The following is a 49,271-nucleotide window of genomic DNA, read 5'->3' on the forward strand; positions in this document are numbered from 1 at the left end:
GGGATGGGCGGCCTGGAGACGCATGACATGATCGTCGGCGAGGACCTGCGCGAGACCGAGCCCATGGCCTCGGCCTCCATCGAGGTCATCGACCGCGAGAAGCCCCGCAGCCTGTGGCAGGACGCGTGGCGTGACCTGCGGCGCAACTGGATCTTCTGGGTCTCCGCCGCGATCATCGCGTTGCTGCTCGTCATGACCGTCTGGCCGAGCCTGTTCACCTCGCTCGACCCGCTCTCCTGCGACCTCTCGAAGTCCCAGGCGGGCGCCGAGTCGGGCCACCCCTTCGGGTTCGACACGCAGGGCTGCGACGTCTACGCCCGCACGGTCTACGGCACCCGCAACTCGATCATCGTCGGTGTCTTCACCACGCTCGGCGTCACGGTGCTCGGCGTCGTGCTCGGCGGTCTGGCCGGGTTCTACGGCGGCTGGTGGGACTCGGTGCTCTCGCGCATCACCGACATCTTCTTCGGCATCCCGCTGCTGCTCGGCGCGATCGTCTTCCTGTCCTCCGTCACCAGCGGCGGGGTCTGGGTCGTGGTCGGCTTCCTGTCGCTCTTCGGCTGGCCCCAGGTCGCGCGTATCGCCCGCGGCTCCGTCATCACGGCGAAGCAGCAGGACTACGTGACCGCCGCCCGCGCCCTGGGCGCCGGCAGCAAGCGGATCATGGTGCGGCACATTCTGCCGAACGCGGCCGCGCCGATCATCGTCGTGGCGACCATCCTGCTCGGCACGTTCATCTCCCTGGAGGCGACGCTGAGCTTCCTGGGCGTCGGGCTCCGCCCGCCGGCGGTCTCCTGGGGCATCGACATCTCGGCCGCCGTCCAGGGCTTCCGCAACGCGCCGCACATGCTGTTCTACCCGGCCGGTGCACTGAGCATCACGGTGCTCGCGTTCATCATGCTGGGCGACGCGGTCCGCGAAGCCCTCGACCCCAAGCTGCGCTGAGGAGGCGGAACCGTGGGAATTGAAGCAACCGAAGTGACAGCCGACCACACGCGGGGCCGCACCTCGGACAGCGGGGACGCTCCGCTGCTCCAGGTGCGCGACCTGCAGGTCGAGTTCCGCACCCGCGACGGTGTGGCCAAGGCCGTCAACGGCGTGAACTACAGCGTCCGCGCCGGCGAGACGCTCGCCATCCTGGGTGAGTCGGGCTCCGGCAAGTCGGTCTCCTCGCAGGCCGTCATGGGCATCCTGGACAGCCCGCCCGGGTTCGTCACCGGCGGCGAGATCCTCTTCAAGGGTCAGGACCTGCTGAAGCTCAACAACGAGCAGCGCCGCAAGATCCGCGGCTCGCAGATGGCGATGATCTTCCAGGACGCGCTCTCCTCGCTGAACCCGGTGCACACCGTCGGGATGCAGCTGGGCGAGATGTACCGGGTCCACCGCGGCATGTCCAAGAAGGACGCCAAGGTCAAGGCCATCGAGCTGATGGAGCGGGTCGGCATCCCGGCCGCCAAGGAGCGGGTCAACCAGTACCCGCACCAGTTCTCCGGCGGTATGCGTCAGCGCATCATGATCGCCATGGCGCTGGCCCTGGAGCCCGACCTGATCATCGCCGACGAGCCCACCACCGCCCTGGACGTGACCGTCCAGGCCCAGGTGATGGAGCTGCTGGCGGATCTGCAGCGCGAGTACAACATGGGCCTGATCCTGATCACCCACGACCTCGGCGTGGTCGCCGACGTCGCGGACAAGATCGCGGTCATGTACGCCGGCCGGATCGTCGAGACGGCCCCGGTGCACGAGCTGTACCAGCGTCCGGCCCACCCGTACACCCGCGGCCTGCTCGACTCGATCCCGCGCCTGGACCAGAAGGGCCAGGAGCTCTACGCGATCAAGGGCCTGCCGCCGAACCTGCTGCGCATCCCCTCCGGCTGTGCGTTCAACCCGCGCTGCCCGATGGCCCAGGAGGTCTGCCGTTCCGAGGTCCCGCCGCTGCACGCGGTGACCGAGGCCGACGGCACCCCGGTCGAGGGCCGTGGCAGCGCCTGCCACTTCTGGAAGGAGACCATCCATGGCTGAGCCGACCGCCACCGAGGCGGCCATCGAGGCCGTGATGGACAAGCGGGTCGAGCGCGGTGAGCCGATCCTGCAGGTCCGGGATCTGGAGAAGCACTTCCCGCTGACCCAGGGCATCCTGATCAAGAAGCAGATCGGCGCGGTCAAGGCCGTCGACGGGGTCAGCTTCGACCTGTACCAGGGCGAGACCCTGGGCATCGTCGGTGAGTCCGGCTGTGGCAAGTCCACGCTGGCCAAGGTGCTGATGAACCTGGAGCCGGCCACCGGCGGCCAGGTGCTCTACAAGGGCGAGGACATCTCCAAGGTCTCCGGCCGGGCGCTCAAGGCGATCCGCCGGAACATCCAGATGGTCTTCCAGGACCCTTACACCTCGCTGAACCCGCGCATGACGGTCGGCGACATCATCGGGGAGCCCTTCGAGATCCACCCCGAGGTGGCCCCCAAGGGCGACCGCCGCAAGGCGGTGCAGGACCTGCTGGACGTCGTCGGCCTGAACCCGGAGTACATCAACCGGTACCCGCACCAGTTCTCCGGCGGCCAGCGCCAGCGCATCGGCATCGCGCGCGGTCTCGCGCTCAAGCCCGAGGTCATCATCTGCGACGAGCCCGTCTCGGCGCTGGACGTCTCGGTGCAGGCGCAGGTCATCAACCTGCTGGAGAAGCTGCAGGACGAGTTCAACCTCTCCTACATGTTCATCGCCCACGACCTCTCGATCGTGCGCCACATCTCCGACCGCGTCGGCGTGATGTACCTGGGCAAGATGGTCGAGATCGGCTCGGACGAGGAGATCTACGAGCACCCGACGCACCCCTACACCCAGGCGCTGCTCTCCGCGGTCCCGGTGCCGAACCCGGAGGGTCGCGAGGGCCGCGAGCGGATCCTGCTGAGCGGCGACATCCCCTCGCCGGCCAACCCGCCGTCCGGCTGCCGCTTCCGCACGCGCTGCTTCAAGGCGCAGGAGAAGTGCTCCGTCGAGGAGCCGCTGCTGGCGATCCCGCAGGTGTTCCGCGGTGAGGACACCCCGGCGGCGCACGAGTCGGCGTGCCACTTCGCCGAGGACGTCGACGTCGTCGGCGCCACCAACGGCGACCAGGCCGAGTAGGCCGCCCGAGCGCAGCAGAACACCGCAGGGCCGTCCCCGATCACGGGGGCGGCCCTGCGGTGTTTTTCGGCCGATCTTGCGTCCCGGACTTCTCACAGCTTTACCCGCCGGGATATCGCTGCGTCCATGTCAATGCAGGTGGGACGGGGTGTCGCTCCCCTCCACCACCACTTGGCGGGTGCGCCCGAGCGCCACCCCCAGGTGTGGGGTTTATGCCCCCCTCAATGGGGGATTTCCGGGGTCTCTTCATTCCGAGGCATTTCCCGGATCGGTTTCGAGGCCATTGTCAGGTGACTGATCTAATTTGCGCCTTTGTGGCACCACTGACAGGGGTGAACCGCCCGGCGCCGCTTACTCGGCCCTTTCACGAGCAGTGATGCCTTCACTACCGGAGGCGATGACCCCTGGTAAACCGGGGGTTTAAATCGGACAAACCCTCACGGATGCACCCCTGATGGGCTGTAGTTCGATAACCCGCCCGCTGTGTCTCATAAGCGTGCGTTACTGAAACTTCACCGATGAGACGTAGTCACGCTGCTCAGGCGACGCCATGATTTGTTGCCAGGTCGATCCACCGGTCGACGGCCCGGGAAGCGCTTAGGCGTCGTCACCAGACGACATCGAGCGGGGGGCTCAGTAAGCATTGCCGTGACTGCCGCCGAGGGGTGGTCGCGGCCAGAACGACGATGGGGCGCGGCATGGGGCGGTTCCTGCTAAAGCGGGCGATCAACTATCTGATCTTGACGTTCATCGCATCGACAGGCGTGTACTTCCTTGCTTCGTACTGCCTCGAGCCGGCGATGAACCTGCTCTCGCGGCACCCGAGGCCGCCGATGTCGTCGGTGTACTCGGTGCTGGCCTCGCAGAACCTCGACCCCCGTGTCCCGGTGGTGGAGCGCTACTGGACCTGGCTCACCCAGATCCTGTTCCACGGCAACTTCGGCACGATGATCGACGGTGGCTCGGTCAACGCCGAGATGGGACGGCGCATCTTCGTCTCCACGGAGCTGCTGCTGCTCTCCACGCTGATCGGCTCGATCACCGGTGTCATGCTCGGCGCCTGGAACGCACTGCGCCAGTACCGTCCCTCGGACCGGATCTCGACCATCGTCTCCTACGCGATCATCGCCATGCCGGTGCCGGTCATCGGCATCACGCTGCGCACGATCGACAACTGGATGGGATCGCCCATCCAGTACACGGGACTTGACGACCCGAACGCCCACGGCGTGGTCGCGGTGGTGCTCAGCAACATGCAGCACCTGATCCTCCCGACGCTGACGCTCTGGCTGGTCCAGGTCACCCTGTTCAGCCGCTACCAGCGCAGCACCATGCTCGACGTGCTGAACGCCGACTTCCTGCGGACGGCCCGCGCCAAGGGGCTGCCGTTCCGCAAGGCGATCGTCAAGCACGGTCTGCGCACGGCCGTCATCCCGGTGATGCCGCTGCTGGTCTACAACATCGTCCTGCTCTTCGTCGGCGCCACCTTCACCGAGAAGCTCTTCGGCTGGCACGGCATGGGTGAGTGGACCGTCGACACCATCACCACCAACGACATCAACTCCGTCGCGGCGATCGGCGTCTTCACCTCGGTCCTGGTCCTCATCGCGGGCCTGCTCTCCGACCTTGTCTACGCCGCCCTCGACCCTCGGGTTCGAGTCTGACCTCGCGTCAGCTGCCGACCCGCCGAACCCCGAGGAGATGACAGAGAAATGACGACCGAAGCCGTCGCCGGCGCCCTCGCCGCCGATGAACCGACCAAGAGCCGCGGACGCGGCCAGCTGATCCTGCGCCGTTTCGTGCGCAACCGCCTCGCCCTGGTGGGCATCGCCATCCTGGTGCTGCTGCTGCTCGGCGCCTATGTGCTGCCGTCCATCCTCAAGTGGCAGTACACCGATAACGACTGGAACTACCTCGGCACCTCCCCGGGCCAGGGCGGCCACCTGCTCGGCACCAACCACTCCGGCCAGGACATGCTCGCCGTGACGCTGCGCGGCCTGCAGAAGTCGCTCGTCATCGGCCTCATCGGTGGCCCGCTGACGACGTTCATCGCCGCCGTCGTCGGTGCCGCGGCCGGCTACTTCGGCGGCTGGATCGACCGCGCCCTGATGTGGGGCCTGGAGCTGCTCCTGGTCATCCCGGGCTTCCTGCTGCTGGCGACGATCTCGCCCAAGCTGGCCCACGTCAGCTGGCTGATCTTCGTGCTGCTGCTCGCCGCCCTCGGCTGGATGATCACCGCCCGCGTGGTCCGCAGCATGACGCTCACCCTGAAGGACCGTGAGTACGTGCTGGCGGCCAAGTACATGGGCGTCGGCTCGATGAAGATCATCTTCCGGCACATCCTGCCCAACATGGCCTCGCTGCTGATCGTCGACGCTGCCGTGCAGATCGGTCTGATCGTCCTCGGCGAGACCTCCCTGTCCTACTTCGGCTTCGGCATCCAGGCTCCCGACATCTCGCTCGGCACCCTGATCGCCGACGGCGAGCCCGACGCGATCACCTCGCCGTGGATGTTCTTCGTCCCGGCCGGCTTCCTGGTCCTCATCGGTCTCTGCTCCGCCTTCATCGGCGACGGCCTGCGTGACGCGTTCGACCCGTCGGCCTCCGGCGCCAAGGCGAAGGTCAAGCTCCCCGCCGACGGGGAGAGCGACAGCCAGCAGGTCGAGATCGTCAGCAACACCGTTCGTGCCGAGGAAGGGCTCGCGTCGTGACCTCCAACAACACCCCCGTGCTCGAGGTCCGCGACCTGCGCGTCACGTTCCCCAGCGAGTCCGGCGCGGTCCGTGCCGTCCGCGGCATCGACTTCTCGCTGCGATCCGGCGAGACCCTCGCCATCGTCGGCGAGTCCGGCTCCGGCAAGTCCGTGACCGCGACCTCCGTCCTCGGCCTGCTCCCGACCAGCGCCCAGGTGACCGGCTCGGTCCTGCTGGAGGGCCGCGAGCTGCTCGGCCTCAGCGACACCGAGATGTCGAAGATCCGCGGCAAGGACATCGGCATGGTCTTCCAGGACCCGCTGTCCGCGCTGACCCCGGTCTACTCCATCGGCACGCAGCTGATGGAGGCCCTCCAGATCCACCAGAACCTGAGCAAGCAGGCGGCCCGCGCCCGCGCCCTGGAGCTGCTGGAGCTCGTCGGCATCCCGGACCCGAAGCGCCGGATCGACGCCTTCCCGCACGAGTTCTCCGGCGGTATGCGCCAGCGCGCGGTGATCGCCATGGCCATCGCCAACGACCCCAAGGTGATCATCGCCGACGAGCCCACCACGGCGCTCGACGTGACGATCCAGGCGCAGGTGCTGGAGGTGCTGAAGACCGCTCAGGAGGTCACCGGCGCCGCCATCCTGATGATCACTCACGACCTCGGCGTGGTGGCCGGCATGGCCGACAACGTCACGGTCATGTACGCCGGCCGTCCGGTCGAGGCCGGCACCGCCGAGGGCGTCTTCTACGAGCCCCACATGCCGTACACCATCGGCCTGCTGAGCGCCGTGCCGCGGCTGGACAAGACCGAGCGCAAGGCGCTGACGCCGCTGGAGGGCAACCCGCCGTCCATGGTGAAGCTGCCCAAGGGCTGCCCCTTCGCCGCCCGTTGCCCGATCGCGGTCGACATCTGCCGTGAGCAGGAGCCCCGTCTCGTCGACGTGGCCGCGGTCCCGGGCCTGCAGAGCGCCTGCCACCGCGCCGCCGAGATCGGCAACGGCGACCTGGCCCGTGAGGGCATGTTCCCGACCCCCGAGCTGTCCGAGTGGGAGGGCGAGTCCGACCGCGCCTCCCGTCCCGAGGTGCTCCGCGTCGAGAACCTGATCAAGCACTTCCCGCTGACCAAGGGCGCCGTCTTCAAGCGTCGCGTCGGCACCGTCAAGGCGGTCGACGGCCTGACCTTCGACATCCGCGAGGGGGAGACCTTCGCCCTGGTCGGCGAGTCCGGCTGCGGCAAGACCACCACCCTGCTGGAGATCCTGGACCTGCCGCGCAAGCAGGAGGGCTCCGTCGTCGTCCTCGGCAAGGAGACCAAGACCCTCACGGGCAAGGACCGTCGGGGCATCCGCCGCGACCTCCAGGTCGTCTTCCAGGACCCGATGGCCTCCCTCGACGCCCGCATGCCGGTCGGTGACGTACTGGCCGAGCCGCTGCGCGCCCACGGGTGGAGCAAGGAGAAGATCCAGGCCCGTGTTCCCGAGCTGCTGAGCCTCGTCGGCCTGCTGCCCGAGCACGCGGAGCGCTTCCCGACGGAGTTCTCCGGCGGTCAGCGCCAGCGCATCGGCATCGCCCGCGCCCTCGCGCTGGACCCGAAGCTGATCGTGCTGGACGAGCCGGTCTCCGCGCTGGACGTCTCCATCCAGGCCGGTGTCATCAACCTTCTCGACGAGCTCAAGGTCAAGCTGGGCCTCAGCTACCTGTTCGTCGCCCACGATCTTTCGGTGATCCGTCACATCGCTGACCGCGTCGCGGTCATGTACCTGGGACGGATCGTCGAGAGCGGGGACGCGGAGGCGGTCTTCGAATCGCCCTCGCACCCCTACACGCAGGCACTGCTCTCCGCGGTGCCGCTGCCGGACCCGCGCAAGGAGCGGGAGCGGCAGCGGATCCTGCTGACCGGAGATCTGCCGAGCCCGGCGGATGTGCCGTCGGGTTGCCGTTTCCGGACGCGCTGCCCGAAGTTCGTCGGCCTCACCGAGGGCGAGGCCGAACGGTGCCGGACCGAGGACCCCGCGTCCACGGCGATGGCCGCCGACCACTCCGCTGCCTGCCACTACGCGGCGGCACTGGAAGTCGTCTGACGTTACCGGCCCCACCGGCCCGTCACGGCAGTTCCGAATTCACTGAACTGATCTCCAAGGGGAGGACCCGCTTTGTCCCGCAACACCCTCAAGCTCGCGACGGCTGTCGCCCTGTCCGCCGGCCTGGTGCTCGGCGCCTCTGCCTGCAGCAGCAGCGGCGGCACCGCGGCCCCGAAGGCGACCGAGAAGGCCAGCACCGCGAACGACATCAACACCGTTCCGGCCAGCCAGCTCAAGCAGGGCGGCACCCTGAACTACCCGGTCGACCAGTACTCGACCCAGTGGAACGTCATGACGGCGGAGTCCCAGAACGAGGGCTCCATCGTCGACACCATGGGTCCGCTGATGCCGCAGCTGTTCCAGTCGGACGCCCAGGGCAACATCACGGCCAACCCCGACTACCTGACCAGCGCCACGGTCGCCACGGTCGGCGGCAAGCAGGTCGTGACGTACGAGATCAACCCGAAGGCCAAGTGGTCCGACGGCACCCCGATCACGTACAAGGACTTCCAGGTCGACTGGCAGGACCAGAACGGGTCCAACCCGAAGATGGCCGCGCTCAGCACGGTCGGCTACAACCAGATCGCCTCCGTCGTCCAGGGCAAGAACGCCCAGGAGGTCGTGGTCACCTACTCCAGCCCCTACGCGGAGTGGAAGGGCCTGTTCGCGCCGCTGTACCCGGCCTCCCAGGTCTCCACGGTCGACGGCTTCAACAACGCCTACAAGAACAAGATCCCGGTCACCGCGGGTCCGTTCAAGGTGCAGACGATGAACGCGACCACCAAGGTCGTCACCGTCGTGCGCGACCCCAACTGGTGGGGTGCCAAGCCGGTCCTGGACACCATCAACTTCCGTGCCCTGGACTCCAGCTCCACCCCGGGTGCGTTCGCCTCCGGTGAGATCGACTTCATCGACGTCGGCCCGTCCATCGCCATCTACAAGCAGGTCAAGGGCGTCGCCAACACGGCCGTCCGCGTGGCCTACGGCGCCAACTGGCGTCAGGCGTGGATCAACGGCAAGAGCCCGAACCTGACCGACCCGAACGTGCGTCAGGCCATCTTCCAGGCCCTGAACCGCGACGCGATCGCCAAGGGTGACCTGACCGGTCTGCCGTGGGTCATCAAGCCGCTGAACAACCACTTCCTGGTCTCCAGCGGTGTCGGCTACCAGGACAACTCCGGTGACCTGGGCAAGTTCGACCCGAGCGCGGCGGGCACCAAGCTCGACGCGGCCGGCTGGAAGATGGGCTCGGACGGCTACCGTCACAAGGACGGCAAGACCCTCGAGTTCAACCTGACCATCCCGTCGGGTACTCCGGTCGCCACCAACGAGTCGAACGTCATGACCGCCATGCTCAAGGCGGTCGGCGTGAAGCTGGACACCGTCTCCCTGGACGGCGTGACCTTCTTCAACGACCTCAACGCCGAGAAGTTCGACATGACGATCTTCTCCGCGACCGCGGCCACGCCGTACTTCCCGCTGGGCAACGTCGAGTCGAGCTACCAGAGCCCGACCCCGCAGAACGCCGGTGCGAACATCTCCCAGATCGGTTCGGCGCAGCTCGACGCCGCGCTGAACAAGGCCGGTGCCGACACCGACGTCACCCAGTACTACGCCGACATCAACGCGGCCGACGGGCTGATCTGGCAGGAGGCTGTGAACCTGCCGCTCGAGCAGCGTCCGCAGATCTTCGCGGAGAAGGCCACCCTGGCCAACTTCGGTGCCTTCGGCTACCAGACCACCAACTGGCTGACCATCGGCTTCACCAAGTGAGCTGAGTCGTCCGGCTGAGGCCTGACGAAGAACCCCCCGAGCCGGAAGGCTCGGGGGGTTCTTCGCTGTCGTTCCCGGCAGGAACGGAGAGTGGTCTCAGATGGTGGCGGTGGTGGCGCCGTCCGGCTTGCCGAGCAGCGAGACCAGGGCGGCCGCGACGTCCTGGACCGTGACCGGCTTGCCGTCCTTGGTGTGGACGCCGTCGAAGGCCGGCCCGTAGGCGGCCTTGAGCTTGGCCAGGTTGAAGACCGGGACGAACGCCCCGGAGGCGTCCGGGCGCAGGGTCAGGGACTGGCTGAAGGTGACCTTGCCGAAGGGCACCGGGTGGCCGCCGGCGTCGACGTAGAACTTCTGCTTCATCGCCCAGGCGCCCAGCGTGCGGGCCGCTTCGTTGACCGCCGTCGCGTCCGCCTTGGGGGCCGTCGTGGTGACCGTGAGGGCCACCACCGTGTCCGGGCCGCCGTTGGCCCGCGTCCGGTAGGCCTGCTCCACGAGCGGGACCGCCGCGTTCACGTCCAGGCTGCTGCCCGCCTTCGGCAGCGTCACCTCGACCTTGCCGGTGGCCGTGAACCGGACCTCGGCGGCGGAGGCGCTGCCGCCCGAGGCCAGCTGCTGGAGCGCGGACCGCAGTTTGTCCTCGTCGATCACCACGACCGGCGCCACGGCCTTGCCGTGGCCGAACAGCGACTCGATCACGGTGACCGGGTTGTAGTCGTGGTGCGCGACGCTGTCGACGGTGGCACCGGTGTCGATGGACAGTCCGGCCACCGAGGGGTTCAGCGTGGCCGTCCTGCCGCCGATGGAGACCGACAGCGGGTGGCCGGAGATCGAGCCGAGGGTACGGGTCAGCGTGGTGACCGCCTCGTCGCGGGTGTCGCCGCCGATCGAGTACCCGAGCACCGTGGTGCCCTTGGGGATGTCGGCCTGGTTGAGCATCAGCCCGGCACCGTAGGCGCCCGCACCGGCCAGGATCACCACGCCGACGGCGTAGCCCGCCAGCTTGCGGCCCTTGCCGCCGCCGCGCTTGCCGCCCGAGGCGGGCGCGGTCGAGGCACCGGTGCCCGGCCCGCCGCCGACGGGCTCGGGCCGCGGTTCGGCACCGGCACCGCCGGTTCCGCCGGCGAAGCCGTCGGCGATGGGCTGGTGCCGCGGCACGGGCATGGTCGCGGTCTGGCCCGTCGAGCCCTGGCCCATCGAGTTCTGGCCCGCCGCGCCCTTCGCACCCGCCTTGCCCGCGGCCTTGGCGCCCTGCTGGGCCTTGCCGCCCTGCTGGGCGCCCTTGCCGGTGCGGCGGTTGCCGCCGGGCTGCGCACCCGGCTGCTCGGTGGGGCCGGGCCCGCCGGGGTAGCCACCCGGGGTGGCTATGGTCGGTCCGGCGCCCGGAGGCATGGAGCCCAGACCGGGCATGGTCGTCGTGCTGCCCGCGGCCTGGGGGATGCCCGGCTGCGTGAAGTCGGGACGACCCGCACCGGGCCGGCCGACGCCGGGCTGGGGGAAGCCGGGGGGCGGGGTGTATCCCGCCTGCGGGTTCGTCAGCTGGTCGGCGGGCCCGCGGAACTGCAGGGTCGGCTGACCGCCGGCCAGGGCCTCGGCGGGTGAGCCGGGCACGTCGGGCGCACCCGGCGCCCGGGTGCCGCGACTGCCGGGCACCGGGCGCGGCGGCAGTGTCTGCTGCGGGCGGGCCTGCTGACCCTGCGTCGGGTCGAGGGGCGACTGGGGCGTGCCCTGCGGGGGCGTCGTCTGCGGGGACGGAGTCGCCCAGGGCTGGGAGAAACCGTCGGGCATGGCGTCACGGCCGCTGCCGTAGGGCAGGTCGTAGCCGCTCGGCGCCTGGCCGGGAGTCTGCTGTCGACCGGGCGCCGGCTGGGCGGGCGTCTGGTAGCCCGGTGCGGCGGGCGGCGTCGCCTGCTGGTCCTGGAAGAGCGGCTGGGCGGGGGCGGGGGCCGGCGCGGGTTCGGGCGCGGACTTCTTGCGCGGCGCGAACCACTCGCTCGACGGGCCGGCCGCCGGCGCTGCGGGGTCCGCCGTGGCCGGTGCCTCCGGGGTGAGCCACTCCGGCGGCAGGTCCGGGGGAGTGGCGGTGCGCGCGCCGGAGTCCATGACGCCGAGCACGGGCGAGCCCGAGGTGTCGGCGCGGCGGCGCCGCGGCGAGGACTGCTCGCCGGTCTCCTCGGTCAGCGGGCTGCGGACGACGACCTCGGGGATCGGCCGCGAGCCGGGGATGTTGATCTTGATGCGCGTGGTGAGCGTGGTCTCCGTCCGCGGCTCATCGCGGTCGGAGGAGCCTCCCGGGTTCGGTCGGCCGGCCTGTGGCGGCTGCCCCGCGCGGGAGAACGACGCGTCTCCGGGCACGCCGTACGGGGGCGTGCCCGACGGGTAGGAGTCGCCGCCCTGACGAGGCGACATCGGGTTGTCGGATTCTCGACTCACTGCTGCTCCGGTTCGCGTCCCACGCGGTGGCGGGGTGCGGTTGTGGATCGTTGTTCCCCGCGTCCCGTGGGGTTGCGGTTGCGGTGTGTGGAACCGCGGTCTCCAGCGTTGCGGGCACCACCTTACTGGGAGGCGTCGCGGTGCGGACCGGCCGGAGGCAGAACAGATTGTGACGGCCCCGGGTGGTAGGGCGAGAGGGAGGGTCTGGCCAGTGCGAGCACGGAGCCCAGCATGCCGAGGAAGAGCAGGGCGACGCTGGTCGCGCTGCCGCCCCAGATCAGGTCCCCCTTCGGGGTGCTGATGCTGGCGGCGAGCAGGACGGCGAGCCAGGCCGCCGTCGGCACCAGGGCTCCCGTCCGGGTGCCCGTCACCATGCTGCCGCCGTAGCTGAGCGCGAGGATCCCGGCGGCGCCGATGGCCAGCCCGCCGCCGCTCCACAGGTCCACGATCAGGGCGCCGGAGAGTCCGACGGCCGCTCCGAGCACGGCGAGCAGTACATACGTCGTCATCCGGGCCGGGCGGCTCATCGGGTAGGACCGGACCGGAGGCTGGGGCGAGCCGTTGCGCGGTGCCGGAACCCGGGCGCCGCCGCCCGCAGCGCCGCCGGCACCGCCCGCGCGGCCGCGTCCCGGCGGCTGACCGCCGCTCATGCGTCCGCTCCGGCCCGGGCGTCGGTGTCGCTGCCCGCGTTGTCCGGCCCGTCCGGGCCACTCGCGACACCGGCGAAGAGGTCGTCCTCCCACCCGGTCGCCTGGTCGACCGGGCCGGGCTCGCCGCGGACCAGCCGGTAGTACTCCACCGAGGGCAGCGGCTGGCCGAGGTCGTTGGAGAGGGCGAAGAAGGGGCCTTCGACGGCGATCTGGGTGGCGTGCGCCCGCATTGCCGCGGACTTGGCCTCGGCGTAGGGGGTGCCGTCGACCGCCGCCGTCACCTCGGCGTCGTCCACGACGCCGGGCACGTCGTCGGCCGCGGCGATGCCGGGGAAGGGGGACTCCTTGCCTGCGGCCCGCAGCGCCGCGAACCCGGCCTCCACGACGGAGCGGGGCATGGCGTTCCAGTAGACCTTGGCGATCGCGTGGGCGGGACCGAGCTCGGGCCGGAAGGCGGCGTCGGCGGCCAGCTCCGCCCCGCGCATGGCCACCCGGTGTGCCTGGATGTGGTCGGGGTGGCCGTAGCCGCCGTTCGGGTCGTAGGTGACCAGGACCTGCGGACGGACCTCGCGGACCACCGAGACCAGCTCGGCCGCGGCCTCGTCGAGGTCGGCCTGCCAGAAGGCGTCGGCGCGGACGTTGCTGGCGACGCCCATCATCCCGGAGTCGCGCCAGCGTCCGGGGCCGCCCAGGAAGCGGTGGTCGGTGACGCCCAACTCGGCCATGGCCGCGGCCAGCTCGGTGATGCGGTGCGTGCCGAGGGAGTCCTCGCGGAGGGCGACGCGGTGGGCGTGGTCGTCGCCGATGACCTCGCCCTCCTCGCCCAGGGTGCAGGTGACCAGAGTGACGCCTGCGCCCTCGGCGGCATAGCGGGCCATCGTCGCGCCGTTGCCGATCGACTCGTCGTCGGGGTGGGCGTGGACGAGGAGCAGGCGCTGGTCGGCGCGGACCGCCCGGAGAGAATCCGTCATGGCGCTCAGCCTAGGGCCTGTCTTGTGGCTCAGGCCGGGCCCGCGGCGCCGGACACCGCGGGCTGATCCGGCCCGAGCCGCAGGGCAGGCCCTGCGGTCGTGCCGACAGCACCCCACTGACAGCCCCAACGGTCTGCGGGGCGGGAGCAGGTCAGAGCTTGATGCCGGTCAGCATTCCGGCGACGCTCGTGGTCACCGTCTTGATCGACGGGGCGATCGAGCTGGACGCCAGGTAGAAGCCGAGCAGCGTGCAGGCGAAGGCGTGCCAGGCCTTGAGGCCGGAGCGCTTGATCAGGATTCCCACGATGATCATCATCAGCACCGCTGCGGAAATGGGCAGAACCATCGCGTCTCACACCTCTCGGATTTGGGCGGCGGGGACTGCCGCCCAGCAGGACGGGCGTACACAGGTGTTACCCGTGGGGTGATGGGAGGATCACTTTCCGTCATCATGCATAGCCCGTCGCTCCGATGCACGGCCCGGCGCACGTGGTGGGCGCCCGCGCGGGTGCGCATGGCGGCGCGCGGCGGCCGAACGGGGGAGGAAGGGGTGGCGGGCGTTTGCCGCGACGGGCCGTCCGTGCGGGGGTGCGCCGCTAGGGTCGGACCATGGCCCAGGAGATCACGTTTCCCCGTCAGTTCTCGCGCACCCAGCGCTTCTCACTCGGCGCCCCGAGGTCCTTCGCGGTGTCCCCGGACGGCCGAAGGGTGGCCTTCCTCCGCAGTCGCGGCGGGACCGAACGGGCGAACCTGCTGTTCGTGCTCGACCTTTCGAACGAAGCTGCTCCGTTCGAGCGAGTGGCGGCCGATCCGGTCGCCCTGCTGGGCGGCGGCGAGGAGCACCTGTCCGCCGAGGAGCGGGCCCGCCGTGAGCGCGCCCGGGAGGGCTCCGCGGGAGTGATCGCCTTCGCGACCGACGCCGCCGTGACGACGGCCGCCTTCAGCCTCTCCGGCCGGCTGTTCACCGCTCCGCTGGCCGTCGCGGCGGGCGCGCCGGGAGCGCCCGGCGCCGGCGCCGTCGAGCTGCCCGCCCAGGGCACCGTGCTCGACCCCCGCCCTGCCCCCGACGGCCGCCACGTCGCCTACGCGACCACCGACGGCGCGCTCCGGGTCATCGCCGCCGACGGCAGCGGCGACCGCGCGCTGGCCCACGAGAGCGACCCCGAGGTCACCTGGGGCCAGGCCGAGTTCATCGCCCAGGAGGAGATGGACCGCAGCCGCGGCTACTGGTGGGCGCCGCTGGGCGACCGGCTGCTCGCCGCCCGGGTCGACAACCGCCCGGTCCAGCGCTGGTGGATCGCCGACCCGGCCAACCCCGAGCAGGCCCCGCTGGAGATCGCCTACCCGCAGGCGGGCACGCCCAACGCCGAGGTGGGCCTCTCCCTCCTCGACCTCGACGGCGGCCGGGTCGACGTCGCCTGGGACCGCGCCGCCTATCCGTACCTGGCCCGCGTCCACTGGTCGGCCGGCGGCCCGCCGCTGCTCCTGGTCCAGACGCGCGACCAGCGCCGTCAGACGGTCCTCGCCGTCGACCCGGTGACGGGCGCGACCAGCCCCGTGCACGAGGAGAGCGACCCGGACTGGGTCGAGCTCTTCCCCGGGGCCCCGGTGTGGACGCCGGACGGCCGCCTGGTCCGGGTGGCCGACGACCGCGAGGCCGACGCGCGCGTCCTCGTCGTCGGCGACCGGGTGCTCACCGACCGTTCCCTGCACGTGCGGACCGTCCTCGACGTCACCGCGGAGGACGTGGTGTTCACAGCCTCGGCCGGGGAGGGCGCACCGGCGGCGGAGATCGGCGAGGTGCATGTGTACCGAGCCGACACGCGTCCGGGCCGGAGCACCGTTCACAGGGTGAGCGACGCGCCCGGCTACCACTCCGCCGTCCGCGGGGGACCGGTCACGGTGCTCAGCTCGGCGGCGCTCGACCGCCCCGGCGCGCTCGTGCGGGTGCTGCGCACCGAGGACGGGAGCACGGCGCAGGTCGCGCGGATCGCCTCCCACGCCGAGACGCCCGTGCTCACCGCCCGTCCGGTGCTCGCCCTGGCCGGCAAGCGTCGTATCCCGGCGGCCGTGCTGCTGCCCACCGGCTACGACCGGGACCGCGACGGCCTGCTCCCGGTGCTGATGGCGCCCTACGGCGGCCCGCACGGCCAGCAGGTGGTGGCGGCGCAGAACATCTTCCTGTCCGCGCAGTGGTTCGCCGACCAGGGCTTTGCCGTCGTCGTCGCCGACGGCCGCGGCACTCCCGGCCGCAGCCCCGCCTGGGAGAAGGCGATCATGCGGGACATGGCCGGGGTCACCCTCGACGACCAGGTCGAGGCCCTCCGGGCGCTCGCCGAGGACTTCCCCCTCGACCTCCGCCGGGTCGGCATCCGCGGCTGGTCCTACGGCGGCTACCTCTCCGCGCTCGCCGTCCTGCGCCGCCCCGACGTCTTCCACGCCGCCGTCGCCGGCGCCCCGGTCACCGACATGGAGCTCTACGACACCCACTACACCGAGCGCTACCTCGGCCACCCGGCCGAGGAGCCCGAGGTCTACGCGGCGCACTCGCTGCTGGCCGACGCCCCCCGGCTGCGCAGGCCGCTGCAGATCATCCACGGCCTCGCCGACGACAACGTCGTCGTCGCCCACAGCCTGCGGCTCTCCTCGGCGCTGCTCGCGACCGGCCGCCCGCACGAGGTGCTGCCGCTCTCCGGGGTCACCCACATGACGCCGCAGGAGGAGGTCGCCGAGAACCTGCTGCTCCTGCAGGTCGACTTCCTGCGCAGGTCGCTGCCCTCGGCCTGAGCGTCACCGCCGCCGGTGTCACGGTCGCAGCCGTGACATCTGTCACGCCTGGTCATGGAGGCGCGGCACTGCTGCCGCGCCTCAGTGACCTGGGATTCTTCTTGCATGACGACTTCCACCGAAGCAATCAGGGGGACGGACCGGAAGGGTTCCGCGACCCGCGGAGCGAACGACCGCCCCACCGAGGTCGCGGCGTTCCGCAACGTCAGCAAGGCGTTCGGCTCCGTCAAGGCGGTCAACGGCAGCTCCTTCACCCTGCACCCGGGTGAGACGGTCGCGTTCCTCGGCCCCAACGGCGCCGGCAAGTCCACCAGCATCGACATGCTGCTCGGCCTGAAGGATCCGAGCGCCGGCGAGGTGAGCCTGTTCGGCGGCTCCCCGCGTCAGGCGATCATGGACGGCAGGGTCGGCGTGATGCTGCAGAGCGGCGGCCTGCTGCCCGAGGTGACCGTGCGCGAGCTGGTCACCTTCGCCTGCAAGGTGCACCCGCGCGGTTACGCCGTCGACGACGTCCTGACGACCGCCCAGATCCTCGACCTGGCCGATCGCAAGGTCGACAAGCTCTCCGGCGGCCAGGAGCAGCGGGTACGCTTCGCCCTCGCCACGGCCGGCGACAGCGACCTCATCGTCCTCGACGAGCCGACCACCGGCATGGACGTCACCGCCCGCCAGGCCTTCTGGTCGGTGATGAAGGCCCAGGCCGACGCCGGCCGCACGATCCTGTTCGCCACCCACTACCTGGAGGAGGCGGACGCGATCGCCGACCGCGTCCTGGTGATGCACAAGGGCCGCCTGATCGCCGACGGCACCGCGGCCGAGATCAAGGCCCGCGCCGGGCAGCGCCGCATCTCCTTCGACCTGCACCCCGGCGACGGCGGCGACGCGAGCCTGCTGAGCGCCCTCCCCGGCATCACCGCCCTGGACGTCAGCGGTTCGACGGTCCGGATCTCGACGTCGGACGCCGACGCCACCATGGCCGCCGTCTACCGGGCCGGCCTCTACCCCCGTGGCCTGGAGGTCACCGGGGTCGGCCTGGAGCAGGCCTTCATCACGATCACCGCGGAAGCTGCCGGCACGGAGGCGAACTGACCATGGGACAGCTCATCAAGCTCGAGGTCCTGCGGGTCCTGCGCAACCGCCGCTACCTGTTCTTCACCGTCGTCTTCCCGGCGATGATGTACTTCTTCTACTCCTCGTCGTTCAAGGACCAGACCTTCAACGGGATCCCGTACAAGACCTACTACATGGTCTCGATGGCGACCTTCGGCACCGTCGGCGCGGCCCTCAACACCGCCATGCGGATCTCCCTGGAGCGCAAGAGCGGGTGGACCCGCCAGCTGCGGCTGACCGCGCTGCCCGGCTGGGCCTACGTGCTCTCCAAGGTCGTCGCCGCCGGTGTGGTCACCCTCCCGGCGGTCGTCGTGGTCTTCGCGATGGGCGCCTTCGGTGGCGTGCACTTCCCGATCTCCACCTGGCTCGGCATGGGCCTCGCGGTCTGGGCGGGCGGCTTCGTCTTCGCCGCGGCGGGCGTCGCCCTCGGCTACGCCGCCGCGCCGGACACCGTCCAGCCGATCACCATGGTCAGCTACATGGGCATGGCGTTCCTCGGCGGCTCCTGGTTCCCGCTGTCCGGCGGGCTGAAGACGGTCGGTCAGTACACTCCGGTCTACCTCTACAACGAGCTGGCCAAGTACCCGGTCAACGGCGTCTCGGTGGGTGTCTCGCAGATCGCCGGGCTCGCCGCCTACCTGGCCGTCTTCGCGGCCCTCGCGGCCTGGCTCTACCAGCGCGACCGCAAGACCGTCTGACGTCACGGGATCACGGGGATGAGGAAGATGAGCGAGAGGCGCGCGCACACGCCGCGGGTCGGGGTTCCGCCGGAGAACAGTCGGCAGCTGCTCGTGAAGCTGTGCTGGATGCTGGTGTGGATGGTCTACCTGGCCTATCCGATCTCCGACCTCTTCGGGCGGCACAACGTCCCGAAGACCGTCTTCGGCTGGATCATGCTCGCCGTCTTCCTCGGCTGCTACGTCTCGCTGATCATCCGGCGCCAGGTCTCCGGAACGGCGAACACGTGGGACCGCCGGCAGGGCGTCGCGCTCGCGGCGATGTACCTCGCCTCGATCGCCACCTCCGTGGTGTTGGACGCCAACTGGCTGGCCCTGTTCACGTACACAGCGGTCGCGACCGGCATCGTGCTGCCGCAGCGGATCGCGTCGGTGGGTGTGGTCGTGGTGGTCGCGACCCAGGTCGGCCTGGGCCTGGCGAGCGACATCGACCACACCGGACTGGCCGGGATGGCCCTCGGCGGTCTCCTCGGCGGGTTCGCCATGACGGGCCTGCAGCAGTTGGTCCGCACGATGGCCGAACTGCGTGAGGCCAGGCAGGCGGTGGCCGCACTCGCCGCCTCCGACGAACGGCTGCGCCTCGCCCGCGACCTTCACGACCTGCTCGGCCACTCGCTCTCACTGATCACGCTGAAAACCGAGCTCACAGCCCGTTTCATGGACCAGGAGCGTTACGAGGAGGCGCGGTCCCAGGTCGACGACATCGAGAAGGTCTCCCGGCAGGCGCTGGTGGACGTCCGGGAGGCGATCGGCGGCTACCGCCGCCCCAAGCTCGCCGTCGAGTTGGCCGCCGCGCGCACCGCGCTCAGCGCGGCGGACATCGCCATCGACGCGCCGCTCTCGCTCGCCGACCCGCGCCCGGGCCTCGGCGCGGAGGAGGAGGGCGCGCTCGGTTGGGCGCTGCGCGAGGGGATCACCAACGTGGTCCGCCACAGCGGCGCCACCCAGTGCCGGATCCGCCTGATCGAGGACCATGCGCCCGACGGCCGCCTCGGCCGGGTGCTGACGCTGGAGATCGCCGACAACGGCACCGGCGGCGGCAAGCAGGCCCGCCACGGCGTTCCCGGCAACGGCCTGACCGGCCTGTCCGAACGTCTGGCCCTCGCCGACGGCTCCCTCGACGCGGGGCCCGACTCCGGCAAGCACGGCTTCGTGCTGCGCGCGACGGTGCCCCTGCGCGCCGTGCAGACTCCCGTGCAACAGCCTGCGGCCGGTACCGTGCAGGAGTGATCAGAGTTCTGCTGGCCGAGGATCAGGCCATGGTCCGCGAGGCGCTGGCCGCCTTGCTGGGCCTGGAGGGGGACATCGACGTCGTGGCACAGGTCGCCCGCGGCGACGAGGTGGTGGCCGCGGCCCAGGCGCACGAGGTCGAGGTCGCCCTGCTGGACATCGAGATGCCGGGCCTGACCGGCATCGAGGCGGCAGGACTGCTGCGGAAGGCTCGCCCGGGCACCAAGATCGTGGTGCTGACCACCTTCGGCCGCCCCGGTTACCTGCGCCGCGCGATGGAGTCCGGCGCCGACGCCTTCCTGGTCAAGGACGCCCCCGCCTCCCAACTCGCCGAGGCCGTCCGCCGCGTGCTGCGTGGCGAACGCGTCATCGACCCCACCCTGGCCGCGGCGGCCCTCGCGGAGGGCGCGAACCCGCTCACGTCGCGCGAGCGCGACGTCCTGGCAGCGGCGGCGGACGGCAGCGCCAACACCGACATCGGCAAGCGTCTCCACCTCTCCGAGGGCACCGTCCGCAACTACCTCTCCGCGGCGATCCAGAAGACAGGCGCCCGCAACCGCACCGAGGCGGTGCGCATCGCCATGGAGAAGGGCTGGCTGTAAGCCCTTCGTCCAGTTCGCCCGCCCCTGAGGTGGCCGCCACTGGACGGAGTCAGTTCAGTCGGAACCTGGCCGCCTTCGCCTCCGCGCGGACGCGCTTCGCCGATTCCGGGTCGAAGGCGTCGAGGATGGTCGCGTACTCCTCCATCTGCGCCGCGCCCTGCAGGAAGTGACCCGTCCTCACCAGCAGCTCCGCCCGTTCGAGGCGCAACTGCGCCGGGTGGCGGGGCAGGAGGAGCGACAGCTCCGTCGCCCAGAGCTGGGTGCGTGCGTGCTCGGGCCTCGCCGAGGCCCAGTTGCGGATGTTGGCCAGCGTCCGCAGGACGACGTCCTGCGGCTCCGCGGGACGCAACAGGTCCGGGGTGAGGCGGTAACCCGCCTCGGCGACGAGCGCCGCGGCGTCCGCAGCGGAGAGGATCTGCCCGCCGCGGAAGGCGTCGACGAGGACGAACTCGCCCTCGGGGTCGCCGACCCCGACCACGAAGTGGCCCGGCAGGGCGACTCCGTACACGGGCAGGCCCACCATCCGGCCGACCGCGATCCAGACCGTGGAGACGGTGATCGGCAGTCCGCGTCCGCGGCGAAGCACCTGGTGCAGCAGCGAGGACTCCAGCCGCTGGTAGACGCCGGGGCCGCCGCGCAGATCCGCGGAGCCGGCCAGCGCGCCCGCCAGTACCGCGGCCGTCTCCGAAGCGGACCGCTCCGCCCCTCGGCCGCCCGGCGGCGACTCCCGCAGGGCCGCGCGCACCACCGAAGCCAGACGCTCCAGGGCGCCCAGCGCGGGGGCGAGAGCCTCGTCGATGCCCCCGTTCTCGGCCTCCAGATCCACCTCGAAGCCCATGAGCAGGCAGAGCATCGCGAGGTCCGGCCGTTCCTCGCGCGCCTCGGCGGCGAACCGCGCTCTGCTCTCCTCGCTCACGGGCGAGGATTCTATGCGCGGAGCGCCACCTGAACCTGCCTCAGGCGCGACCTGGCTGCCCGCGCCGCCTGTCAGTCGGCGAGTCGCGCGTAGGCGTAGCGGTAGGCGACGTCGAAGCCCAACCGGTCGTAGAGCGCGCCGGCCGCCGTGTTGACCTCCTCGACCTGCAGGTAGGCGCCGCAGGCGCCCTCCTCGGCGGCGCGGGAGGCGAGCGTGGCCATGACGGCGCTCGCGAGACCGCGGCGACGCGCCTGCGGCGCCACCTCGATGGCCGCGAAGCCGGCCCAGGCTCCGTCCACCACGCAGCGCCCGATCGCGGCCGGACCGTCCGGCACGTCCGGCAGCGACACCGAGGCGAACCAGACCGAAGCTCCACTGTGCAGCAGCTCCCGTGCCGCCGCGGTCTTGACCGCGTCCGCGCCGACCCGCTGGTAGCGCGCGAGCCAGGCCTCGTCGGCGACCCGGGCCAGCCGCACGTCCGCCGCAGGCGCGGAGACGGGCGCGGCCAGGCGCGCCAGTGGGGCCGTGCGGACGAACGTCCCGGCCTCCTGTGCGCCGCGCGTGGCCAACGCGGCCTCCAGTCCGGGCGTCGAGCCGGGCGAGGTGAGTTCGACGAAGGCGGGCAGCCCGCGCGCCGTGTACCAGGCCTGTACCCGGTCCAGTGCCTCGTCCAGGGGCAGCCCCGGATCCCCCAGCGTCTGCGTCGAGTTGCCGCGGCGGGTGAAGCCGGACGAGGCCCGCAGCACCCAACCGCCCAGCGCCTCCTGCTCCAGCGCGTTCCAGCCCCGGGCGGCGATCCGCTGCAGCTCGGCGGCGGTCGGCGGTTCCGGCGCGGCCAGCGAGCGGCGCAGCGGCGCCGGCGGCACCGGCTTGCCCGCCACCAGCTCCGCCACGGGCAGTTCCACCGCCTCCCCGGCGCGGTTCACGACGGTCAGCACGTCGGTGTCCGGATCCCAGGATGTGAGCACACCCAGCGTGTCGCCGAACTGGAGACGATCGTCGACAACTCCCACAACACGCCGTGTCATCACACGTCGTCCCAGGTCAGCGGGGGTGAGCCGGAATGCTGACCGGTCAACTGCGCCCGCTCGGGACGTGATCATGCCTACCTCCGTTACATTCGATGCCCTCGACCGGCGATACTAGGGGCGGGCATCGACGACGCCGCGCTTCCCTTGCGCGATAGGCCCTTACTAGGAGGAATGACAGCGTGACCTACGTCATCGCGCAGCCTTGTGTCGACGTGAAGGACAAGGCGTGCATCGAAGAGTGCCCGGTCGACTGTATCTACGAGGGCCAGCGGTCCTTGTACATCCACCCGGACGAGTGCGTCGACTGCGGCGCCTGTGAGCCGGTCTGCCCGGTCGAGGCCATCTTCTACGAGGACGACACCCCGGAGGAGTGGAAGGACTACTACAAGGCGAACGTCGACTTCTTCGACGACCTCGGTTCGCCCGGTGGTGCCTCCAAGCTCGGTGTGATCGAGAAGGACCACCCGTTCATCGCGGCCCTCCCGCCGCAGAACCAGGACCACTGAGTTGACTCCGTCGCACGACAGCTCCGCCGCGCCGTCCCTCCTCGGAGGGGCGGCGCGCCGCGTCTCGGCCCTTCTTCCGCCGTTTCCGTGGGACCGCCTGGAGCCGTACAAGGCGATCGCCGCCGCGCACGCGGACGGCATCGTCGACCTCTCGGTCGGCACCCCCGTCGACCCGGTCCCGCAGCTGGTCCAGGACGCGCTGGCCGCGGCCGCCGACAGCCCCGGCTACCCCACCGTGTGGGGCACGACGGAGCTGAAGGACGCGCTGGTCGGCTGGGTCGAGGGCCGCCTGGGCGCGCGCGGGATGACGCACCGCAACGTCCTGCCGGTCGTCGGCTCCAAGGAGCTGGTCGCCCTGCTGCCGTGGCAGCTGGGCGTGGGCCCCGGTGACCGCGTCGCCTTCCCGCGGCTGGCCTACCCCACCTACGAGGTGGGCGCACGGCTGGCGCGGGCCGAGTACGTGGTCTACGACGACCCGACCGAGCTCGACCCCGAGGGCCTGCGGCTGCTCTGGCTCAACTCGCCCTCGAACCCGACGGGTCGGGTCCTGGGTGTCGACGAGCTGCGCCGGATCGTCGCGTGGGCCCGCGAGCACGGGATCCTCGTGGTGAGCGACGAGTGCTACCTGGAGCTGGGCTGGGAGGCCGAGCCGGTCTCCGTCCTGCACCCGGACGTCTGCGGCGACTCCGTCGCGGGCCTGCTCGCGGTGCACTCGCTCTCGAAGCGCTCGAACCTCGCGGGTTACCGCTCCGCGTTCGTCGCGGGCGATTCGGAGATCCTCGGCGAGCTGCTCGAACTGCGCAAGCACAGCGGGTTCATGGTCCCGGCCCCGGTCCAGGCGGCGACGGTCGCGGCGCTGGCCGACACGGCCCACGTCACCGAGCAGCGCGAGCGCTACGCCGCCCGCCGCGAGGCCCTGCGGGCGGCGCTGACCGCGGCGGGGTTCCGCATCGAGCACAGCGAGGCCAGCCTCTACCTGTGGGCCACCCGCGACGAGCCCTGCTGGGACACCATCGCGGACCTGGCCAAGCTGGGCATCCTGGTCGCCCCGGGCGAGTTCTACGGCACGGCCGGCGCGAACTTCGTCCGCGTCGCCTTCACGGCCACGGACGAACGCGTCGCCGCGGCGGTCGCCCGCCTCTGACCCACCACGACGTCCGCCCTCGGCCCCTCACGGGGGACGAGGGCGGACGTTCCGCTTCGCTCCCTCACGGCCGCGCGGCGGTCAGTTGCAGCACCTCAGGGGCGCGAGGCCCTGCCGATTTGCGGCTCCGCCGCGTGGGCACGACAAGCCACCGTGTGCGGCGTGTCGCCGAGCGAGCAGGGCCATCCTCCCCCGGCCTTCGGCCGGGGGTACCCCCACGGGTGGTTGCTCGCGCCCACGCGGCGGAGCCGCAAGTCAGCAGAGCCGCGCGCCCCTGGGAGGGAGCGGTGCAGCGTTACAGCGGGAGGCCGTTGACCGGGAGGCCGCCGAGGGGGAGGCCGCTCAGGCCGGGGACGGCGCCGGTGACGCCGGAGAGCGGGTTCTGGCCGGCGCCGCCGAGGGAGGGGAGGCCGCCGAGGCGCTCGGAGGGCATCGCCGCGCTGCGGGTCGCGCCGCCCAGGGCGCCGCCCGCGGCGCCCAGCGGGAGGCTGTTGACGGCCGGCAGGCCGTTCAGCGGGAGGGCGCTCAGCGGGCTGGACGGGGCCTGCTGCGGCGCGGCCGCCGGAGCCGCGGCGGGGGCGTCGGCCGGGGCCGCAGCCGCGGGCGCAGCCATCGTGTCGCCGGCCGTCGTGCCGCTGGCCGCCGCGGAAGCGGGCATGCTGCGGGCCACACCGGCGTTGTGGGCGACACCGACCGCCTGCGACGCGGTGCCGAGCAGCCCCATCACCGACGAGCCCATCGAGCGGTTGGCGACCGGGACCGCCTGCGCGGCCGTGTGACCCGCCGCGTCGGCGACGACCGGCACGCCGTTGCTCGCGGCCTCGCCGACTCCGGAGCCGGCCAGCTCACCGGTCTGGTGCGCGGTGCTCTCCAGCGAGCCCCCGAGGTCGGGAGCCGAGTTGAGCTGGCTGAGCCCACCCAGGTCAGGCACCGCCGGCAGCGCGGGGGCGGCCATAGCCGTGCCCGCCGCGACCGCCGGGACCGCACCGGCGGCGACAATGACCGCGGCCTGGACGATCCGGCGCGAGATGGGGAGAGACATGGTGCTCCTTGAGATGGGACGACAGAACCCGTCCGCCGGGCGGACGTGGTGATTACCGCCGCAGGAGCAAGAAGGTTGCGGTGCCGCTGGGTAAAGAGTTCGCCAAGCAGACCAGTCTTTTGTCCGGTTGTGTCCGCTATGTCGACTGGGCCCGGCGTCGGCGGGGAAAGGTTTCTTCGCTGACTCACCAAGGGTTCGCGCAGGTGGAGCGAGAAATTTCGGCCGTCTCGACCCGAATGGCCGCATTCGTCAACCCCAGGCGGTTTCGTTCACCCCCGAGGGAGCACCCAGGAGTGGCCGAGGTTGCCGTCGGCCCTGCCGTCAGGCGACGGTGATCCGCAGTCCGCCGGAGGAGTCGGACGCGTCCTGGGCGCTCGCCGTGCCCGGCGACGCGGAGCTCGTGGAGACCCAGCCCTTGCCCGAGTCCGCGCTGGTCCACATCTTCCCGGCGTACTCGACGGCCGTGATGTGCAGGGTCTTGGCGTGCGCGACCGACCACTGCGCCACCGCCCAACCGCGCTCCGTCCGGTACGCGGTGCCGTGCACCGTCACCGCCAGTCGCTGCTGCGGCGCCGCGCCGGGGGAGGAGGAAGCGGAGTCGGAGCTCGCCACCGAGCCGAGTGCGGAGGAGGAGACGGCCCGGCCGAAGTCCTTCCTCAGCTCCGCCTGGAGCGTCGTGGCGCCGTTGCCGGAGGGGGAGGTGCCGACGCCGTCGACCGTGCAGTTCAGGGCCGAGGGCACGCGGCCGGTCAGCGCGCCGGACAGCGTGGTCGCGTCCGCCTCGTGCTGGGCGTAGGCGTCGGGGAAGCCGCTGTGCTGGACGTCCTGCGCGGCCTCGGTCAGCGGCAGTTGGGCGTAGCCGGGGATGGCCACCAGCCGGTCGAGGAACTTGTTGGTCGCGTAGACCGGGTCGGCGATCTGCTCCGGGGTGCCCCAGCCCTGCGAGGGACGCTGCTGGAACAGGCCGATCGAGTCGCGGTCGCCACCGCTGAGGTTGGTCAGCCGGGACTCCTGCATCGCGGTGGCGATGGAGATGGTCACCGCCCGCTCGGGCAGGTTGCGGGAGGTCGCGACGGCGGCGATGGTGCTGGCGTTCTGCATCTGGTCCAGGCTGAGCTGGACGATGCCGTCCGGGGTGTCGGCCTCGCAGCCCTCGGCGATCGGGCCGGGCAGCAGGTTGCGCCCCTTGCCGATCAGCACGGCCACCACGACCACGGCCGCCACCAGGAGGACCACGAAGGGAAGACAGGCGGCCAGGCGACGTCGACGGCGTCGCGGCGTCGGGACGTCGTCGCCCGCGCCCATCATCTCGCTGAGACTCACCCGGTGTCCTCTCTCCGGCAGCGCCCACCTCGCTGCGCACCACTCCGGTCGGCACATTCGGCCAGGTCCGGCCGAGTGGTCACCCTACCCACTGGGACGGCCCGGCCGGGACTACGGTTCGCCTGCGTACCTGTGACCCGTGCCGCGCTCCGGTCGACGCTGAGGCGGACCTGAGGGAATCCCACGTAGGCTGGATGTTCATGAGCCGTCCTGATGCCCCCGCCGCCGAGTCCGCCGTCCCCGAGCTGGACCTGAGCACGACGGGCGGGCAGTTGACCGCCCGCCTGGTCGACATCCCGTCCGTGAGTGGTTCGGAGCAGGTGATCGCCGACGCCGTCGAGGTGGCGCTGCGCAAGCTGCCGCACCTGACCGTGGAGCGCGACGGCAACGCGGTGATCGCCCGCACCAACCTGGGCCGCGCCGAGCGCGTGGTGCTGGCCGGGCACCTGGACACGGTGCCGATCGCCGACAATCTGCCCTCCCACGTGGAGGGCGATCTGCTGTACGGGTGCGGCACGTCCGACATGAAGTCGGGCGTCGCGGTCCAGCTGCGCATCGCGGCGACGGTGCCGGAGCCCAACCGGGACATCACCTTCGTCTTCTACGACTGCGAGGAGGTCGAGGCGCGCCGCAACGGTCTCGGCCGGCTGGCCAAGCACCACCCGGACTGGCTGGCGGCCGACTTCGCGGTGCTGCTGGAGGGCACCAACGCGCAGGTCGAGGGCGGTTGCCAGGGCACCCTGCGCGCCGAGATCCGCACCACCGGCCAGCGTGCGCACTCCGCCCGCGCCTGGCTCGGCGACAACGCGATCCACAAGGCCGCGCCGATCCTCGAGCGCCTGGCCGCCTACGAGGCGGAGCGTCCGGTGATCGACGGCCTGGAGTACCACGAGGGCCTCAACGCCGTCCGCATCGAGGGCGGCGTCGCCAACAACGTGATCCCGGACGAGTGCCTGGTCGTGGTGAACTTCCGCTACGCCCCGAACCGCAGTCCGGAGCAGGCCGAGGCGCACGTGCGCGAGGTCTTCGACGGGTTCGACGTCGTCGTCACCGACTTCGCCGCCGGTGCGCTGCCGGGGCTGTCCCAGCCGGCCGCCGCCGCGTTCGTCGAGGCCACCTCGACCACCCCGACGGCCAAGTTCGGCTGGACCGACGTCGCGCGCTTCTCCGCGCTCGGCATCCCGGCCGTGAACTTCGGCCCCGGCGACCCGAACTACGCGCACAAGCGGGACGAGCACTGCTCGCTGTCGGCGATCGAGGAGACCGAGAAGCGCCTGCGGGCCTGGCTCCAGTCCTGACACGGCCTGACTCGGTCCTGACGCGCTCCTGGCGCGGGAGCCGCGCGGTCCCGCACAGTTCCGACCGGTCCTGAAACCGCCTTCTGACATACCTCCGTTCGTCGATTGATCGTCGTACGCTGCGGAGGTATGACAGACGACCGCAGCAACGAGACCAGCAACAGCAACGGCCACGAGGTGCGCCTGCGCGGCAAGATCCGCGTCAAGCACCGCGGCCCGGTGCTGCTGCGCGGCGAGCAGGTGGACAACAGCACCACGGACCAGCGCCTGCTGGACTCGGCCGGTCCCTCCGACTGGCTGCACACCGACCCGTGGCGGGTCATGCGGATCCAGTCCGAGTTCGTCGAGGGATTCGGCGCGCTGGCCGAAGTGGGCCCGGCCGTCAGCGTCTTCGGTTCCGCCCGCACATCGGCCGACTCGGAGGAGTATCGCGCGGGAGTGCAGATCGGCCGGGCGTTGGCCGAGGCCGGCTATGCGGTGATCACCGGCGGCGGGCCCGGCGCGATGGAGTCCGCCAACCGCGGTGCCTTCGAGGCGGGCGGCACGTCGGTCGGGCTCGGCATCGAGCTCCCCTTCGAGCAGGGGCTCAACGACTACATCCACCTCGGCCTGAACTTCCGGTACTTCTTCGTCCGGAAGACCATGTTCGTCAAGTACAGCCAGGGCTTCATCGTGCTGCCCGGCGGCTTCGGCACCCTCGACGAGCTCTTCGAGGCGCTCACCCTGGTGCAGACGCACAAGGTGACCAAGTTCCCCGTGATCCTCTTCGGCACCGCCTACTGGTCCGGCCTGCTCGACTGGGTGAGGAACACGCTGGTCGCCGAGGGCAAGGCGTCCCCGGGCGACCTGGAGCTGATCAGCTGCACCGACTCCGTCGAGGAGGCCGTCAAGATCCTCGAGGCGAGCCGCACGAACGGTCACGCGCAGCCCGCCCACAGCCCCGAGTAGTCCGCCCGTTCGTCAGGCGAGCCCACGGCGGGCGACCGCGGGAGCACGGGTTCCTCGGATGGAAGCGACCATGTCGAGGACCTGGCGCGTCTCGGCCACCTGGTGCACCCGGTAGATCCGGGCGCCCAGCCAGGCCGAGACCGCGGTCGTGGCCAGCGTGCCGAGCAGCCGCTCGCCGACGGGCTTGTCCAGCGTCTCGCCGACGAAGTCCTTGTTGGACAGCGAGACCAGCACAGGCCAGCCGGTCTCCGTCATCTCCGGCAGGCGACGCGTCGCCTCCAGCGAGTGGCGGGTGTTCTTGCCGAAGTCGTGGCCCGGGTCGATGATGATCGACTCACGCGGCACGCCCAGCGCCAGTGCCCGCTCCGCCTCGCCGCTGACGGTGCGCTCGAGGATGTCCGCCATGACGTCCGCGTATTCGATCCGGTGCGGCCGTGTACGCGGTTCGGCGCCTCCGGCGTGTGTACAGACCAGTCCCACCCGGTGCGTGGCGGCGACCTCGGCGAGCTTCGGGTCGACCCCGCCCCAGGCGTCGTTGAGCAGGTCCGCGCCGACCGCGCAGACGGCCTCGCCGACCTCGTGGCGCCAGGTGTCCACACTGATCACCACGTCCGGGTGGCGCTCCCGCAGCGCGGCGACGAACGGGACGGTGCGGCGCAGCTCCTCCTCGACGGTGACCTCGTCACCCGGGCCGGCCTTCACGCCGCCGATGTCGAGGATCGCCGCCCCCTCGGCGACCGCCAGGTCGGCCGCGGCGAAGGCCGGCTCGTCGGCGAAGGTGGCTCCCTGGTCGAAGAAGGAGTCCGGCGTGCGGTTCACAATCGCCATGATCAGCAGCTCGTCCGGACCGAAGGTCCGCCGGCCGAGCTTGAGGGGCGAGCGATCCATGCGTCCTCCCGGGCTGGTGCGCCATGATGGCTGTCGTTACGTTTGGGGCTTGTCCATGATCCCCCACCGGCAGCCTGGAGTGGGCCTGTGTTCTGGTTGATCCTCGTCCTGATGGTGCTGGTCGTCGGCGCGGCCGCGCTGGCCGCGCTCGGCGCGGGCGGCTCCCTGCCGGAGGCCGAGCGCGACCGTCTGTCCGCGCGGCTGCCGCAGGACCGCCCGCTGGCCCGCACCGATGTCGACGAACTGCGTTTTCCGATGTCGCTGCGCGGCTACCGGATGGACGAGGTCGACGACGCCCTCGACCGCATGGCCGCCGAGCTGAGCGAGCGCGAGCACCGGGTCCACGAGCTGGAGAGCGCACTGGCCGCGGCCCTCGCCGCGCCCGGCGCGGCGGGCGCGGTCGCCGCGGAGCGGCATGTCGCCTACGAGCCCACCCAGGTTGCCCTGGCGGAGCCCGCGCCGACCGCGCCGACCGAGAAGGCGTGGGCCGAGTCGGCGGAGTCCGCGGAGTCCGGGGAGTCCGCGGATCCGGCGACGCCCGAGGACGCGACCGGCGGCGATGCCGGGGAGACTGCGGCCGACGAGGACGGGCCGCAGTGAGCGAGGCGATCCGCGGCGAGGACGGCCGGCTGCGCTGCCCGTGGGGCCTGTCGACCCCCGACTACGTCGAGTACCACGACACCGAGTGGGGCAAGCCCGTCCACGGGGACGTCGCGCTCTACGAGCGGATCTCCCTGGAGGCGTTCCAGTCCGGCCTGTCCTGGATCACCATCCTGCGCCGCAGGGAGGGCTTCCGCCGGGCCTTCGACGGGTTCGACCCGGAGAAGGTCGCCGCCTACGACGACTCCGACGTCGCCCGCCTGCTCGCGGACGAGGGCATCATCCGCAACCGCGCGAAGGTCCTCGCCACGATCGCCAACGCCCGCGCCCTGCTGGAGCTCGACGGCACCACCCTGGACTCCCTCGTCTGGGGCTTCGCCCCCGACCCGGCCCCGGCAGCCCCGACGAGTCTCTCCGCGGTGCCCGCGGTGACGCCGGAGTCGACGGCGCTGGCGAAGGAGCTGAAGCGCAAGGGCTTCCGCTTCGTCGGCCCGACGACCGCCTACGCCCTGATGCAGGCCTGCGGCCTGGTGAACGACCACCTGTCGGACTGCTTCGCCCGGTAGTCGCACCCTCCCGGGGTGCGGGGAACCGCGCGAGGACCCCCGGTGACGGATGGCCCGTTCGCTCGTGATCCGACCGCCCTCGGTGGCTTGTCGCGCGCTTCCCCGCGCCCCAGGGGTGGTGCACCCGGAGGGTGTGCCTCAGGCCCCCGTGAAGCGGGGTGTCTCCTTGGCGAGGAAGGCGTCCACCGCGATGCGGTGGTCCGCGGACTCGCCCGCGAGGGTCTGGAGTTCCTCCTCCTTGGCCAGGGTCTCCACCAGGGTGTGGCCCGCGCCGAAGGCGACCGCCGCCTTGATCGCGCCGTAGGCGACCGTCGGGCCGTCGGCCAGCTTGCGGGCGAACGCCACCGCCTCGTCCATCAACTCCGGGCCAGGCAGCACGCGGTGCGTGAGACCGAGGGCCAACGCCTCCTCGGCCTTCACTGTCTGAGGGAACATCAGCAGCTCGACGGCCTTCGCCTGGCCGACCAGCCGCGGCAGCGTCCACGCCGCCCCCGTGTCGGTGCTGAGCGCGACGCCGGCGAAGGACGTGTTGAAGCCGCCGTGCGCGGCGAGGAAGCGGAAGTCGCAGGCCCACGCGAGGGCCGCGCCCGCTCCCGCCGCCACGCCGTTGACCGCGGCGACGACCGGCTTGCGCATCGTCGCGATCGCGGTGACCAGCGGGTTGTAGTGCTCACGGACCGTCGACAGCGCGGGTCCGCCGCCGGCGCGCGCGGCGGCGAGGTTGCCGACGTGCTCCTTGAGGTCCTGGCCGACGCAGAACGCGCGGTCCCCGGCCCCGGTCAGCAGGACCGCACGGACCGCCGGGTTCTCGGCCGCGTCCACCGCGGCGTCACGCAGGGCCACCTTCGTCGCCGTGTCGAGCGCGTTCATCGCCTCGGGGCGGTTGATGGTCAGGGTCGCGAGCCCGTTCTCGATCTCGTAGAGAACGCTGTCGGCCACGTCCGTCTCCTCACTGTTCGTCCAGCTGTGTCACCGGCTGGTACCCCGGTCAGCATGACGGATCGGGCCCCCACGGGAAGATGTGACGTAGCCCACTTTCCCCCATGTTCGACCGGGAAGGCGAGGGGGACTCATGCACCCGCACAGTCCCGGCGGGGGAGGGGAACTGAGGTGCGGTCGGCGAGCGTGTTCGAGTCCGTCGGAACGTGCACGGAGGAGGCCGCTGGGGCTGGCGAGATACGTGATGTTGGTCATCAGACGGTCGGATGCGGGATACTGGTACTCCGATCAGTGCGTTCGAAACCGGCGGTGGACGGGCCGTGGGTTCCGGTGGAGCAGGTGCAGGAAGGGGAACGAGCATGGCGGCCATGAAGCCGCGGACGGGCGATGGCCCGCTTGAGGTGACCAAGGAGGGGCGGGGCATCGTCATGCGCGTTCCGCTTGAGGGCGGCGGACGTCTGGTCGTCGAGCTGACGCCCGACGAGGCCGAGGCGCTCGGTGACGCCCTCAAGAAGGTGTGCGGCTGAGCCGCACCCCCGCTCACATCCTCCGTCGAAGGCCCCTGTCCCGTTCCGGGACGGGGGCCTTCGTCCTTTTAGGGTGCGGCGCGGGGCGTCAGCGCCGGACCGCGGCCAGCAGTCCGTCGCCGACGGGCAGCAGCGCCGGGATGAGGTCCGGGTGCTCGCGCACCTGCCGCATGAGTTCGCGGACCGCGGCCGTGCGGACCCCGGAGAGCGCGCCCTCGAAGCAGACCGTTCCCCCAGGTCGCAGCAGGCGCAACGATTCAGCAAGGTACCCGGTGGTCTCGGCCGGGTCGCCGTCGCAGAAGACGAGGTCGTACTGCCCGTCGGCGAGCCGTGGCAGCACGTCGAGCGCGGGGCCGGGAATCAGCCGGGCGCGGCTGGGGGCGAAGCCTGCCGCCCCGTAGGCCTCCCGGGCCTGCCGCTGCAGGCCGGGCTGGATGTCGACGGTGGTCAGGATGCCGTCCGGGCGCATCCCGCGCAGCAGGCAGATCCCCGACACGCCCGCGCCGGTGCCGATCTCCACCACCGCCCGGGCGCCCGCCGCCGCAGCCAGCAGCCGCAGGGCCGCGCCGCTGCCGGGGGAGACCGGGCGCACCGAGGAGAGCAGTGACAGTTCGCGGGCGCGCACCAGCACCTGGTCCTCGACGGCGTAGGCGTCGGCGAGGGCCGCGTCCGCTTGCCCGTAGCCGCTGATGCCTTCCTCCCGCGCCGAGCCGATGGGTGTGCCGATCCGTGCTGACCAGTGCCGATTTCTGGCCACAGGTTAGTGGAGAGCGGCGGAACCGGGATCAACGCCCGGCCGTTGGAATGGGATGAGAGCCGGGTTCACACCCGGCTGCCCGCCCCGCCGGCGCACCGGATGTGCACGGATCGCCGCAGGTGGGTCGTATGGTGATTGGCTTTTATCCGGTGCTAACGGGTGGTGCGGATATGGTGGTGGCCCTGCTAGGCAGAAGAGCCGATCGAGGAGGTGTGGCTGAGGGGGGCGCCCGTTCGCGCAGTCTTCGCGGCACAGCGCCGGCCCGTAGGCCGAAGCCCGTGGTGAGTGAGTCGCAGCCCGAGAACGCGCCCGTCGACGTGACGGAGTCGCAGACCGCCTCCTTCGATGAGCAGACTGCGGCTGCCTGGACCCCTCCCAGCTGGGAGGAGATCGTCCAGACGCACAGCACCCGGGTCTACCGTCTCGCCTACCGCCTGACCGGCAACCAGCACGACGCCGAGGACCTCACCCAGGAGGTCTTCGTCCGGGTCTTCCGCTCGCTGTCCACGTACACGCCGGGCACCTTCGAGGGCTGGCTGCACCGGATCACGACCAACCTCTTCCTGGACATGGTCCGCCGCAAGCAGCGGATCCGGTTCGACGCGTTGGCCGACGACGCCGCCGAGCGGCTCCCCAGCCGTGAGCCGTCCCCCGCGCAGCAGTTCCACGACACCCACTTCGACGCCGACGTGCAGCACGCGCTGGACAGCCTCGCGCCGGAGTTCCGGGCCGCCGTCGTGCTCTGCGACATCGAGGGCCTGTCCTACGAGGAGATCGCCGCCACCCTCGGCGTGAAGCTCGGCACCGTCCGCAGCCGTATCCACCGCGGTCGCGCGCACCTGCGCGCCGCCCTGCAGCACCGCGCCCCGGGCGCGGGCGAGGGCCGTGAGCGGCGGGCCGGAGTGGACGTGGAGGCCGAGGCCCAGCTGTTGGCCGCCGACGCCCTGGATCGGGGGCGGTCCTCGTGAGTGAGCAGCCCCGCCGCGTCCCGCGGTCGGAGGTCGGCGAGCTCCGGGTGACCCAGGTCTCCGTCGCCGTCACCGCGCCACAGCAGCAGGAGCACCACCTCGGCGATCGTCTGGCGGCGTTCGTCGACGGCGAGCTCGACCACGGCGCGCGCGAGCGCGTCCAGGCGCACCTGGCCACCTGCCCCGACTGCCTGGCCGAGGCGGAGGAGGAGCGCCGCCTCAAGACGCGGCTGCGCGAGGTCCTGCCCCCGGAGCCCAGCGCCGTCTTCATGAGCCGCCTGATGGCCATCTCCGCCCCTGGGCAGGACAGCGACGACGTCGGCCCGCCCCAGGGCCCTTCCGGGCCCTCACGGGTGCGCTCGCTCTTCGGCACGGCCTCTCACGGTTCCGGCGTCGGCTTCGGCGGTGCGGGCGGGCTCGGCAACGGCGGCCTGCGGGGCAGCAGCTTCGGCAACGGCGCGCTCGGCGCCGACCACCCGCTGCCCGGCATGGACCCGCGGGCCCGGCGCGAGCGCGGCCGTGAGCCGCGAGCGGAGCGTCCCATAGCGGCCCGGCTGCGTACCGGAACGGGCCCCTCGGGCTCGATGGTCCCCGTCCAGCCCGCCGACGACCAGGCAGGCCAGACGGAGCGGACGGCGACGGTGGTCGGCCTCGCGCCGAGCGTTCCGGCCGCGCCGCGCGGGCGTCGGCTGGTCTTCGCAGCGGCCGGAGCCTTCTCCGTGGCGGCCGTCACCCTGAGCACGGCGCTCACCGGGGTCACCGCGACGTCGGAGGCGCCCCCCGGCGTCGCGCCGCTCACGGGCACCAACAACTACGTCCCGAACAACTACGCCCCCGGCGTCGGGCAGGTCGCTGCGGACGTGGCGGGTGTCGACGACGCGCGCGAGCACTACGCCGCCACCCGGCACTCGTCGGCGGCCCTGCCGACCTCGGCGCCGAACCTCTACCCGGCGGCCCAGCTGCGGTAGTCGCAGCCACCGCCGCGACGGCGGCCACCCCGACGGGTGGCCGCCGTCGCGTTTTCGGGGTCGGTCCGTCACACCTGTGAGGGGTGTCAGCGGGTTTCGGCGTCGCCGCGCGGCCTTGTCGGCGTCCTGTTCAGTCACCTGTTCGTTAACTGGGAACATTCACGCGGGCATAGCCCGGACCGCCCGCGACCTGTTTCAATGCCAGGGCAGCAGGCGTGGAGGAGCGGTTCGGCATGGCAGCGGAGCACCAGGTGGAGGAGCCGCGGGCGCTGCAGCGCGCCGGGCGGCCCGCGCCCGCGTGGTGGAGCCACCCGGGTGGACCCGAAGCACAGTGCGGCCCCATCTTCGGCGGGTCCGCAGGGCCCGGAGACGGCGGTCCGGCATGCCGGGACGAGAACGGCGGCCAGGACGCGAAGCGGCGGTCCCGCCGCGGCACGTGCCACGACGACGCCGCGGCCTTCCGACGCCGCCCACGACCCGCGCCCGCGCTCGGCTCCCCCCGGGGTCTGCTCGTCATCGCCTTCGTCGTGCTCGTCGCCAGCCTGCTCGGGGGCGGCCTGGGCGTGGCGATCGAGGGTGCCGCCGAGGGCGGCCGGCTCACGCTGCACCAGAGCTCGGGCGCGACCAACGAGCCGGCCGGCCGCACCGCGCAGGTGCTGCACGCCGTCCTGCCGGGCGTCGTGTACCTCCAGGTCGACGCCGGGGGCCAGCGAAGCACGGGAACCGGCATCCTGCTGGACGCCAACGGCCACATCCTCACCAACAACCACGTGGTCGCCCCCGAGGGCACGGTCGGCACCGTCACGGTCACGTTCAGCACCGGTCAACGCCACCCGGCCGCCATCATCGGCCGGGACGCCGGCAGCGACCTCGCGGTGCTGCGCGTCTCCGGCGTCTCCGGGCTCACCCCGGCGACCTTCGGCGACTCCGACAACGTCCAGGTCGGCGAGCCGGTGATGGCGATCGGGGCCCCCTACGGGCTGCGCGGCACCGTCACCTCCGGCATCGTCAGCGCCGTGGACCGGCCGATCGTCTCGGGCAGCCTCGACTCCCCGGCGGGCCACAGCTACCTGGACGCGCTGCAGACCGACGCGCCGATCAACCCCGGCAACTCGGGCGGACCGCTGCTGGACGCCAGCGGCACGGTGATCGGGATCAACACCGTGATCCGCTCCTCCGACCCGGACAGCTCCGACCCCTACGGCAGCGACAGCACCAGCGGCAGCATCGGTCTGGGCTTCGCCATCCCGATCGACCAGGCCACGCAGGTGGCCGCGCAGCTGATCGGCAGCGGGCGGTCGACGCCGCCGAACATCGGGGTCACCCTGGACCGCGGCTTCGACGGCGGAGCCAAGGTGACCGAGGTCCGCGCCCACGGCTCCAAGCTGCGGGTCGGAGACGTGATCACCGCGGCTGACGGCGTGGCCGTGACCGACGCCGACGACCTGATCGCACTGATCCGCGGGCGCAAGCCGACCGGCACCACGGTGCTGACCGTGCTGCGCGACGGCGCGAGCCTGCGGATCCAGGCGAAGCTCTCGTCCGGTCCCACCGACACCACCTCGACCCAGGCCTGATCGACGGCTCGTCGGCCGATTTCACATCGCCGGTTCGCCGGGGGCAGGTACGACTTCCGGTGTCTGCGATTACCCTGGAGCCGTCCACACGTCAGCAGGGGAGCCCACCGCATGTTCTTCGACATCAGCCCACTCGAGATGGTGGTGCTCGTCGTTCTCGCCGTGGTCATCTTCGGCCCGGACAAGCTCCCCAAGCTGGTCCAGGACGCGATGGGCATCATCCGCAAGATCCGCGAGTTCTCCGACAGCGCCAAGGAGGACATCCGCAAGGAGCTCGGCCCCGAGTACCAGGACTTCGAGTTCCAGGACCTCAACCCGAAGACCTTCGTGCGCAAGCAGATGCAGCGCCATGGGGACGAGTTCGGGCTGAGCGAGATCCAGGAGCTCAAGAACGGCTTCACCCGCGACGCGACCGAGGCCTCGGCCGCCGTGCGCTCGGTCCGTAACGATCCGCTGGGCAAGGTGTCCGCCGAGCCCGAGGGCGCCGCCCCGGCACAGCCCGCGCAGCCGTCGACCGGCGGCTCCGGCTCCTCCTCGGCCTCGGACGAGCGCCCGCCCTACGACCTCGAGGCCACCTGAGCGCCGTCCGAGCGGCTCGTGCGCGGCATTCGGGCGGCACCCGACGGGCGTTTCCCCCGTCCCTACACGGTGGTCCCCTCCCGCCCCGGTAATCTTCTGCCGGGGCGGACCAAGGAGGAGGGCCGGTATGGACACCACGAGCCACACCGTGGCGGAGCAGGACCAGCAGCCGAAGCAGGGGCCGCGCACGGCGGCCAAGCCGATCGAGCCCGGGTTCGTCGGAGCGGACTTTCCTTGGTACGGCCTCGACGACGCCTGGACCGGTCGCCGCTGGTACGGCGCCACCGGAACTTCCCCGGACGGCCGCACGGTCGACTACGGCTCCCTCGGGCACGGTGACGAGCCGGTCCGCTCCTACCTCGCCCAGGACCCGGCGGAGGGCAAGCGCTTCGCGGTCGTCGTGACGGTCGCCCGCCGCGAGGCCCGCCGCCTGGAGAACGGCACCGGCATGCTGGAGGCGACCTCGGTCTCCTCCGCCGCCTGGCTGGCCGGCTCCGGCCTGCTCGCCGCGACGGAGCACGCCCCGATGGAGCGTTCGCTCCGCCAGGACTGGATGGACCAGCAGACGGCCCTCGCCTGGGACCTCGCCGACGACCTCGACGGCCCGGCCTGGTCCTCGCTCACCCTCCCGGTCGACGGTACCCCGCAGCCGTTCCGCTACCGCGAGTCCGAGTACGGCTGGGTCCTCGCCGGCGACGCCGAGGGAGTCCACATCGGCGCCTACGGCCGCGGCGTGAGCGCCTACGGCCTCGGCTTCGGCATCGTCACGGAGTTCGCCGGCTACGGCGGCTGAGCCGCCGCCCGGCGCTCACCGCGTCGGGGCTCACCCGGCCGGCGCTCACCGCGTCGGGGCTCACCGCGTGGGTGCTCGCCGTGTCGGCGCTCGGTGCTCAGTGCTCGGCGGAGGACCGGAACGCCATTGTCAGGGTGGTCAGCTGATCCATGTCGATGTTGCTGATCCGGGTGGTGGTGAGGCTCCCTTCGCTGCCGGCGTCGGTCCAGGTACAGACCTCCTCCGTGCTGTTCTGGCCGCACTGCATCTCGCCGTCGGACCCGAGGGGGAGCACCTTCGCATCCGTCACGCCCGCCCCGGCCAGGAACTGGGTGTTCTCGTAGTCGGCCGAGTACTGGTCGAGATCGCTCGCCAGCCGGGCGTCGAGCGCACTGGTGTCAGTCATGGCGACGAGGACGGGGCGGGTCGGATCGCCCGAGGTCGTGTAGAAGTTCACGACCTGCTGTCCGCTCGTCCTGGCCGCCACCTCGGACTGGAGCTGGTCCGCGGTGGCGCCCGTCATCAGCTGGTAGTCGTCCAGCGTGGCAGGCGCGGAGATGGTCACCGTCGTCGGTCCCTGGGACGCGGCACTGCCGTAGTCCCCGCCGTCCCGGATGTCCTGCACCACGTCCATCACGACGGCGACGGCGACGATCGCCACCGTTCCGAGCACGACCTGCCGGGTCCGCGTCCGCCCGAGCTGGGTCGCCTCCTCGATGTCCTCGGGAATCATCACCGGTTGGGTGCGCCGCCAGGTCCGGGTCGCCGCCCAGAGCACGACGACGGCCACAGCGGCCAGCAGGAACGGGGCGGCCATTCCGCCGGCGCGGTAGGCATCTGAATGAGTGTCGATCGCGAGAAGCACGGGCCGTGATCATAGAAATCCCACCGAGGTGTGTACACGGCGCCGCGTCTCGATCCCGTATCGATCGTGTACCCCACGAGCCTGCTGTCAGGACAAACACCGACCAATCGGTGTCCCGCCCGCGCCGGGCACCGAACGCGAACGCCGGTCACACCCCAACTACGGGGCATGACCGGCGTTCTCCGTGCAGGGTCAGAACTTGTTCAAATCAGCCTCGAAGGGCTCTGACCTGCGGTGGAGCCATCTCACTCGGGGTCTGGGGCCGCGGTGGGGCCGTCACCCGGGTCAGGGCTGTCACCGAAAGCCCGGTCCACCGCCTCCTTGGTGCCGCTTCTCACTGCTGGGCATGAGGTGCGCGTAGGTGCGGAGGGCGAAGCCCGGATCGTGGTGCCCGAGGTATTCGCCCGCTCCACGTGCGTGTGGGTCGACGGCAGACGGGATGGCAGCAGGGCAGGACTGCGGCTGGATGGTCGGGAGCGTCGCAGGATGGCTCTGCGAGTGGCAGTGGGATGGCACTTGCCGCCTGGGGAGGCGGCCCCAATATGATCGCCCGACGCTCGCCCCGACCGGGGACTTCATGGGAGACCTACGTGATCCTGTTTGTGCCGACCACCAAGAGTCAATTCGTGCGACTTGGTCTCGTATGCGCGGTTATGGTCTGCGTTGGGATCGTCCTTGTCATACACGCGGAGAGCAAGCCCAGTCGGGCGGCTGAGCCATCCTGTGCCACCTTTGTTGACACCGCGCAGACGGGCGACTGCCTCGCCAAGATAGGCGCATGGTGCAAGGCCAACGAGCCGACGACGGATCCGAACCAGTGCAGCCTAGAGGTCCTCGGGGAAGCGGCACCGTAGCCCTGGCGACGAACAGACGTAGGCGTGCCCGTCCCGTGCCCGATGGGGCAGTACGGGGCAGGGAATGGCGGGGAATCAGTGAGACGAGTCCGAGGCTGACTGCGAGCGAAGGCCAGGTCAGCGGTGCTGGCGGGCCGTGCGGAACTAGATTCCCAAGCTTAGGTCCGGCTTCGTGCCTGTCGACGCTGGGGCCGGCAGCCCCCGCTCGAAGAGGGACCGCCCAACTCAGCCTCGGCCCATGGCGCGAGCCTGCCGTTCCTCTTCGCCAACCTCGTACTGATACACGAAGCGCCTGGCTGTCCTCGGGTCTGGGTCTAGGCCGACGGCAAGGCCACGGTTTGCCCAGTGGTCGCCGTCGCCGTGGACGTAGTACCAGCCGTTGACGCCCGGATCGGCTCGTCCCCGCCAGCGCCCCACCCAGAAGCTCTCATCGCCGCGCAGACCAGGCATCTCGTTCAGCGCTTGGCGGAGCGGAGGCAGATAGGCGGCGCTGACATTGGCCAGTGTCCAGTCGTGATCCTGAGCCCACTTGGCCGCGTCCTCCCAGGTGGCTTCATGCTCTGACACTCCATACCAAATGATCGCCATCTACTCTCCATCCCGCACTGCTCGCGTCCTGGGAGGATAAGGCGACGGCCGGGCGCCGCAAGGGGCGGGCCTTGAGTGGCATGCCAGACGTGCCATACCCGTGCCAGACGGAGCAGCACGCTGCGGGGAAAAGGGGGGCGAGCGGGGAACAGTGCGTCCGTTCCCCAGGTGGCAGGACTCCAGGTCGGCCTAGGTTGCCTGGGCGGAGTCTCCTAAAGCCGGTGTCGGCGATGAGGCAGACGACCCTGTCCGCACCCCGGGTCCCGTCCTTTACGACGACAATCGCCGACCACTTCCCCGCAGGTCAGGGGAGTGATCGGCGATTGCTTCGCAGGTCGGTAGGCCGGCGGTTCAGAACTTGTTCTTCGGCGTCAGGCCGAGGGAGAGGCCGGAGAGGCCGCGCTGACGGGAGGCCAGCTTGTTGGCGATCGCGCGGAGGGCGGAGCCGGCAGGGGAGTCGGGGTCGGACAGGACGACGGGCTTGCCCTCGTCGCCGCCCTGGCGCAGGCGGACGTCGATCGGGATGTTGCCGAGGACCGGGATCTTGGCACCGGTGGCCCGGGTCAGGGCGTCGGCGACCGTCTGGCCGCCGCCGGTCCCGAAGACGTCGACCATCTCGCCGCAGTGCGGGCACGGCATGCCGGACATGTTCTCGATGACGCCGACGATCGTCTGGTGCGTCTGCAGCGCGATCGTGCCCGCGCGCTCGGCGACCTCCGCAGCGGCCTGCTGCGGGGTGGTGACGAGCAGGATCTCCGCGTTCGGGATCAGCTGGGCGACCGAGATCGCGATGTCGCCGGTGCCCGGCGGCAGGTCGAGCAGCAGGATGTCGAGGTCGCCCCAGTAGACGTCCGCGAGGAACTGCTGGAGGGCGCGGTGCAGCATCGGGCCGCGCCAGACGACGGGGGCGTTGCCAGGGGTGAACATGCCGATCGAGATGACCTTCACGCCGTTCGCGGACGGCGGCATGATCATGTTCTCGACCTGGGTCGGCCGACCCTCGGCACCGAGCATCCGCGGGACGCTGTGGCCGTAGATGTCGGCGTCGACCACGGCGACCTTCAGGCCCTGGTCGGCGAGGGCGGCGGCGAGGTTGACCGTCACCGAGGACTTGCCCACGCCGCCCTTGCCGGAGGCGACCGCGTACACACGGGTCAGCGAGCCGGGCTTGGCGAAGGGGATCTCCTTCTCCGCCTGACCGCCACGGAGCGTGGACGCCAGCTCCTGGCGCTGCTCCGCGCTCATCACGTCCAGCTCGACCTCGACCGAGGAGATGCCGGGGACGGCGGAGACGGCGTCGCGGACGCGGTTGGTGATGGTCTCGCGCATCGGGCAGCCGGACACGGTCAGCCAGACCGCGACGTGCGCCGCGCCCGCGGCGTCGACCGCCACGGATTTGACCATGCCGAGCTCGGTGATGGGCCGGTTGATCTCCGGGTCCTGCACCTTCGCCAGCGCGGCGCGCACGGACTCCTCGATGGGGGTCGCCTCAGTGTCGGTTGCCATACCGGAATGGTACGGCGGCACGGGACGCCCGCTGACCCACCAGTAGCGTGCAGCGGGTCACACCAGGTCACGACCGTCGCGCACGCCGTCCCGCACGCCGTCCCGCGAGCCGTCGCGTGAACCGTCGCGGGAGTCCAGCTCCTTGAGCAGCTGCTGCAGCTCGCTGCGGAGGAAGTCACGGGTGGCCACCTCGCCCAGGCCCTGGCGCAGCGCCGCCACCTCCAGGGTGAGGAACTCCGTGTCCGAGACCGTGCGGCTGGCGCGGGCGCGGTCCTGCTCCATGTTGACGCGGTCCCGGTCGTCCTGCCGGTTCTGCGCCAGCAGGATCAGCGGCGCGGCGTAGGAGGCCTGCAGGGACAGGGCCAGGGTCAGGAAGATGAACGGGTACTCGTCGAAGCGCACCGACGGCGGCATGACCACGTTCCAGGCGACCCAGAGCAGGATGACCATGGTCATCCAGACCAGGAACCGCCCGGTGCCCATGAACCGCGCGAAGCGCTCCGAAAGCCGCCCGAAGGCGTCCGGGTCCAGCTGTGGCAGGGCCATTCGAGGGCGTCGCTGCTTCGGCTGGTCCAGCCGTGGGCGCTTCTGTTCAGCTGTGGCCATCGCGGCGCACCTCCTCGGCGTGTTCGGGGTCCGGGGCGCCGCCGTGCAAGGCGGCCTCGCGCCAGTCCTCGGGCAGCAGGTTGTCGAGGACGTCGTCGACGGTGACGGAGCCGACGAGACGGCCCACGTCGTCCACGACCGGAGCGGCGACCATGTTGTACGTCGCCAGGAAGCTGGTGATGCTCGGCAGCTCCGTCGAGGGCGTCAGCGGGTCCAGGTCCCGGTCGACCAGCGACCCCACCAGTGTGTACGGCGGTTCACGCAGCAGCCGCTGGAAGTGGACGAGCCCGAGGTACTTGCCGGTCGGCGTCTCCAGCGGCGGGCGGCAGACGAAGACGACGGAGGCCTGCGCGGGCTTGAGGTCCTGGATGCGGATCCGCGCGAGCGCCTCGGCGACCGTCCCGTCCGGCGGCAGCACGATCGGCTCGGTGGTCATCAGCCCGCCGGCGGTGTGCTCGGGGTAGGTGAGCAGGCGGCGCAACGGTGCGGCCTCCTCGGGCTCCATCAGCTGGAGCAGCACCTCCGCTTCCTCGTCGGGCAGCTCGGAGAGCAGGTCGGCCGCGTCGTCGGGGTCCATCGCCTCGAGCACGTCGGCGGCCCGCTCCTGGTGCAGTCCGGCCAGGATCGCGACCTGGTCGTCCTCCGGGAGCTCCTCCATGACGTCCGCGAGCCGCTCGTCGTCCAGTGCGGCGGCGACCTCGCCGCGGCGCTTGGGGGAGAGGTGGTGCAGCACGTTGGCCAGGTCGGCGGGGCGCAGCTGCTCGAAGGTGGCGAGCAGGTTCGCGGCGCCCTGGTCCTCCTCGCTGAGCGCGAAGCCCGTGACCGCGGACCACTCGACGACCAGCGTCTCGCCCTTGCGGCGCAGCCGGCCCGCGCGGCCCTTCTCGACGAAGACCTTGTCGATCTCCCAGTCGTGGGTGCGGGTGCGGACCATGGCCACGTCGAGGACGGTGACGGTGTCCCCGGCCTCCCCGTACGGGCCGCTCTCGCGCAGCGTGACCCGGCGGTCCAGCAGCTCGGCCAGGCACAGCGTCTCGGTCGGGCGCTGCTCGAAGCGGCGCATGTTGATCACGCCGGTCATCAGCACCTGGCCGGACTCCACGCTGGTGACGCGGTTCATCGGCAGGAAGACGCGGCGCTTGCCCGGCACCTCGACCACGAAGCCGAGCACCCGCGGGGGCCGACCGGCCAGACGCAACGCGACGACCAGGTCCCGTACCCGCCCGACGGCGTCAGCGTTCGGATCGAAGACCTGCACACCCGCGAGGTGTGAGACGAAGACCCGTGAGGCGCCAGTGCTCACCGCGACATTCTCCCTGTGACCCCGCCCGCTGTTCCCGCTGCCGAGCTCAGGCTACCTGGTATGGGGTGTCTGTCCGCTTATGTGAACCGCGTGCGTGCGTCCTAGGAGCGACGGCGCTTCCGGCCCAGTACCAGCTTGGGCAGCGCGGCCGGGATCGGTTCGCGGGTCGTCGCACCGGTCGGCGCCGGAGTCGCGCTGTGGGCGACGTCGGGCATCGCACCGGGGTGCTCGACGCTGAGGCCCAGCGGCGCCATCCGCAGTACGCGCGCCTGTGCCGCCCAGCGGTCCGAGATCGCGTCGTGGTCCAGGGCGTTGAGCCGCTTGCCCTTCAGCTCCTCGACCGCGGCCTGCCAGGCCTCCGTCTGCGGGGCCAGCAGCTCGGTGCGGGCCCGGAAGGCGACCAGGCGCCCCCACTTGTCCCGGCTGCGCACGGTGACGACGACGTCCATGTCCGCGTCGAGTCCGCCGAGCGGCTGCTCGCCGCCGTCGCCCACGACCACCACCGCCTGGTCCACCCACGCGTGCCACAGGGCCTGGTCGCGCCCGCCGTCGCGCCGCACCCACAGCAGGCCGGACTTCTTCGCGGCCTCCTCGATCAGGGCGCGGTCCAGCAGCTCGGCACTCGGCTCAGCAGTCATGCCCCCAGGGTATTGGGTCCCCCGGCGGCTCCCTTTTCCTGTCCGCGCTTTCCCCGTCGGTGCTCTCCCCGGCCCGCGCCTTCCGTGTTCGCGCTCGCGCCGTTCGCCCTCACGGGCCGGGCCGTCCCCGCCCATGCTCCAGGGCCACTCCTCGGACGGCCGTGGAAGCGGAACGTGTCAGTCACCTACCATCAAGACGCCCCTTACCGATCTGCCGCCGCACCGCCGTCGGTCCCTTCGTGGTCGGGTCCGACCCGCGCCGAGGAGAAGCCCGTGTCCAGCACCGCCGAGAGTGCGCCCACGTCGCCCCGGCCGACGCAGCAGTCGGCCGGTGCCACGCTGGCGCCGGGCGCCCAGCCCGACCTGTCGACGGTGCCGCGCGTCGACTTCCTCCTGCTCGCCCTGGCCGTCGCGGGCGTGTCCCTCTCGGCGCCGCTGATCAGCGCCATCGCCGCGCCCGCTGTCGCCATCGCGTTCTGGCGCAACTGCATCGCCACCGGTGTGCTCGCCCCGATCGCGCTGCTGCGCCACCGCGGCGAACTGCGGGCCATGAGCCGACGCTCCGTCGGCCTCTCGCTGGCGGCAGGGGTGTTCCTCGCGCTGCACTTCGCCATGTGGCTGCCGAGCCTGAGGCTCACCTCGGTGGCCACCTCGACCGCGCTGTGCACGGCCTCCCCGCTGTGGACCACGCTCTACCTGCGCCTGCGCGGCCACCGTCCGCCGCGTCTGGTCTGGGTGGGCATCGGGCTGGCCTTCGCGGGCGTCGTGCTGCTGACCGGCTTCGACCTCACGCTCTCCTCGCGGGCCGTCCTCGGCGACCTGCTCGCCCTCGGCGCCGGGATGGCCGCGTCCGGCTACCTGCTGCTCGGCAGCGAGGTCCGGCGCACCGTCAGCACCACCGCCTACACCTTCGTCTGCTACGCGACCACGGCCGCCCTGCTGCTGATCGCCTGCCTGCTCTCCGGGCAGTCGCTCAGCGGCGGTTACAGCCCCACCGCCTGGCTCCAGATCCTGCTGCTCACCGCGTCCGCGCAGTTCCTCGGCCACTCGCTGAGCAACCGCGTGGTGCGCACCGTCGGCCCGTCGTTCGTTTCCACCGCGATCCTGCTGGAGACCCCGGGCGCGGCGCTGATCGCCGCCGTCTGGCTCGGCCAGCTGCCGCCGGTCGCGGTCTACCCGGCCATGGTGATGATCCTTGCGGGCCTGCTGCTGATCATCCGCGCCGGACAGCGGTCCTGATCGGCACGGACCACGAGGTCGTAGGCTCTGCGTATGCCGCATGCCGACTCGTCCCACCCGTCCGCGCCGGACGCCGTCCTCGCCGCCGTCGAGGCGCGCCTGATCAGCACCTTCGGTGAGCCGGACGGCCGCGCCGCGGTCACCTTCCTCGGGGCGGACCGGATCGAGGTGCTGCGCTTCCCGCAGTCCGACGGGCTCTTCCGCTACGCCACCCTCGGCATGTCCGCCGCGCCGATGACCGACCCGACCGCGCTGGTCGCCGACCCGGTCGCCGGCCCGCGTGCGGAGCTGGTCGTGACCGTCCGCGGCGGCCAGGACGGGCTGCTCCGGCCGCTGGCCACGCTGGCGGCCGCGCCGCAGGTGGAGGGGTTGGTCGTGGCCCCGGGCGCCTCGCTCGACCTGGGCGACCCGCTCTGGCCGGGCGCGCCGTTCACCGGCTTCCTCGTCGCGGAGCCCGGCGGACTGGTCGAGGACCTGGAGCTGCCCGAACCCGCCGAGGCGGTCCGCTTCCTGCCGCTGCTGCCGATGACCCCGAACGAGGCCGCCCACAAGCGTGTCCACGGTGCCGCGGAGCTCCAGGAGCGCTGGCTCCGTCACGGCACGGACCTGCGGGATCCGCAGCGCAAGTCCGTTGCGCTCGGCGACGCCTGACGCGGCGACGGTCGCGCCGCGACCTCCGACCTGCCACGTCGGTCGACCTGACGCGGCGACGGTTCTGGCGCGACGCCGGTCCTGGCCCGGTGGCGGTCCTGACCCGGTGTGGCGGTCCTGACGTGGCGTCCGTGGGGGCGTCGGCCGTCAGCCGGTGACCGGCTTGGCGCCCGTCGCGCGGTCGACGAGGGCCTCGTAGACGGCCGGATCGGTGGTGTTCGCACCGAGCCTGACGGTCTTGCGGGTTCCGTGGTAGTCGGAGGAACCGGTGACCAGCAGGCCCAGCTCGGCCGCCAGCCCGCGCAGTCGGACCCGGGTGTCCTCGTCGTGGTCGATATGGTCGATCTCCAGCCCCGCCAGGCCTGCTGCGGCCAGATCGGCGATCGCGGCCTCCGAGACCGTGCGCCCGCGCTTGGAGGCACCGGGGTGCGCGAAGACCGACACCCCGCCGGCGGCCCGCACCAGCGCGATCGCCTCCGCCGGGTCCGTCTCCCGCTTCGGCACGTCCGCCCGCCCGCCGTTGGCCAGCCACTCCTTGGTGAACGCCGCGTCGACGCTCTCCACCACACCCGCCTCGACCAGTGCCGACGCGATGTGCGGCCGGCCGACCGCGCCGCGTCCGGCGATCCGCTCGACCTGGGCCCACTCGATCGGCGCACCCAGCTCGCGGCAGCGCTCCACGATGGCCCGGGCCCTGCGCACCCGGTCCGTCCGCACGAGCTCCCGCTCGCGCGCGAAGGCCGGCTCCTGCGGGTCGAACAGGTAGGCCAGCAGGTGCATCGAGATGCCCTCGACCCGGCAGGACAGCTCGGCCCCCGGCACCAGCGTCAACGTCGTTCCGTGCAGCGCGTCCACGGCCTCGCGCCACCCGGCGGTGGTGTCGTGGTCCGTCAGCGCGACGACATCCAGCCCGGCCGCCACGGCGTTGCGGACGAGCTCCGCGGGGGAGTCCGTGCCGTCGGAGGCGTTGCTGTGGGCATGGAGATCGATACGCATGCCGTCCAGGGTACGGGTGCGAACCGAGACGGACGGCCGCTCGTCCGGCTGCTGGTCCTGCTGCCCGTGCTGCCTCGCGTGCTACTTCAGGATGTGCGGGGACAGCGCCCCGCACGGGAGGAGCTCCAGTTCGGCGCCCGCGTCGCGAAGGTCGGTCAGCACCAGTTCGTCGTACATCAGCAACCCCGAGCGCTCCGGCCACACCACGGCCCAGAGCCACAGGCCGCGCGCCTCGCCCACGAAGACCGCGCGGTCGTCGGGCGCGTTCGGCACGTGCCACAGCGCCGTCGGGCGCCCGGCCGCCAGGACCTTCGCGTGCGGTGGTCGGTTCACCGCGATCGCGTCGCCCGGATCCGGCCCGGACAGGCCGGCGTAGCGCGCGCCGAGACCCACGCCGAGCTCCTCGGCGATCAACAGCAACTCTCCCGGACCGCCCAGCGGTCCGGGCCCGGAGCAGGCGACAGCGGTCGCCCGCGTTCCCGAGACATCGTCACCAGCGTGCGCGATACCGGTGAAGAGCCAGCCCACCGGCAGCGGCCAGGGCAGCCAGACGGGAACCTCGGCCCTGGCGACGGCGACGCCCAGCGCCTCGACGCTGGGCGGGACGACCGGCTGCAGGGGATAGACCGTACCGTGTCTGTCGCACTGCCACGTGTCGGTGAACAATCCCGGGGCGCGGACTCGGCCCCCGCACCTCGGGCAACTGGGCTCGCCCCTCATAGAGGACCACGGTCCTCCCTCACGACCGGTCCGTCAAGGACGATCACCCGCCCGGGCGACGCCTCTTTCGAGGGAGTCGCCCGCGGCGGTGACGCGGTCGGCGGGCCGGGTCAGGAGGTGGTGTTCGGGACCGGACGGATGTAGAGCCGCTCGCCCGTGGCGGCGGCGTGATCGACGATCGAGCGGACCGCGTCCGCCTCCGCGATCAGGGTGTCGGTCGCCACTCCGGCCTCGTCGAGGCGGAAGATCTCGAATCGCATGGGCCTCTCCCTTCTCGTGATGGCTTCCATCCTCGGCGGCGCCTGCTGCGGTGCGGTTAGCAGGCCGTTAAGCCTGCGTATCGCCGTCGTGGCGGGTCCGGAGCGAGGTCCGGAGCGAGGGCGGGGCGAGGGTGGGGCGAAGTCTGGAGAGGACTGACGAGGCCTCAGGAGCAGGTTGCCCGGTCGTCCTCGTGGGCGGTCCAGAACGCGGAGAGCGACACCGCCGTCCCCTCCGGCCGCTCCGCGTTGGGGGAGTGCCCGGCACCGGGAACGACGACGTGCTCGGCGGAGAGTCGCAGGGCCATCTGCGCCTGCAGCTCGACCGGCCAGGCGTAGTCCGTCTCACCCGAGAGGACCAGCTTCGGCAGCGGCGCCTTCGCCAGCTCGTCCACCCGGTCCGGCTCGGAGATCAGCCGCTGGGCCATCGCCGTCAGCGCGGCCGGGACGTTGGCCAGCCAGCGGCGGTGCAGGAAGTCCGCGATCTCCGGCTCCAGCCGGACCGAGACCCCGCCCGCCTCGTCCATCTCCTGCATCGCCTGCCAGATCTCCTCCAGCGTCATCGCCGGAAGGGCGGCCAGCAGCAGCTTGGCGCGTTCCGTCTCACCGTGCCCGATGGCCGCCGGCCCCGTGCTGAGCAGGGTGAGCGACGACCACGGAAGCGGCGTCCCCGTGGCCCGCAGCACCGCGTCCCGGGCCACGTAGCCCGCGAAGGAGTGCGCGACCAGGTGCGGTGGCCGGCTGCCGGCGCGAGCCCGGAGCTCCGCGGTCAGCGCGAGCAGGTCGAGGCTGAACTCCTCCAGGGCGTAGGCGTCGACCTCGTCCGGCCCGCCCGTCTCGTACTGGCCTCGCTGGTCCACCGCGTAGACCTCGAACCCGTCCGCCGCGAGTGGCGCCAGCAACGCGATGAAGTCCTCCTTGCTCCCGGTGAACCCCGGCACCAGCAGGGCGGTACCCCTCGCGATCCCCTCCGGTACCGCGTGCAGCGCGGCGAACTCCCCTCGTACGGTCCGCAGCCGGACACTGCGGGCGCAGGCGGGCAGGGTGAGGAACGGCGGCGTGCTCATCTGGCGGGACCTCCTGGTGGCGCGGCAGGCGTGGACGAGCCTAACCAGGACAGATGTCCACGAGATGTCGTCGCGCCCGCCGAGGGGGCGTGGCGCGGGGCGCACCCATGGAAACGGCGCGGCGGGATCCTGGATCAGGATCCCGCCGCGCCGCTGTCGTGCTGCAGTGTCGCGGTGTTGCCGTGTGCGTCAGGCGCGCGAGCGGCGTGCCGGCGCCTTCTCCGCCGCCGCCTCGGCGGCGGCGGTCGCGGCGGCCGCCTCGGCCAGGCGCACGCTGCGGCGCTTGCGCTTCGGGCGCTCTTCCTCGGCCCCGACCGGCGTCGCCTCGGCGCGCTGCGCGGGGACCTCCGCCTCGACCCTCGCGGTCGAGATCTGCGCGGCGGCGGCCTTCGCCGCGGCGTCGGTCACGCCGGACGTCGCCCGACGGCGCTTGCGCGGCGC

The 49,271-nt window shown here is 71.7% G+C and carries 47 protein-coding genes and 1 pseudogene; 26 read left to right on the forward strand and 22 right to left on the reverse strand.

Annotated features, from left to right (window positions below; translation table 11 throughout):
• Positions 1–63 precede the first annotated feature (63 nt).
• The 7 genes from BMY61_RS01755 (at position 64) to BMY61_RS01785 (ending at position 9,674) form a co-directional block, all read left to right on the forward strand.
• The gene (locus BMY61_RS01755) at positions 64–945 is read left to right on the forward strand and encodes an ABC transporter permease (protein WP_236655844.1); all 882 of its coding nucleotides are present in this window, start codon (positions 64–66) and stop codon (positions 943–945) included.
• Positions 946–978: 33 nt separating this feature from the next.
• On the forward strand, positions 979–2,022 hold the full coding sequence (locus BMY61_RS01760) for an ABC transporter ATP-binding protein (RefSeq protein ID WP_042442264.1): 1,044 nt from the start codon (positions 979–981) through the stop codon (positions 2,020–2,022).
• Entirely contained in the window at positions 2,015–3,121 is a 1,107-nt protein-coding gene (locus tag BMY61_RS01765) for an ABC transporter ATP-binding protein (RefSeq protein WP_082014706.1), read from the forward strand. The genes BMY61_RS01760 and BMY61_RS01765 overlap by 8 nt, the downstream gene beginning before the upstream one ends.
• A gap of 740 nt (positions 3,122–3,861) precedes the next feature.
• Positions 3,862–4,785, forward strand: a complete 924-nt coding sequence (locus BMY61_RS01770; protein WP_236655832.1) for an ABC transporter permease — start codon at positions 3,862–3,864, stop codon at positions 4,783–4,785.
• A gap of 48 nt (positions 4,786–4,833) precedes the next feature.
• Positions 4,834–5,832: an ABC transporter permease gene (locus tag BMY61_RS01775; protein ID WP_042442273.1), complete on the forward strand. Its 999-nt coding sequence runs from the start codon at positions 4,834–4,836 to the stop codon at positions 5,830–5,832.
• On the forward strand, positions 5,829–7,901 hold the full coding sequence (locus BMY61_RS01780) for an ABC transporter ATP-binding protein (RefSeq protein ID WP_042442278.1): 2,073 nt from the start codon (positions 5,829–5,831) through the stop codon (positions 7,899–7,901). The genes BMY61_RS01775 and BMY61_RS01780 overlap by 4 nt, the downstream gene beginning before the upstream one ends.
• A 72-nt stretch (positions 7,902–7,973) precedes the next feature.
• Positions 7,974–9,674: an ABC transporter family substrate-binding protein gene (locus BMY61_RS01785; RefSeq protein ID WP_052438289.1), complete on the forward strand. Its 1,701-nt coding sequence runs from the start codon at positions 7,974–7,976 to the stop codon at positions 9,672–9,674.
• A 96-nt stretch (positions 9,675–9,770) separates the two neighbouring features.
• Here BMY61_RS01785 and BMY61_RS01790 read toward each other — a convergent pair whose 3' ends face one another.
• The 4 genes from BMY61_RS01790 to BMY61_RS01810 form a co-directional block, all read right to left on the reverse strand.
• The gene (locus BMY61_RS01790; RefSeq protein WP_042442280.1) at positions 9,771–12,080 is read right to left on the reverse strand and encodes a hypothetical protein; all 2,310 of its coding nucleotides are present in this window, start codon (positions 12,078–12,080) and stop codon (positions 9,771–9,773) included.
• A 146-nt stretch (positions 12,081–12,226) separates the two neighbouring features.
• Positions 12,227–12,754, reverse strand: a complete 528-nt coding sequence (locus BMY61_RS01800) for a DUF6113 family protein (RefSeq protein ID WP_052438290.1) — start codon at positions 12,752–12,754, stop codon at positions 12,227–12,229.
• Positions 12,751–13,725 carry an N-acetyl-1-D-myo-inositol-2-amino-2-deoxy-alpha-D-glucopyranoside deacetylase gene (mshB, locus tag BMY61_RS01805; RefSeq protein ID WP_042442282.1) on the reverse strand — a complete coding sequence of 325 codons (975 nt, stop codon included), beginning with the start codon at positions 13,723–13,725 and terminating at the stop codon, positions 12,751–12,753. Before mshB ends, BMY61_RS01800 begins: the two co-directional genes overlap by 4 nt.
• A gap of 151 nt (positions 13,726–13,876) precedes the next feature.
• Positions 13,877–14,071, reverse strand: coding sequence for a hypothetical protein (locus tag BMY61_RS01810; RefSeq protein WP_042442284.1), 195 nt, complete (start codon positions 14,069–14,071; stop codon positions 13,877–13,879).
• 263 nt (positions 14,072–14,334) lie between these two features.
• Between BMY61_RS01810 and BMY61_RS01815 the strand changes: the two genes are divergently transcribed.
• From BMY61_RS01815 to BMY61_RS01835, 5 genes are all read left to right on the forward strand, one after another.
• Positions 14,335–16,512, forward strand: coding sequence for a S9 family peptidase (locus tag BMY61_RS01815; protein WP_042442286.1), 2,178 nt, complete (start codon positions 14,335–14,337; stop codon positions 16,510–16,512).
• 105 nt (positions 16,513–16,617) lie between these two features.
• Positions 16,618–17,601 (forward strand): ABC transporter ATP-binding protein, encoded by a 984-nt coding sequence (locus BMY61_RS01820; RefSeq protein WP_082014708.1) that lies wholly within the window; start codon positions 16,618–16,620, stop codon positions 17,599–17,601.
• A 2-nt stretch (positions 17,602–17,603) separates the two neighbouring features.
• Positions 17,604–18,320, forward strand: a complete 717-nt coding sequence (locus BMY61_RS01825) for an ABC transporter permease (RefSeq protein WP_042442288.1) — start codon at positions 17,604–17,606, stop codon at positions 18,318–18,320.
• Positions 18,321–18,347: 27 nt separating this feature from the next.
• Positions 18,348–19,589: a sensor histidine kinase gene (locus BMY61_RS01830; protein WP_042442290.1), complete on the forward strand. Its 1,242-nt coding sequence runs from the start codon at positions 18,348–18,350 to the stop codon at positions 19,587–19,589.
• On the forward strand, positions 19,586–20,191 hold the full coding sequence (locus tag BMY61_RS01835) for a response regulator transcription factor (protein WP_075003711.1): 606 nt from the start codon (positions 19,586–19,588) through the stop codon (positions 20,189–20,191). Before BMY61_RS01830 ends, BMY61_RS01835 begins: the two co-directional genes overlap by 4 nt.
• A gap of 49 nt (positions 20,192–20,240) precedes the next feature.
• Here BMY61_RS01835 and BMY61_RS01840 read toward each other — a convergent pair whose 3' ends face one another.
• Both BMY61_RS01840 and BMY61_RS01845 read right to left on the reverse strand, forming a co-directional pair.
• Positions 20,241–21,107, reverse strand: a complete 867-nt coding sequence (locus BMY61_RS01840; protein ID WP_042442294.1) for a transglutaminase family protein — start codon at positions 21,105–21,107, stop codon at positions 20,241–20,243.
• Between the two features lie 71 nt (positions 21,108–21,178).
• Positions 21,179–22,210, reverse strand: a complete 1,032-nt coding sequence (locus tag BMY61_RS01845) for a GNAT family N-acetyltransferase (RefSeq protein WP_075003712.1) — start codon at positions 22,208–22,210, stop codon at positions 21,179–21,181.
• A 107-nt stretch (positions 22,211–22,317) separates the two neighbouring features.
• Here BMY61_RS01845 and fdxA point away from each other — a divergent pair, with 107 nt between their 5' ends.
• Positions 22,318–22,644 (forward strand): ferredoxin, encoded by a 327-nt coding sequence (gene fdxA / locus BMY61_RS01850; RefSeq protein ID WP_042442297.1) that lies wholly within the window; start codon positions 22,318–22,320, stop codon positions 22,642–22,644.
• Between the two features lies 1 nt (position 22,645).
• Positions 22,646–23,788, forward strand: coding sequence for a succinyldiaminopimelate transaminase (gene dapC, locus BMY61_RS01855; RefSeq protein WP_042442299.1), 1,143 nt, complete (start codon positions 22,646–22,648; stop codon positions 23,786–23,788).
• 295 nt (positions 23,789–24,083) lie between these two features.
• Here the strand turns inward: dapC and BMY61_RS44670 are convergent, their stop codons facing one another.
• Together BMY61_RS44670 and BMY61_RS01865 are read right to left on the reverse strand one after the other, a co-directional pair.
• Positions 24,084–24,830, reverse strand: a complete 747-nt coding sequence (locus BMY61_RS44670) for a hypothetical protein (protein ID WP_052438292.1) — start codon at positions 24,828–24,830, stop codon at positions 24,084–24,086.
• 321 nt (positions 24,831–25,151) lie between these two features.
• Positions 25,152–26,153, reverse strand: coding sequence for a VldE C-terminal domain-containing protein (locus tag BMY61_RS01865; RefSeq protein WP_052438293.1), 1,002 nt, complete (start codon positions 26,151–26,153; stop codon positions 25,152–25,154).
• Between the two features lie 200 nt (positions 26,154–26,353).
• Between BMY61_RS01865 and dapE the strand changes: the two genes are divergently transcribed.
• Together dapE and BMY61_RS01875 are read left to right on the forward strand one after the other, a co-directional pair.
• Positions 26,354–27,451, forward strand: coding sequence for a succinyl-diaminopimelate desuccinylase (dapE, locus tag BMY61_RS01870; RefSeq protein WP_042442505.1), 1,098 nt, complete (start codon positions 26,354–26,356; stop codon positions 27,449–27,451).
• Between the two features lie 129 nt (positions 27,452–27,580).
• Positions 27,581–28,399 carry an LOG family protein gene (locus BMY61_RS01875; RefSeq protein ID WP_082014709.1) on the forward strand — a complete coding sequence of 273 codons (819 nt, stop codon included), beginning with the start codon at positions 27,581–27,583 and terminating at the stop codon, positions 28,397–28,399.
• 12 nt (positions 28,400–28,411) lie between these two features.
• Here BMY61_RS01875 and folP read toward each other — a convergent pair whose 3' ends face one another.
• On the reverse strand, positions 28,412–29,287 hold the full coding sequence (folP, locus tag BMY61_RS01880; protein WP_042442301.1) for a dihydropteroate synthase: 876 nt from the start codon (positions 29,285–29,287) through the stop codon (positions 28,412–28,414).
• Positions 29,288–29,374: 87 nt separating this feature from the next.
• On the opposite strand from folP, the gene BMY61_RS01885 reads away from it, so the two are divergent.
• Positions 29,375–29,887: a DivIVA domain-containing protein gene (locus BMY61_RS01885; RefSeq protein ID WP_042442303.1), complete on the forward strand. Its 513-nt coding sequence runs from the start codon at positions 29,375–29,377 to the stop codon at positions 29,885–29,887.
• A complete protein-coding gene (locus BMY61_RS01890; RefSeq protein WP_042442305.1) occupies positions 29,884–30,453 on the forward strand; it encodes a DNA-3-methyladenine glycosylase I in 570 nt (189 codons plus the stop codon). Before BMY61_RS01885 ends, BMY61_RS01890 begins: the two co-directional genes overlap by 4 nt.
• Before the next feature lie 138 nt (positions 30,454–30,591).
• Here the strand turns inward: BMY61_RS01890 and BMY61_RS01895 are convergent, their stop codons facing one another.
• The gene (locus tag BMY61_RS01895; RefSeq protein ID WP_042442307.1) at positions 30,592–31,392 is read right to left on the reverse strand and encodes an enoyl-CoA hydratase-related protein; all 801 of its coding nucleotides are present in this window, start codon (positions 31,390–31,392) and stop codon (positions 30,592–30,594) included.
• Between the two features lie 359 nt (positions 31,393–31,751).
• On the opposite strand from BMY61_RS01895, the gene BMY61_RS01900 reads away from it, so the two are divergent.
• Entirely contained in the window at positions 31,752–31,919 is a 168-nt protein-coding gene (locus BMY61_RS01900) for a DUF3117 domain-containing protein (RefSeq protein WP_075003713.1), read from the forward strand.
• A gap of 88 nt (positions 31,920–32,007) precedes the next feature.
• Here the strand turns inward: BMY61_RS01900 and BMY61_RS01905 are convergent, their stop codons facing one another.
• Positions 32,008–32,676: an O-methyltransferase gene (locus BMY61_RS01905; protein WP_425314656.1), complete on the reverse strand. Its 669-nt coding sequence runs from the start codon at positions 32,674–32,676 to the stop codon at positions 32,008–32,010.
• 170 nt (positions 32,677–32,846) lie between these two features.
• On the opposite strand from BMY61_RS01905, the gene sigE reads away from it, so the two are divergent.
• The 5 genes from sigE to BMY61_RS01930 all read left to right on the forward strand — a co-directional run bounded on the left by sigE (position 32,847) and on the right by BMY61_RS01930 (position 37,561).
• The gene (sigE, locus tag BMY61_RS01910; RefSeq protein WP_236655833.1) at positions 32,847–33,644 is read left to right on the forward strand and encodes an RNA polymerase sigma factor SigE; all 798 of its coding nucleotides are present in this window, start codon (positions 32,847–32,849) and stop codon (positions 33,642–33,644) included.
• A complete protein-coding gene (locus BMY61_RS47345) occupies positions 33,641–34,612 on the forward strand; it encodes an anti-sigma factor family protein (protein WP_052438294.1) in 972 nt (323 codons plus the stop codon). The genes sigE and BMY61_RS47345 overlap by 4 nt, the downstream gene beginning before the upstream one ends.
• Before the next feature lie 233 nt (positions 34,613–34,845).
• Positions 34,846–36,189, forward strand: coding sequence for a S1C family serine protease (locus BMY61_RS01920; protein WP_082014710.1), 1,344 nt, complete (start codon positions 34,846–34,848; stop codon positions 36,187–36,189).
• 111 nt (positions 36,190–36,300) lie between these two features.
• Entirely contained in the window at positions 36,301–36,768 is a 468-nt protein-coding gene (locus BMY61_RS01925; protein ID WP_042442310.1) for a sec-independent translocase, read from the forward strand.
• Between the two features lie 127 nt (positions 36,769–36,895).
• Entirely contained in the window at positions 36,896–37,561 is a 666-nt protein-coding gene (locus BMY61_RS01930) for a hypothetical protein (protein ID WP_042442312.1), read from the forward strand.
• Between the two features lie 97 nt (positions 37,562–37,658).
• On the opposite strand, the gene BMY61_RS01935 is transcribed toward BMY61_RS01930, so the two are convergent.
• The 6 genes from BMY61_RS01935 to BMY61_RS01965 all read right to left on the reverse strand — a co-directional run bounded on the left by BMY61_RS01935 (position 37,659) and on the right by BMY61_RS01965 (position 43,900).
• Positions 37,659–38,405, reverse strand: coding sequence for a hypothetical protein (locus BMY61_RS01935; RefSeq protein WP_152629222.1), 747 nt, complete (start codon positions 38,403–38,405; stop codon positions 37,659–37,661).
• A gap of 1,079 nt (positions 38,406–39,484) precedes the next feature.
• Positions 39,485–39,847: a hypothetical protein gene (locus BMY61_RS01945; protein ID WP_042442316.1), complete on the reverse strand. Its 363-nt coding sequence runs from the start codon at positions 39,845–39,847 to the stop codon at positions 39,485–39,487.
• Positions 39,848–40,198: 351 nt separating this feature from the next.
• The gene (locus BMY61_RS01950) at positions 40,199–41,353 is read right to left on the reverse strand and encodes an Mrp/NBP35 family ATP-binding protein (RefSeq protein ID WP_042442318.1); all 1,155 of its coding nucleotides are present in this window, start codon (positions 41,351–41,353) and stop codon (positions 40,199–40,201) included.
• Between the two features lie 57 nt (positions 41,354–41,410).
• Positions 41,411–41,959 (reverse strand): DUF1003 domain-containing protein, encoded by a 549-nt coding sequence (locus BMY61_RS01955; RefSeq protein ID WP_042442320.1) that lies wholly within the window; start codon positions 41,957–41,959, stop codon positions 41,411–41,413.
• Positions 41,946–43,262, reverse strand: coding sequence for a magnesium transporter MgtE N-terminal domain-containing protein (locus BMY61_RS01960; RefSeq protein WP_042442321.1), 1,317 nt, complete (start codon positions 43,260–43,262; stop codon positions 41,946–41,948). The genes BMY61_RS01955 and BMY61_RS01960 overlap by 14 nt, the downstream gene beginning before the upstream one ends.
• A gap of 101 nt (positions 43,263–43,363) precedes the next feature.
• Positions 43,364–43,900 carry a hypothetical protein gene (locus BMY61_RS01965; RefSeq protein WP_042442323.1) on the reverse strand — a complete coding sequence of 179 codons (537 nt, stop codon included), beginning with the start codon at positions 43,898–43,900 and terminating at the stop codon, positions 43,364–43,366.
• Between the two features lie 273 nt (positions 43,901–44,173).
• Here BMY61_RS01965 and BMY61_RS01970 point away from each other — a divergent pair, with 273 nt between their 5' ends.
• Both BMY61_RS01970 and BMY61_RS01975 read left to right on the forward strand, forming a co-directional pair.
• Entirely contained in the window at positions 44,174–45,139 is a 966-nt protein-coding gene (locus BMY61_RS01970) for a DMT family transporter (RefSeq protein WP_425314657.1), read from the forward strand.
• 33 nt (positions 45,140–45,172) lie between these two features.
• Positions 45,173–45,790, forward strand: coding sequence for a suppressor of fused domain protein (locus BMY61_RS01975; protein ID WP_042442324.1), 618 nt, complete (start codon positions 45,173–45,175; stop codon positions 45,788–45,790).
• A 147-nt stretch (positions 45,791–45,937) separates the two neighbouring features.
• Here BMY61_RS01975 and BMY61_RS01980 read toward each other — a convergent pair whose 3' ends face one another.
• The 5 genes and pseudogenes from BMY61_RS01980 to BMY61_RS01995 all read right to left on the reverse strand — a co-directional run.
• Positions 45,938–46,786, reverse strand: a complete 849-nt coding sequence (locus BMY61_RS01980) for a PHP domain-containing protein (protein ID WP_042442325.1) — start codon at positions 46,784–46,786, stop codon at positions 45,938–45,940.
• Positions 46,787–46,867: 81 nt separating this feature from the next.
• Positions 46,868–47,506 carry a DUF6758 family protein gene (locus tag BMY61_RS01985; protein WP_042442327.1) on the reverse strand — a complete coding sequence of 213 codons (639 nt, stop codon included), beginning with the start codon at positions 47,504–47,506 and terminating at the stop codon, positions 46,868–46,870.
• Positions 47,507–47,616: 110 nt separating this feature from the next.
• Entirely contained in the window at positions 47,617–47,766 is a 150-nt protein-coding gene (locus BMY61_RS45810) for a hypothetical protein (RefSeq protein WP_169791829.1), read from the reverse strand.
• 164 nt (positions 47,767–47,930) lie between these two features.
• The gene (locus tag BMY61_RS01990; RefSeq protein ID WP_042442329.1) at positions 47,931–48,830 is read right to left on the reverse strand and encodes an alpha/beta fold hydrolase; all 900 of its coding nucleotides are present in this window, start codon (positions 48,828–48,830) and stop codon (positions 47,931–47,933) included.
• A gap of 189 nt (positions 48,831–49,019) precedes the next feature.
• Positions 49,020–49,271: pseudogene (locus BMY61_RS01995) on the reverse strand (hypothetical protein); the annotation flags it as partial.

It is taken from the genome of Streptacidiphilus jiangxiensis (genome assembly GCF_900109465.1).
Lineage (GTDB): Bacteria > Actinomycetota > Actinomycetes > Streptomycetales > Streptomycetaceae > Streptacidiphilus > Streptacidiphilus jiangxiensis.

What these genes read in the sequence shown, in the direction of transcription:
- BMY61_RS01755 (WP_236655844.1), top strand. Translation starts at nt 64, where the DNA reads ATGGCCTCGGCCTCCATCGAGGTCATCGACCGCGAGAAGCCCCGCAGC.
- BMY61_RS01765 (WP_082014706.1), top strand. Translation starts at nt 2,015, where the DNA reads ATGGCTGAGCCGACCGCCACCGAGGCGGCCATCGAGGCCGTGATGGAC.
- BMY61_RS01775 (WP_042442273.1), top strand. Translation starts at nt 4,834, where the DNA reads ATGACGACCGAAGCCGTCGCCGGCGCCCTCGCCGCCGATGAACCGACC.
- BMY61_RS01790 (WP_042442280.1), bottom strand. Translation starts at nt 12,080, where the DNA reads ATGTCGCCTCGTCAGGGCGGCGACTCCTACCCGTCGGGCACGCCCCCG.
- BMY61_RS01800 (WP_052438290.1), bottom strand. Translation starts at nt 12,754, where the DNA reads ATGAGCGGCGGTCAGCCGCCGGGACGCGGCCGCGCGGGCGGTGCCGGC.
- mshB (WP_042442282.1), bottom strand. Translation starts at nt 13,725, where the DNA reads ATGACGGATTCTCTCCGGGCGGTCCGCGCCGACCAGCGCCTGCTCCTC.
- BMY61_RS01810 (WP_042442284.1), bottom strand. Translation starts at nt 14,071, where the DNA reads ATGGTTCTGCCCATTTCCGCAGCGGTGCTGATGATGATCATCGTGGGA.
- BMY61_RS01815 (WP_042442286.1), top strand. Translation starts at nt 14,335, where the DNA reads ATGGCCCAGGAGATCACGTTTCCCCGTCAGTTCTCGCGCACCCAGCGC.
- BMY61_RS01820 (WP_082014708.1), top strand. Translation starts at nt 16,618, where the DNA reads ATGACGACTTCCACCGAAGCAATCAGGGGGACGGACCGGAAGGGTTCC.
- BMY61_RS01825 (WP_042442288.1), top strand. Translation starts at nt 17,604, where the DNA reads ATGGGACAGCTCATCAAGCTCGAGGTCCTGCGGGTCCTGCGCAACCGC.
- BMY61_RS01830 (WP_042442290.1), top strand. Translation starts at nt 18,348, where the DNA reads ATGAGCGAGAGGCGCGCGCACACGCCGCGGGTCGGGGTTCCGCCGGAG.
- BMY61_RS01845 (WP_075003712.1), bottom strand. Translation starts at nt 22,210, where the DNA reads ATGATCACGTCCCGAGCGGGCGCAGTTGACCGGTCAGCATTCCGGCTC.
- BMY61_RS44670 (WP_052438292.1), bottom strand. Translation starts at nt 24,830, where the DNA reads ATGTCTCTCCCCATCTCGCGCCGGATCGTCCAGGCCGCGGTCATTGTC.
- dapE (WP_042442505.1), top strand. Translation starts at nt 26,354, where the DNA reads ATGAGCCGTCCTGATGCCCCCGCCGCCGAGTCCGCCGTCCCCGAGCTG.
- BMY61_RS01875 (WP_082014709.1), top strand. Translation starts at nt 27,581, where the DNA reads ATGACAGACGACCGCAGCAACGAGACCAGCAACAGCAACGGCCACGAG.
- folP (WP_042442301.1), bottom strand. Translation starts at nt 29,287, where the DNA reads ATGGATCGCTCGCCCCTCAAGCTCGGCCGGCGGACCTTCGGTCCGGAC.
- BMY61_RS01900 (WP_075003713.1), top strand. Translation starts at nt 31,752, where the DNA reads ATGGCGGCCATGAAGCCGCGGACGGGCGATGGCCCGCTTGAGGTGACC.
- sigE (WP_236655833.1), top strand. Translation starts at nt 32,847, where the DNA reads ATGGTGGTGGCCCTGCTAGGCAGAAGAGCCGATCGAGGAGGTGTGGCT.
- BMY61_RS01920 (WP_082014710.1), top strand. Translation starts at nt 34,846, where the DNA reads ATGGCAGCGGAGCACCAGGTGGAGGAGCCGCGGGCGCTGCAGCGCGCC.
- BMY61_RS01925 (WP_042442310.1), top strand. Translation starts at nt 36,301, where the DNA reads ATGTTCTTCGACATCAGCCCACTCGAGATGGTGGTGCTCGTCGTTCTC.
- BMY61_RS01930 (WP_042442312.1), top strand. Translation starts at nt 36,896, where the DNA reads ATGGACACCACGAGCCACACCGTGGCGGAGCAGGACCAGCAGCCGAAG.
- BMY61_RS01945 (WP_042442316.1), bottom strand. Translation starts at nt 39,847, where the DNA reads ATGGCGATCATTTGGTATGGAGTGTCAGAGCATGAAGCCACCTGGGAG.
- BMY61_RS01950 (WP_042442318.1), bottom strand. Translation starts at nt 41,353, where the DNA reads ATGGCAACCGACACTGAGGCGACCCCCATCGAGGAGTCCGTGCGCGCC.
- BMY61_RS01955 (WP_042442320.1), bottom strand. Translation starts at nt 41,959, where the DNA reads ATGGCCACAGCTGAACAGAAGCGCCCACGGCTGGACCAGCCGAAGCAG.
- BMY61_RS01965 (WP_042442323.1), bottom strand. Translation starts at nt 43,900, where the DNA reads ATGACTGCTGAGCCGAGTGCCGAGCTGCTGGACCGCGCCCTGATCGAG.
- BMY61_RS01975 (WP_042442324.1), top strand. Translation starts at nt 45,173, where the DNA reads ATGCCGCATGCCGACTCGTCCCACCCGTCCGCGCCGGACGCCGTCCTC.
- BMY61_RS01980 (WP_042442325.1), bottom strand. Translation starts at nt 46,786, where the DNA reads ATGCGTATCGATCTCCATGCCCACAGCAACGCCTCCGACGGCACGGAC.
- BMY61_RS01985 (WP_042442327.1), bottom strand. Translation starts at nt 47,506, where the DNA reads ATGAGGGGCGAGCCCAGTTGCCCGAGGTGCGGGGGCCGAGTCCGCGCC.
- BMY61_RS45810 (WP_169791829.1), bottom strand. Translation starts at nt 47,766, where the DNA reads ATGCGATTCGAGATCTTCCGCCTCGACGAGGCCGGAGTGGCGACCGAC.
- BMY61_RS01990 (WP_042442329.1), bottom strand. Translation starts at nt 48,830, where the DNA reads ATGAGCACGCCGCCGTTCCTCACCCTGCCCGCCTGCGCCCGCAGTGTC.